The organism is Streptomyces sp. NPDC058751, assembly GCF_042746485.1.
Taxonomy (GTDB): domain Bacteria; phylum Actinomycetota; class Actinomycetes; order Streptomycetales; family Streptomycetaceae; genus Streptomyces.
This window is the reverse complement of sequence record NZ_JBHYPZ010000001.1, coordinates 1-57,671: the sequence shown is the minus strand read 5'-3', so window position 1 is coordinate 57,671 and position 57,671 is coordinate 1. Positions and strand designations below refer to the sequence as shown.

The window sequence follows — 57,671 nt, the reverse complement described above, 5'->3', positions numbered from 1 at the left end:
GCCGGTGCAGATCGCCCGCTCCTCGTACAAGTACCTGGCCGAGAGCAAGGGTCAGCTGCTGCTCTACACCTCCAGCAGCTACACCCGCGGACGCGCCGAGTACAGCCTCTACTCCTCCACCAAGGCCGCCATGGTGAACCTCACCCAGGCGCTGTCCGACGAGTGGGCGGGCGACGGCATCCGCGTCAACTGCATCAACCCCGAGCGCACCGCGACGCCCATGCGCACCAAGGCGTTCGGCCAGGAGCCCGCGGGCTCGCTCCTGTCCTCCGAGGCCGTCGCGCACACCTCGCTCGACGTCCTGCTCTCCGAGCTCACCGGTCACGTCATCGACGTCCGCCAGCAGGACCCGACGGCCGGCGCGGGCCGCGCGTCCGGCTTCGAGGCGGCCCTGGCCGCCGTCCTGGACCGCCAGGACGGCGTGGCATAATCAAAAACGAATAGTCATTCGGAATTCAGGCCTTTGTGTCCGCGCGTTCGCCGCGCATTCACAAGGGCCTGAGTCCGTAGAGTTCACTTTTCGCTTTCAGGTTCCCATTCGGTATCAAAAGAACATTTGGTACCAAAACCGGCACTCACCCCTCAAGAGCAGGTTTCTCCGTGATTTCCACCGCTATTCGCGTTGCCCGGGTGGGCAGCGCGGCCGAGCTGGCGGCGGCGGCCCTCATGATGCTGGGCTTCCCCGCTCTGATGCTCGCCGCGCTCCTGCCGAGCGTCGGCGCCTTCGCGGCCGCGGCCGCCGTGACGTACCTGGCGGACCACTATCTGCACAGGCGCGGCAGCTATCTGGTCAACCGCCTCAGCAAGGTGCGGGCCGGTCTGTCCATCAGGTTCCTGATCCGGCAGCTGCTGCTGGTCCTGCTCCTGGCACGGCTCGACCTGTCGAACAAGATGGTCTTCTACGCGGCCATCGCGTGCTTCCTGGCGTTCTACGGCTTCCAGGCGCCGCACGGCGCGCTGATCACGCTGATACGGATGCGCCGCAAGATGCCCGTCGCCACCCGCAACGTCGACCTGGGCTCGCGCGTGCGCATCCCGGACGCGCCGCCGCGCCGCCTGCTGGCCCGGTCCGTGGAGAAGATGCTCCACCTCGACCTGCTGGCCGTCGTCGGCCTCCTGGTCGCCGGTGCGACCGACGAGGGCGTCTACGGCTTCGCGGGTGTCGGCGCCTCGCTGCTGCTGGCCTTCGGCTACGTCGCGGTCCTCGTCCCGTTCGTGCGCGGCAAGCGGATCCCGCCGAACGCCGAGAAGGTCCTCGCGGCCGTCGACGACTGGCTGGGCGACTACCGTCCGGAGACGGTGCTCTACTTCTCGGGTTCCAAGGACTCCGCCTACCAGGTCAACATGTGGCTGGAGACGATGGAGCAGCTGGACACCCGGCCGCTGATCATCCTCCGCGAGCGCGCGATCCTGGATCGCATGGCGCCCACCACGGTGCCGGTCATCTGCGTGCCCGGAGGGGTGCACCTGATGAACATGGACCTGTCGACGGTGCGGGTCGCGCTCTACGCGGCGAACGTCGGCAAGAACATCCACATGCTGCGCGTGCCCACCATCCAGCACGTCTTCATCGGCCACGGCGACAGCGACAAGCTTGCCAGCGTCAACCCGTTCAGCAAGGTCTACGACGAGGTGTGGACCGCGGGCCGCGCGGGCCGCGACCGTTACGCGATAGCCGATGTCGGCGTCCGTGACGACGACATCGTCGAGGTCGGCCGCCCCCAGCTCGCCCCGATCCAGACCTGGCAGGGCGTGCCGGACGGCCGCATCCCGACGGTCCTGTACGCGCCGACGTGGGAGGGCTGGGACGGCAACCCCGGCAACACCTCGATCGTCCTCGCCGGCGAGAACATCGTGAAGAAGCTGGTCGCGGCCGACCCGCCGGTCCGCGTCCTGTACAAGCCGCACCCCTTCACGGGCACCGTCAGCCCCGCGGCCGGCGCCGCGCACAAGCGGATCACCGCCCTGGTCGAGAAGGCTGCCGCCGAGCGCGCCGCCGACCCCCGCTTCACCGTCGATGCGGCCGCCCAGGCGCACGCCAAGGCGGAGCTGACCCGCATCGAGGCCCGTATCGCCGTGCTGTCCGGCACCGGCGGCGAGAAGGGCGACGAGGCCGAGGCCACCCGCGACGGCATGGTCGACGCGGCCCGGCACGCCGAGGTCGCCCGGCTGCGCGCCGAGTGGAACGACACCTACTGGAGCTCCTTCGGGACCGCCGAGCACCGTGTCATCACGGGTGCGGAGCCGCGCCTGTACGACTGCTTCAACGTCTCCGACGCGATGGTCTCGGACATCTCGAGCGTCGTCTCCGACTTCATCGCGAGCGGCAAGCCGTACGCCGTCACGGACTCCGGTGAGCTCGGCGCCGAGGAGTTCAGGCGCCAGAACACCGCGGTGCGCGCCGCCGTGATCCTGACCAACTCGGCCGCCGAGCTGGGCGAGCTGCTCACGGCGGTGGCCGACCCGTCCGCGGACCCGCAGGCCGAGGGCCGCAAGGAGCTCAAGCGCTACCTCCTCGGCCCCGACGAGCCGGCCTCCATCGACCAGTTCAACGCCGCGGTGCGGGAACTGTCGCGCGAGGCCGAGCGGCGCAACCTCGGCCAGCAGAGCGTGACGCCGGCCGACGTCGTGGAGGTCGACCTCGCGGGCGCGGTCCCCGCCCAGCGGGTGACCGGCGAGACGGACGGAGCCGCCGTCACCGGCTGATCCGGTCCGCACGCGCACACGGGCATGGCCCCGGGGAGAGGTCCCCGGGGCCATGCCCATTTCTGTGACCTGGGTCACTAAATGGGCCGCTTCGGGCAACCCACCCGCACTTCCGATCGTCTTCCAGGTAGCGATTGAGGGGATAAGGGAGAAATGTTCTCGCAACATTTTCCCGGTAAGAGGGGGGAAGAGTGACGCAGCCTGACGTGACCGTCGTCATCGGGGCGTACGAAGCGATGCCGTACCTGGTGCAGTGCCTGGAGTCCGTGGAGAGACAGACACTGGGCCCGGAACGCATCGAGATCGTCGCCGTGGACGACGGGTCCACGGACGGCACGGGGGAGTACCTGGAGGAGTTCGCCGAACGCGCGGCCATGTCCGTGACGGTGATCCGGCAGGCCAACTCGGGCGGCCCCAGCGGCCCGCGCAACGTCGGCCTCGGCAAGGCCCGGGGGCGCTACGTCTTCTTCCTCGACGCCGACGACTACTTCGGCCCCGAAGCCCTGGAACGCATGGTCGCGATGGGCGACGAACAGGGCACGGACGTCGTGCTCGGCAAGATCGTCGGGGTCAACAGGGGGGCTCCGAAGTCGATGTGGGGCAAGAACCTGCCCCGTACCGACGTCTTCTCCTCGAACATCAAGTTCACGCTCAGCGCGCAGAAGCTCTTCCGCCGGGACTTACTCACCCGGCACGGGATGGTCTTCGACGAGTCGCTCAAGACCGGCGAGGACGCGCTGTTCACGATGGAGGCCTACCTCCGCGCCGACGGCGTCTCCGTGGTCGCCGACCACGACTGCTACCACCTGGTCGGCCGCGACGACGGCAAGCACGTGACCAAGAGCGGCAGTTACGTCCTGCGCTTCGACTCGGCCCGCGCCCTGATGAACCTCATCGCCGAGCACGTGCCCGCCGGGCCGCGCCGCGACAGCCTGATGGTCAGGCCGTTCCTGATCACCCTGCTCCCGCAGTTCGGCCCGGGCCTGCTGAAGCAGAGCGAGAAGGTGCGCAGCCACAAGCTCGAACTGGCCAAGCCGCTGATGGACGCCCACTGGCACGACGGCGTCGCCCGCCGCCTCAAGGTCCACGAGCGGCTGCGCCTGCACCTGGTGGCCCGCGGCCGGGGCGATCTCCTCCTGGACGTGGTGGAGTTCGTCAAGTCGAAGAAGGCCCCGGAGATAGTGCTGGAGTCGCGCGGCCGCAAGGCATACCTCGCCTACCCGCACTTCCGCGACGCCGCCGCGGGCGTCCCGGACGGCTGCTACGTCCCGACGACCCGCGAGACGGTCACCATCGAGGGCTTCAGGCCCCGTTCCGTACGCTTCCGGCGCCTGCGCCGAATGGCCCGGCGCGTGCTCGGCCCCCGGCGCTGACACCACGCCCCGAGGGCCCCCGGCGGCGTCCGTCAGGAAACCGCCGCCAGGAGGCCCCGGCCCCCGCCCCCGTGCCGTCCGCCAGGCCGCCCTACTGGCGGCCCGCCTGCAGCGCCTTGCGCAGGGGCCGGCCCACCGCACGCCGCGCCATCCGGTAGACCGAGCGTCCGGACGTTCCCGCCGGCCCCGGGGTGAGCTTCACGGCCTTGGGCTTCCGGGTCAGCTCCCGCTTCAGCTGGACGTTCTCCGTGGACAGTTCGGCGATACGGCTCTGGAGGAAGCCGAAACGCGTGGTGAGCGAGGCGATGTCGGCGTCGTTCCAGGGCCGGACGCCGGGCGGGAAGGCCAGGGAGCGGACGCGCTCCTCGTAGGCCGCGCCCCCGTCGCCGTGCGTGAAGGTGTTCTCCAGGCCGTTGCGGGTCAGGAACCCGGTGAAACGCTCGAAGCGCTCCCGGTGGCCGCGCGTCAGCGGACCGAAGTCGGCCTCCGCGTACAGCTCGGCCGGATCGAGGTCAGCGGCGAGCTTGGTGATCGGCCGGTGCGGGATCTCGAAGTAGCGGCACAGCTCCAGCGTGCGGGAGTCGCCGCACAGCACCGTCGCGGGCGTGCCGGCGAGCAGCGCCGCGATGTTCCCGTGGATGCGGGAGCCGAAGGAGAAGTCGAAGTCGCGCAGGTCGTCGATCCACGTGACCGGGTCGATGTAGACGCGGACCTTGTCCTCGCGGAACATCGGATGGTCCGGATGCGTGGGCATCTCGGTCACGGCGCCGTTCGGGTCCGACAGGTCGCGCCAGTGCAGCTGCCGCGCGTCGGAGAGGTTCTGGCCGATGAACCGCAGGTGCGGATAGCGCGCGTGGGCGTTGCGGACGACCGGACCGAGGCCCTGCGTCCGCATCGCGCTGTGCGAACCGTTGACCGAGATCCGGGACTCCGGCCCGAGCGCGTCGGCGCGCTTGCGCACGTCGAGCCGCTCGCCGTACATGAACATGGAGGGGCAGCCGATGACCTCCACGTCGTTGAAGCCCAGGTCCCGCAGGTACTTCTCGGTGAACTCGCCGCGCACCCCGATGGACGCGCTGCGCTCGAGCACCGCGGAGACGAACTCCCGCACCGCGGGCTCGATCGGCTTCAGCCGCGCCGGGTTGTAGTTCAGCCCGGTCTGCGCGCCGATGCCCGGGACGATCACCGGGATCCTCAATCTGCCGATGAGCCGCGTCAGCCGTCTGAGCTGCGGCTCGAACGAGGGCCGGAACGCGTTGGCCAGCGGGACGACGAACGCGTCGAACTCCTCGTTGATGCGGCCCGCGGCGGCCACGTCGGTGCGGATGCCGTTGGACACGACCTCGGTGCGCGGGGTCTCGAGGATCTTGTGCGCGGCGTCGCTGAAGATGAGGTTGCCCGAGTTGGTGGCGAAGACGTCCTGATGGAGGGCTTCCTCCACGGGGACGACGTCGTAGGGGCTCTTGCCCGATCTCAGGAGTATGCGCTTCACAGGGGGAACGTTAGGTGACACACCATTCAACTTAACTTTGCGGAGTCTTTAATTCCTATGAGGAACCCCTACAACCTTTCGCGTGTAACCGGTTCGTGACCGCGTGACTGCGCGCCGCCGTCCGTCTGCTGGACCGGCGGGCCGGAGGGCTCCCTCTTCGCGTAGATTGCGGGGCGGGGCACCCGGACCGACGTGAGGGGACACACCGCAGGTGGCATCGGCAAGGCAGACCGAGACGCACGCCGACAGGGACGCTGTGGCGCAGGCCCACAGGATCATCGTCAAGGTGGGCTCCTCGTCGCTCACCACCGCCTCCGGCGGCCTGGACGCGGACCGGGTCGACGCCCTCGTGGACGTCCTGGCCAAGGCGCGTGATGGCGGCGAGAAGGAGATCGTCCTCGTCTCCTCCGGCGCCATCGCCGCGGGCCTCGCGCCGCTCGGGCTGCGCCGCCGCCCCAAGGACCTCGCCCGCCAGCAGGCGGCCGCCAGCGTCGGCCAGGGCCTCCTGATGGCCCGTTACACCGCCTCCTTCGCCCGCTACGGCATCCGCGTCGGACAGGTGCTCCTCACCTCCGACGACACCAGCAGGCGCGCCCACCACCGCAACGCCTCGCGCACCCTGGACAAGCTCCTCGCGATGGGCGCCCTCCCGGTCGTCAACGAGAACGACACGGTGGCCACGGACGAGATCCGCTTCGGCGACAACGACCGCCTCGCCGCCCTCGTCGCCCATCTCGTACGGGCCGACCTGCTGATCCTGCTCTCGGACGTGGACGGGGTCTACGACGGGGACCCCGGCAAGCCCGGCACCTCGCGGATCGCGCAGGTGCGCGAACCCGGGGACCTCGCCGGGGTCGAGATCGGCAGCACGGGCAAGGCGGGCGTCGGCACCGGCGGCATGGTCACCAAGGTCGAGGCGGCCAGGATCGCCGCCGCGGCCGGCATCCCCGTGGTGCTGACCAGCGCGGTCCACGCCGCCGACGCCTTCGCGGGCCGGGACACCGGCACCTTCTTCCACGCCACCGGCAAGCGGTCGGCCGACCGGTTGCTGTGGCTCCAGCACGCCTCCACCCCGCAGGGCGCGCTCGTCCTGGACGACGGCGCCGTGCGCGCGGTCGTCGAGCGGCGCACCTCGCTGCTGCCCGCGGGCATCGCGGGCGTCGAGGGCGAGTTCACCGCGGGCGACCCGGTCGAACTGCGCGACGGCACGGGCCGGGCCGTCGCACGGGGACTGGTCAACTTCGACGCGAAGGAGATCCCCCAGCTCATCGGCCGCTCCACCCGGGAGCTGGCGCGCGAACTGGGCCCCGCCTACGAGCGCGAGGTCGTGCACCGCGACGACCTGGCCCTGCTGAATCCTTAGCCCGCCGGCCCCTTGGCCCGCCGGCCCCTTGGCCCGCCGGTTCCTTAGCCCGTCGGCCCCTTAGGCCGCCGGACCCGCAGCCCGGCGAGCGTGGCCCGCCGGGCCTCCGGGAGGCGCATCCAGCGGGGCGCGTCCGTGAGGCCCGCGTCCTGAGACCCGCGTCCCGGTCCGTGGATGTCACGGCGGCCCCATCCGTCCGGCGCCGCCACCGGTGCCCCAGGGGCACCGCCGACACGGCTGTCCACTGGCTGTCCACTACATCCGTAAACGGCCGAATCCCCCGCCCCCCACCGGTGGACGTTCCGTAAAACCGCCACACGGCGGCTTCTCACCTGCTCAACTTTGTGGCAGGGAGAGTCCGGGATTCGGTACGACCGATCGGGTAAAGGAGGCCGTCGTGAGACGAGTGCGCCCTGGGGCGGCGGCGTCCCGCGGTGGTCCCGCCTCCCGCGCGGTGGGCGAGGAGCGGGCCCTGACCAGTGTCGCGGCGGGCGACGCCTACGGCGGCGAGCAGCCCGCCGACCAGCCCCGGCTGTGGCACGTCACGCTGAGCGTGTCGGGCGGCGAGGCCCCGCTGACCGAGGTCCGGCGCGGTCTCGAACAGCTGGCCCACGACCACCCCTTCCTGCTGACCAGCCGGTACGCGAACGACCACGCGGAGATCCGCTACTGGGAGGAGGCCCGCGACCTGCACGACGCGGCGGCCGTCGCGCTGCGCCTGTGGGGCGAGCACCGCCAGACCGCCCAACTCCCGCCCTGGGAGATCGTCGGCCTGGAGGTCATCGACCGCGAGACCTACCACCAGCGGATCGCCGAAGGGTACGGACCGCTGCCCGCGACCCCGGTGGGGGTTCATCCCTTTTGAGCCCGTCTCGCCGAATGGGACGACCGCCGTTCAGGCCCGCCGGGCGCACTACCCTTCCCCCATGACCACGCTCTCGCCGTACGACTCCATGTCCCCGGTGGCCCAGGCCGCCTATCGCGCGAAGTCCGCAGCCGCCGAGCTGGCACCCCTGCCTCGGGCCGAGAAGGACGACGCGCTGCTCGCGATCGCGGACGCGCTGGAGGTCCGTACGAGCGAGATCGTCGCCGCCAACGCCAAGGACGTCGCCAAGGCCCGCGAGGCCGGGACCAGCGAGAGCGTCATCGACCGGCTGACGCTCACCCCGGAGCGGGTGCGGGCGATCGCCTGCGACGTCCGCGACGTGGTGGCGCTGCCCGACCCGGTCGGCGAGGTCGTCCGCGGCTCGACCCTCCCGAACGGCATCGACCTGCGCCAGGTCCGCGTCCCGCTCGGTGTCGTCGGCATCATCTACGAGGCCCGCCCGAACGTGACCGTCGACGCGGCCGCCCTGTGCCTGAAGTCCGGCAACGCGGTCCTGCTGCGCGGCTCGTCCTCCGCCTACGAGTCGAACACCGCCCTGGTCCGGGTCCTGCGCGACGCCGTGGGCGGCGCCGGGCTGCCCGCCGACGCCGTCCAGCTCGTGCCCGGCGAGGGCCGCGAGTCGGTCGGCGAGCTGATGCGCGCCCGTGGCCTGGTCGACGTCCTCATCCCGCGCGGCGGCGCGTCCCTCATCCGTACGGTCGTCCAGGAGTCCACCGTCCCGGTCATCGAGACCGGCACCGGCAACTGCCACGTCTACGTCGACGCGCAGGCCGACCTCGACATGGCCGTCGACATCCTGATCAACTCCAAGGCCCAGCGGCCCAGCGTCTGCAACGCCGCCGAGACCCTCCTGGTCCACCAGGACATCGCCGCCGAGTTCCTGCCGCGCGCCCTGGACGCCCTCGCGGACGCCGGCGTCACCGTGCACGCCGACGAGAGGGTCCTCGCCTTCGCCGAGGACTCCAAGGCCACCGTCGTGGAGGCCACGGCGGAGGACTGGGACACCGAATACCTCTCCTACGACATCGCGGCGGCCGTCGTCGACTCGCTCGACAAGGCCGTGGCGCACATCCGGCTGTGGAGTTCCGGCCACACCGAGGCCATCGTCACCACCTCGCAGCAGGCCGCCCGCCGCTTCACCCAGCTGGTCGACTCCACGACCGTCGCCGTGAACGCCTCCACCCGTTTCACCGACGGCGGCCAGTTCGGCTTCGGCGCCGAGATCGGCATCTCCACGCAGAAGCTCCACGCGCGCGGCCCGATGGGGCTTCCCGAGCTGACGAGCACCAAGTACATCGTCACGGGCGACGGCCACATCCGCCGCTGAGACGACCGTAGGGGCGCGCGGCTTCGGGTCCCGCGCCCCCAAGGCCCCGGAGGCGCCCCGCGGCGGCGTACGGGGCCTTCCGGGCCCCCTGGGAGGCGGGCCCGGGCGCACGGACGGCGCGGCGCCGGACGCCGGGGCGCGCGGCGGCCGGTTCACGGCCCGCGGTCCGCCGAGGCGCGGTCCCGTCCTGCGGACGAATTTCCGTACCGTCTGCCCAAATTGACCCCTCAGGTCTACTCTGGATCCGTGCCGGAGGACGTGGGGGGCACGCCGTTCCCTGACGGCTGGGAGCCCGACGACGACCACGACCGCGGGGGCGCGGACGAAGAGTTCGCCTCCGTGGTCTTCGACGAGGACTTCGTACGGGCGGCGGCGTTCCACGAACCGACCGCCGTGGAGCGGCTGCTCGCGGCCGCCCAGGCCCGCGCGGAGGCGTCCGAGGCCGAGGCGCGCCGGGCGCACGCCCGCGGCGCCCGCGGGGACGACGAGCGCTACGAGGACGGGTTCGGCCCCGACGGCCACGGCGACTTCGCCCACGATCCCGACCTGGACGACCCGGACGGCTCCGAGGTCCTGGAGGGCCGCCACGGCTTCCCGGGCCCGTACGGCCGCCCCTACGGCAGGCAGACCCGCTGGCACCGCCCCGTCGCCTGGCTCCTCGCCCTCGTCATGGGCATCGGCATGGTCGCCCTCGCCTTCACGGCGGTCTACCGGGGCGCCTCGTCCGGCGGCCGGGACCAGGTCCCCTCGCCCGCCTCCTCCGGCCTCGAACAGGGCCGGGAGAAGGTCACGGGACCGGGCCCCTCCGCGAACCCGCCCCGGCCGACGGTCTCGGCGGTACCGCGGACACCCTGACGCCGCTCTCCCCGCCGGGGCGCCGACGTCCGTCACACAACGTGACCGCACGGGTGAGAACCTGTCAGAACTTGTCGCACACCACAGCGTTTACCGGAGCCCCGGGAGACCTACCCTGAATGTATGGGCGGGCCTGGAGACCCACCTGAGGGGACGCCCGAGGGTGCTCCCGCCGGTGGCGAGGACGAGTACCGATCCGTCGTCTTCGACGAGTCGTTCGTCCGCGCTGCCCGGCTCCAGGAGTTCTCCGCCCAGGAACGCATGGGCGACCACAGCCCGGCCGTACGCCGCCGCCCGCCCCTTCAGCGCGGGCTGTCCCGGCAGGCCCTGATCCTCGTCCTGCTGATAGCCATCGCCTTCGGCACCGCCATCTACATGGGCGTGCGCCACCCGTACCCGGACTCCGTCACCCGGTCGGCCGAACCGCTGCGCATGACGGTGATCCCGCTCGCCCCGCAGACCGCCGTCCCCGGCTCGGCCAGTACCGACGAGTTGTACACCGGCAGCCCAGCCGCCCAGTTCCGCACCGGAGCCGACGGCATCACCATGCCCGCCGTCCGGCGCACCGCGCACTTCTCCGACAGCCAGGTCGTCACCGCCCTGACCACCGCCAAGGACTACCTGGTCGAGTCGTCCCTCGACCCGAGCGTCCTGACCGGGGGCGCCACCCGGCCCGTACGGATCCTGCTCGACCCGCGGCAGCTCGACCAGTTCGACCGCAGCTTCGACCACCCGGCCGCCGACGGACGGCACGCCCCGACCGGCTGGCTGATCCGCTTCGACGCGACCCGCGCACAGCTCGCCGACAAGGGGATCCGGGTGCAGGGCACCCTCCAGGCGGCCGAGTCCGACGCGGACACCCTGGAGGTCGTCGCCGACCACACCTTCGTCTACGCGCTGAAGCCCACCGGCGCCGGCGCCGGGGCCAAGGCATCCCTGTTCACCGTCCGGCGCGAGCTGACCTTCCGCTTCGACCGCGACGACCTGCGCATGCACCAGGCCGAACTGGCGGTGTCCTACGTCCAGGCCGGTCCGCTCTCCTGCTCCGACGACCCGGTGAGCCGGCTGCGGCCCCTGCTCGCGGGGGAGACGGCCAGGGCCGGCGGCCCGGCCGGCACCGATCCGTACGCCACCGGCAGCGCCACCGCCGTGTGCGGGTCGCTGGCCAGGAGCGCGCAGCCGAAGGTGTAGCCGGACCGCCGGGCGGTCGGTGCAGGACGGGCAGTGCAGGACGGGCAGTGCAGGACGGTCAGTCCCGGCTGCCGGTGCCCTCGTCGCCGGGGCGGTCCTCGCGGGGCGTCCGCCCGGTGCCGGTGTCCCCGCCGTCCGCGCCGTTCCCGGGCGCGCCGCCCGTGAAGCCCCCGAAGCCGCGCCGTACCCGGCCCCCGAGGTCACCCGCGCCGCCCGCGATGTCGCTGACCAGCTTCATCAGCGGGTCCTTGGAGTTCTTCACGTCGCTGGCGTAGCTGGCCGCCGACTGCCGGAAGGAGTCCGACACCGAGGCGTCCTTGTCCGCGTCGCGCCGGGGGTAGTGGCCGTCCATGATCCGCTGGTGGTCGCGGGACTCCGCCCACTTCTTCAGCTCGGCCGCGCGGACCGCCGTGAAGGGGTGGGTGCGCGGCAGCACGTTCAGGATCTTCAGCACGGAGTCCCGCAGGTCGCCCGCCGCCTCGTACTCCTCGGCCTGCTCCAGGAACGCGTCCACGTTCATCTCGTGCAGGTGGTTGCCGCCCGCGATCTTCATCAGGCCGCGCATCGAGGCCTGCAGGTCCTGGCCGACCAGCAGCCCGGCCCGGTCGGCGGACAGTTCCGACTTGCGGAACCACTCGCGCAGCGCGGTCACGATCGCCATGATCGCGAGGTTCCCCAGCGGGATCCAGGCGATCCGGACCGCGAGGTTGGTGAGGAACAGCAGGATCGTGCGGTAGACGGCGTGACCGGACAGCGCGTGGCCGACCTCGTGGCCGATGACCGACCGCATCTCCTCCTCGTCGAGGAGCTCGACGAGCCCGGTCGTCACCACGATGATCGGATCGTCCAGACCGATGCACATCGCGTTGGGCTGCGGGTCCTGGTTCACGTACATCGGCGGGACCTTCTCCAGGTCCAGGACGTAACAGGCGTCCCGCAGCATGTCGTTGAGGTGCGCGAACTGCGCGTCCGAGACGCGCACCGAGTCGGACAGGAAGAGCAGCCGCAGACTGCGCTCGGGCAGCAGACCGCTCAGTGCCTTGAAGACCGTGTCGAAACCGCTGAGTTTGCGCAGGGCCACCAGGGCCGAGCGGTCCGCCGGGTGTTCGTAGGCCCGCGACGAGATCCCCTCGAACCGCCTGCGCTGCCTGCTGGGCACGTTCTCGTGCCCGTTCCGCTCGTGGCCGCCGTCGGACATGTGTTCCCCCATGTGTCTGAGTGCCTTCCGTGCCCCCGAGGCAGAGCCCAGCCTAGGCGGAGATACCGTGGACGGGCAGTACAGAGAAGGAGTCGTACGACATGGAGCACATCCCCTCGGCGGCGCGGCTCGCGGAAGCCGTCGCGGCGGCGGACGGGCAGGGGCCGGGCAATCTGCTCCGCGTCGTCCTGATCGTCATGATCGTCGGCCTGGCCCCGGCCGCCTGGTTCCTGCTGCGCGGGTACAAGCGCGACGACTGACGGCCGGCCGACGGCCGGAGCGCCGTCCCCGACGGCGGAGTCGGCGTGTTCGCTGCGTGGGCACCCGCATACGATGAGCCGACGTCTTTATCCCGCACACACCGGATAGGTCCTGCCGAGATGAGCTTCCAGTACACCGCCGCACAGATGGCCACCGTTCTCGCCGAGGGCGAGGAGGGGGGCAACCACGAGAGCCTCAACCCGTACCTGACCGGTGGCGGGGCCCTGTTCGTCCTGCTCCTGCTGCTGTGGATCACCACGCGCTTCAACCGCGACCGCTGAGCCCCGAGGGCCCGCTCGGGGCCCCTGTCGGCCGGAGCCCGTCGGCCGGGCCGGTAGGGTCTGCACGCATGGGAGAGCAGGACATGCCTACCGGTCCGGTGAATGACACGGAGAGCGGCGCCGTCGGCGACGCCACGGGCGGCGCGGGCGCGGCGGCCGGCGGTGCGGCGAGGCGCCCCACGACCGGCCCCGGCAACGGCCCCTCGAGCGCGGGCAAGCGCCGGCTCGGCGTCATGGGCGGCACCTTCGACCCGATCCACCACGGGCACCTGGTCGCGGCCAGTGAGGTGGCCGCGCAGTTCCACCTCGACGAGGTGGTGTTCGTGCCGACCGGACAGCCGTGGCAGAAGACCGACCGCGCGGTCACCCCCGCGGAGGACCGCTACCTGATGACGGTCATCGCGACCGCCGAGAACCCCCAGTTCTCGGTCAGCCGGATCGACATCGACCGCGGCGGCCCGACCTACACGACGGACACCCTGCGCGACCTGCGCGCGCTCAATCCCGACGCGGACCTCTTCTTCATCACCGGCGCGGACGCGCTCGGCCAGATCCTCACCTGGCGTTACACGGAAGAACTGTTCTCCCTCGCGCACTTCATCGGGGTCACCCGGCCAGGTCACACCCTGACCGACCCGGGGCTCCCGGAGGGCGGTGTCTCGCTGGTCGAGGTTCCCGCGCTCGCCATCTCGTCCACAGACTGCCGTGCGAGAGTCGCCAAGGGCGACCCCGTCTGGTACCTGGTGCCGGACGGTGTGGTGCGCTACATCGACAAGCGTGAGCTGTACCGCGGCCAGTGAGCCGAGAGGGGCACCCGGTGAACGACCGATACGACGGATACACGGGCGGCGACCAGGGCTACGAGCTCGTCGGCTACGACGAGTACGGGCAGCCTGTGTACCGGCAGGTGCCGCAGCAGCCTGCCCAGGGGTACGACGGCTACGACGCCCGGCAGCAGCAGGGCTACGGCTACGACCCCTATGCGACGGGCAGTCAGGAGCCCGTCCAGTCCTACGACACGGGCCATCAGGCACCTATGTCGTCCTATGACACAGGTCAGCAAGAAACGGTGTCGCCCTATGACACCGGCCGGCAGGAGGCCGTGTCGCCCTACGACACTGGCCGACAGCCGTCCACCTCCTCGTACGACTCCTTCGACCCGTTCGGCACCGGCGCGCCCCGGACCGGCGGGACCGGGACCGGTGGGAGCGGGACCACCCGGGCGCCGTACGACGCCTTCGGGAACGACGCCGGGACGGCGGGCGCCGCGAGCACCGGCGGACAGCCCCGGGTCGCCGAGCGGACCGCCCGCATCCCGCAGCAGGCCGGGCCGGCGGAGGACGACGCCCCCGGCGCCGACCGGGACTACCGCACGGAGCAGTTCGCCTTCGTCGAGGACCAGGAAGCCGAGTCCGAGGACGTCATCGACTGGCTGAAGTTCACCGAGAACCGCACCGAGCGCCGTGAGGAGGCCAAGCGCCGCGCCCGCAGCCGGATCGTCGCCCTGGCCGTCGTCATGGCCCTGGCCGTGGTCGGCGGCGCGGGCTACCTCTGGTACGCGGGCAAGCTGCCCGGCGCCTCCTCCCCGGAGGCCAAGCCCGGGTCCACGACGCCCGTCGCCGCGCAGAAGCGTGACGTGGTCGTCGTCCACCTGCACAACACGAAGGGCGGCGGCACCTCCACGGCCCTGCTCGTCGACAACACCACCACCGAACAGGGCACCACCGTCCTGCTGCCCAACTCCCTCGCCCTGACGGACGACGACGGCTCGACGACCACGCTCGCCAAGTCCGTCGACACGGACGGCACCTCCGGGACGCGGGAGGCGCTGGACACCGTGCTGGGCACCAGCATCCAGGGCACCTGGCGGCTCGACACCCCGTACCTGAACAACCTCGTCGAACTGGTCGGCGACATCGAGGTCACGACCAACACCGACGTGCCGGACCCCGCCTCCAAGAAGAAGGGCGAGGCCCCGCTCGTCAAGAAGGGCGAGGGCCAGACCCTCAGCGGCAAGATGGCCGTCGCCTACGCCACCTACCAGGGTGCGGACGAAGCCCAGAACGCGCAGCTCGAGCGGTTCGGGCAGGTGATGCAGGGCGTGCTGCGCAAGCTGTCCTCGGACAAGGAGGCCGCGACCACCACCGTGCAGACGCTGGCCCAGATCCTCGACCCGTCGCTGACCGACCAGGACCTCGGCGCCTTCCTCGCCAAGCTCGCCGACCTCGCCAAGGGCGGCGACTACAAGACCGCCACGCTGCCCGTCCAGCAGGACGGCACGCTGACCGCGAGCACCTCCGGCAGCGTGGTCAAGAACGTCCTGGGCGGCGCGGCGAAGAGCCCCGAGGCGGGCTCCGCGGTCCGCGTCGGCATCGAGAACGCCACCGGCCTCAAGGCGGCCACCGGCCAGGCCCGTATCGCCGTGGTCAACGGCGGCTACACGTTCCTGGACTCCGGCACCTCCGCCGCCCGGAGCGTGTCCAGCGTCACCTACGGCGACGCCGCCAAGAAGGAGGACGCGGTCGAGGTCGCCAAGACCCTGGGCCTGCCCACCGGCAGCGTGAAGAAGGGCAAGGCCGCGGGCAACGCGGACGTGTCCGTCGTCCTCGGCCAGGACTACGAGATCACCACCCGCCCGACGGGGTGACCCGCGGGTGACCGGCATCACGTCCCGGGGCAGGCCCCCGGGGCGTGGCCGCGCGGCCGGAGAAACGCGTGGGGCCTCCTCGGCGGTCCGTGAGACCCTTGAGTCGTAACCGACCGCCGACGGAAAGCCGCGCAGTGACCGCCACGGACCGCTCCATCGAGCTCATCAACACCGCCGCACAGGCGGCCGCAGACAAGCTCGCGCACGACATCATCGCCTACGACGTCAGCGATGTGCTCTCCATCACCGACGCCTTCCTGCTGGCGTCCGCGCCCAACGACCGTCAGGTCAAGTCGATCGTCGACGAGATCGAGGAGCGCCTGAACAAGGAGCTCGGCGCCAAGCCGGTGCGCCGCGAGGGCGACCGCGAGGCCCGCTGGGTGCTGCTCGACTACGTCGACATCGTGGTGCACGTCCAGCACAGCGAGGAGCGCGTCTTCTACGCCCTGGAGCGGCTCTGGAAGGACTGCCCGGAGCTCGACCTGCCCGACGAGGCCAAGGCGACCCGCGGCAAGGCCGCCGAGCACGCCAAGTTCCAGGCCGAGGAGGACTCCGTCGGCATGGAGGAGCTGCGGTGACCGCCGGGGCCGCGGACGCGACCGCCGAGGCGAAGCCGGGAAGGGGCCGCCGCGTCATCCTGTGGCGGCACGGCCAGACCTCCTGGAACGTGGCCCGCCGCTTCCAGGGCTCGACGGACGTCGAGCTGACCGAGACGGGCGTCGGGCAGGCCCGTCGCGCCGCCCGGCTGCTCGCCTCCCTGAAGCCCGACGCCGTCGTCGCCTCGGACCTCAAGCGCGCCGCCGCCACGGCCGCCGAGCTGGCCGCCCTCACGGGCCTTGAGGTCACCCACGAGGAGGGCCTGCGCGAGACCTACGCGGGCGTCTGGCAGGGGCTGACGCACGAGGAGATCATCGAACGCCACGGCGAGCAGTACGCCGCCTGGAAGCGCGGTGAGCCGGTGCGGCGCGGCGGGGGCGAGCTGGAGACCGAGGTCGCCGACCGCGCCGCCCCCGTGGTGCTGCGGCACGCGGACAAGCTCCCGGACGACGGCACCCTCGTCGTCGTCAGCCACGGAGGCACGATCCGCACCACCATCGGCCGTCTGCTCGGCCTGGAGTCCCGGCACTGGGAGAGCCTCGGCGGTCTGTCCAACTGCTGCTGGTCCGTCCTCGGCGAGGGTGTCCGCGGCTGGCGGCTCCTGGAGCACAACGCCGGCACGCTGCCGGAACCGGTGCTCGGCGACGACGACTGAGGCGCGCCGGGCGGCTCTCCGTCCGGCCGTGCGGGCCAGGAGGGACCGGATTTCACTTTCCGGCTGGTCACAGGCTAGAGTTCTTCTTGTTCGGCCCGCAGGGCGGGAAGAACGCAAGGGGCTATAGCTCAGTTGGTAGAGCGCCTGCATGGCATGCAGGAGGTCAGGAGTTCAATTCTCCTTAGCTCCACAGCCCGACTCTTTCCAGAGTTGTCGGACAAAGCGATGAAAGATCCCGTTCCCGTGAGGGAGCGGGATTTTTCTTTGTCCGTCCCGGAGTTGGGAACAGGTTTCCGGAGCACGTGCCGGGGCGGGCGCAGTTGGGCGGTGGGGCGGCGTCCGGACGCGGGGAACCGCCGTCGTGGACGACCGCGGGACGGCCGGACGCGTCGCCCCCTCGGTGGCCGCGACGCGGTCCGGGGCCGCGCGGGCTCCGCCGCCTCCCGGGCGCCGTGGTCTTGGGCACACTCTTCTCGGACCCGCTTGAGTCACTTGGGGTCCCTGGGGCGTATACCTTTGCGGACGCGCTCCTGGCGTGCTCATATGCGCCGGTCGCCAGAGCCGCGCAGGGGGCTCGTGTCCGGACTGGTACGAAGGCGTCGCTGACCGTATTGCTCCGGCCGTGGCAGAATCAAACGGCCGGAAGGGGGCGCGGCCCGACGGGAGGGAGTAGCGATGCCTGCCAGCATCCTCGAGGAGGTTCACGATCTCCTCGAAGTGGCACCGAACAGCACGAAAGCCGACCTCCTCGACTGCCCTTCCTGCGGATCGGTCCATGTTGCCCAGGTTCTCGGTGACAACGGTGGAATCTCTTACGTGTGCACGGCCTGCGGCCACAGCTGGAGCTGACTGATGGGTGCGCACAGGCGGAAATGCGATTGGTGCGGCAGTGGTACGCCGATCGTCCGCGACATGGAACCGGTCAACCACGACTACCAGTACTGGTGCGAGGAATGCGCGCGGGCGCTGATCATAAAAGGCGACCCGATCGAGACGTACCGCGAGCTGGAGGGCGAGCCGATCTACGCACGGCTCCTCGATGAGCTCTGCACCCTCAAGCGCTTCTATTCCTTCGTCACGGCCTGACCCGTCGTTCGCCACGGCCTGATCCGGGACCGCGTGCACCCGGCCGGGCCGGGTGGGCCACGTGTCCCCTGAACGGGTGATCCTGGGCCCTGTGTGCCCCGGGGCGCCGCCCCTGGGCCCGAGCCCGGCCGGGCAGGGGTCCGGGAAGCGCGGCGGGCCCGAGAGGCGCGACGGAACCCCCGTGGCGGGCCGACGGCGTCAATCCCGTGCCGTTCCGGCGCAGTTCCCGCCCCTGTGCGCCCATGCCCGCCGTGCGTGCCCGCCGCCCGCGCCCGCCTTCCGGCGCACCCGCCCCGGCACGTTCGCGCGGGCGTGACGGCACGGTCGCCCGCGAGCGGCCTCCGTGCGCCCTCTGCGGGTCCTCCGTGCACCCTCACCGCCCCCGGGGTCCGCGGGGCCGCCACGAGGCCCGTGAGGCCCGCCAGAAGCCATGCGCCGCCCAGGGGTGCCCCTGGGTGTGCGGCGGTCCAGGAGGTGCCCCCGAGCCGGCGCCCTCCGACGGTTGCAGCTCGCTCAAATGCGACATGAAGCGCGAATCGGTACGGACGGGAAACGATTTGGTGGTTCACCAGGGGAACCGTGTAATGTTGGCGTCGCCGCCGGGGAAACCGGGCGACACGGTGAAAACGCGGCCTCGCCGCGTGGCCACAAGGGGCTATAGCTCAGTTGGTAGAGCGCCTGCATGGCATGCAGGAGGTCAGGAGTTCAATTCTCCTTAGCTCCACAGGTGTTGAAAGCGGGCCACCCGATCAGGGTGGTCCGCTTCTTCGTTCTCCCGAACCTTTCGCACGACGGTCCTCCGCCACCGCGCGGGACGTCGTCACCGCGCGGAACACCGCGGAACACGACGAAGGCGGGCCATCCGTTCCCGGTGGCCCGCTCCTTCGTGCGTCAGCGGCCGCTGCCGAGCGCGCGGCGCCCGCGTCCCTGGGAGAGGACCGGCAGGTTGCTGCGCGACTGCGACGAGCCCCTGGTGTCCTCCTCGATCCGCAGGGCCAGGGCCGGGCAGCGGCGCACCGCGCGCAGCGCCTTCGCCTCGACGGACCGGGGCACCGGGGCCTGCGCCACGGTCGGGAAGCCGTCGGCGCCCAGTTCGAAGACCTCGGGGAGGAGGTCGGCGCACAGGCCGTGCCCGCGGCACAGCGTCCAGTCGACGAAGATCTTCTGGCGGCTGGAGCCCGTCTCCTGCACGCCGGGGCCGCCCAGGATGCCCATGGGCACCTGGCCGTCCTCGAAGAGCGGCAGAACGCCCTCCACGGGCCTTCCGCAGCCGTTTCCGAGGACGTGCGCGGCCAGGTCGTCCGTGAACGCCTTCAGGGTCGACTCGATGAACATCGCCGAACCGTCCGGGTGGGAACAGGCGCCGCGCCGCTTCACGGACTTGGCGACCTGCTTCACGGCCTCCAGCGCCGCCGGGCCGCCGCCGTTGAGGATGTCCGCCAGGCCGCGCGCCGCGGCGGGCAGACCGAGGTAGCAGGGGCCGCACTGGCCCGCGCTCTCGTCGGCCAGCCACTGCGCCACGCGCAGCGACTCGCCCAGGGGGCAGGTCTCCTGGGTGATGGGGAGGATCGCGCCTGCGCCGAGCGCACCGCCCACCGCGGCCAGGGAGTCCCGCGAGACGATCGCCTCGTTGACCGTCGCCGCGTCCAGCCACTTGCCGTGGTAGCCGCCGGTCAGCACGCCCTGGGGCATCGCCGGGGCGCCGGCCAGCTGGAGCACGTACCGCAGGGGTACGCCGGTGGGAACCTCGATCACCATGGGGCGCGCGACCGCGCCCGAGACGGTGAGCATGACGGTGCCGGGCTCGTCGTACAGGCCCGTGTTGCGGTAGCGGTCGGGGCCGATGCGGGCGGCGATGGCCAGCTGCGCGAACGTCTCGGCGTTCGACAGCAGGGTGGGCGCGCCCCCGACGCCCGCCTGGGAGGCGCTGACCTTGCGGCCGGGCGGCACGGCCGGGCCGCCGTCGATCGAGCGGATCAGCGACGCGGCCGCGCCGGTCACCATGCGTATGGGGTTGCGCTGCACGCGCGCGCGAAGGGGCGATCCCCTGCGGTTGCTCAGCCCCCGCTCCTCCAGTGCCGCCTCCATGGAGCGCTGGGTGGACTCGCGGGTCACGCCGATCACGAGCTGGCGGGCGCCCATGGCCTCCGCGACCAGGAGGGCGCCGTCCAGGATGAGGTGCGGGGCACGGTTGATGAGCACCGTGTCCTTGCGGCAGGCCGGCTCGTCCTCGCTTCCGTTGACGACCACCACCGGGCGGATGCCCTTCTTGATGGCCGATTCCGCGACCGAGCGCAGCTTCTTGCCGAAGGGGAAGCCCGCCCCGCCGCGGCCCTTCAGGTTGATGTCCTCGGCGAGGCTCGCGAGATCCTCCCCGCTCAGGGGTTCGAGCGGACCGTGCACCTTCAGGTGCATGGGTAGATCAAGACGTTCAACCAGGTCGAAACCCGACGTGAGCTGCGGAAGTCCGACCACTCGGACTTCCGGGACGTCGGGCAGGGCCTCGTTCACTTAAAGCCTCCGGAAGGGGCATTCCAGGATTCACCGGAGCCAGGAGCGTCGAAGGCGCCCGGCAGTACGTCAGTCGCGGGACCGCTGTCGTACGTGTCGTTGCTGTTGTACGTGCGGTAGGACGCGTTCGTCTCACCGGTGTTGTACACATCACTCGTGTTGTAGCCGCCGGCGGGCTGACCGCCGTAGACCGGGGTGGTGTATCCGGTGTCCTGGAGCGGGTCGTACGACGACGCCGGGGCCTCGCCGACGGGGGCCGACTGGGGGACGGGCCAGCTGCCCTGCGCGCCGCCGTTGCCGGCGCGGGGAAACGTCTCTGTGGGCTGCGCGTTCCCGGGCATCGGGAACTGCCCCGTCCCGGGGGCCGTGACCGTGGGCATCGTCCCGGTCCGGTAGGCCGCCGCGTAGCCGGCCGTGTCCGCCGCGCCCTGCGCGCCGCCGAACAGCGAGGACGAGGACTCCTTGCGTTCCTTGCGCTCCTTGCGCTGGGACGAGGCGCCGTCGTCACCCGCGGGGCGCCGGTCGGGGCGGCCTCCCTGCGGCGACTCCATCGCGGCGGCGCGGGACGCCTCCAGATCCTCGCGGAAACCGCGGGCGCTGCCGCCGCCGGTGAGCTCCAGGATCCGCGACGCGATCTTGTGCTTGACGGGGTTCGGGGCGGCGCGCAGCGCGACGGCGGCCATGACGCCGACCAGGCACAGCTCGTACGAGACCATGAAGAAGGTCTTCGCCGGGCGCCCCGCGAACAGGCCGTGGATCAGGGCCGCGCACAGCGCGGGGTAGGCCAGCATGTGCATCGCGCGCCAGCGGGCGGCGACCACGGCCGGCGCGGCGAACTGGTTGCGCAGCGCGCCGGTGATGCCCACGAAGATCATGAGCAGGCCTGCCAGCGAGCCGAGGCCGATGAGCCCGCCGAGGCCCGTGACACCCAGGCTGAAGGGGATCAGCGCGGCGATCAGGACGGTGTGCTCCAGCGCCAGCTTGACGGTGATGTGCACCAGGAGGAAGGCGATCGAGCCGACGGCGGTCACGCGGTGGATGCCCTGCGCGATGATCCGCTGACGCGTGTCGAGGAGGAGCCGGTCCTGGGCGACCAGGCCCCAGATCACCGAGCAGGTCAGCGAGACCAGCGACAGCACGCCGGCGCCGAAGTTCAGGAAGTCTTGGACCGCGGTGCCTCCCACCAGCACGATCACGGGTAGGAGGAACACGGCGACAGCCGTGGCCACCCCGTAGGCCGAACGGCCCATCCGGGGAAGCGAGCTGTTGTTACGACGAGGGTTCATGAGGGGTTACTCCCTACGGTTCGGGGAAGCGGTCCCGAAGGCGCACTCTAGGTCGAGAAATGGCGCCGAGCTCCACGTTTGAGTTATTGCGTTGTTACCAAAGGGCAATGAGGTCTTTGTGTTGTCCGCAAGCGTCCGTTAAGCGAAGTAAAATTTGAACAAAGGTCAACGATTTTTTTACCGACCGTCCGGCGCAGCGGGGCATCGGCACCCCCGAAAGCTCGTCGCGGCCCGCGCGGGCGCTGCGGTACCCTGACGCCATGCGTGCCGTACGCCTTCTGCTTAGCGAGCCGCGCTGATCAGTCCCGACCGCTGACGCATCGCGGTCGGCATCAGCGCGGCGTCCCCTCCTGTGCGAGGGGTTTTTTCATTTCTGCTGGCAGAGACGATCGATGGAGCTTTGAGGACATGAGCGAGACGAACACCGCTGCCGCCACCGCAGAGTCGGCCGCGCCGCACCGCTACACGGCCGCCCTGGCCGCCGACATCGAGGCACGCTGGCAGGACTTCTGGGACGCCGAGGGCACGTACGAGGCTCCGAACCCCACCGGCGACCTGGCCGGGGACCCGGAGCTGGCCGCCCGGCCCAAGAAGTTCATCATGGACATGTTCCCGTATCCCTCGGGCGCGGGTCTGCACGTGGGCCACCCCCTGGGCTACATCGCCACCGACGTGTACGCCCGGTTCCAGCGGATGACCGGCCACAACGTCCTGCACACCCTGGGCTTCGACGCCTTCGGCCTGCCCGCCGAGCAGTACGCCGTGCAGACCGGCACGCACCCGCGCGTGTCGACCGAGGCCAACATGGAGAACATGAAGGCCCAGCTGCGCGCGCTGGGCCTGGGCCACGACAAGCGCCGGTCGTTCGCCACGATCGACCCGGAGTACTACAAGTGGACCCAGTGGATCTTCCTGCAGATCTTCAACTCCTGGTACGACGACGAGGCCGTGAAGGCCCGTCCCATCTCCGCGCTGGTCGCCCAGTTCGAGAGCGGTGAGCGCGGCGTCCCCGCCGTCGGGGGCACCGCGCGCGCGTGGAACGAGCTGAGCGCCGCCGAGCGCGCCGACGTCCTGAGCGGCTACCGCCTGGCGTACGCCTCCGACGCGCCGGTCAACTGGTGCCCCGGCCTGGGCACCGTCCTGGCCAACGAGGAGGTCACCGCCGACGGCCGCAGCGAGCGCGGCAACTTCCCCGTCTTCAAGGCCAAGCTGCGCCAGTGGAACATGCGCATCACCGCCTACGCGGACCGCCTGCTGGACGACCTGGACGCGCTGGACTGGCCCGAGGCCATCAAGCTGCAGCAGCGCAACTGGATCGGCCGCTCCGAGGGCGCCCGTGTCGACTTCCCGATCGACGGCGAAGCGATCACGGTCTTCACCACCCGTCAGGACACCCTGTTCGGCGCCACCTACATGGTGCTGGCCCCGGAACACCCGCTGGTCGAGAAGTTCACCCCGGACGCCTGGCCCGAGGGCACCCACGACGTGTGGACCGGCGGACACGCCACGCCCGCCGAGGCCGTCGCCGCCTACCGCGCGCAGGCCGCCTCGAAGTCCGACGTCGAGCGCCAGGCCGAGGCCAAGGACAAGACCGGTGTCTTCACCGGCGCGTACGCCACCAACCCGGTCAACGGCGAGAAGGTCCCGGTCTTCATCGCCGACTACGTGCTGATGGGCTACGGCACCGGCGCGATCATGGCCGTCCCGGCGCACGACACCCGCGACTTCGCGTTCGCGCGTGCCTTCGAGCTGCCCGTGCGCTGTGTGGTCGAGCCCTCGGACGACCGCGGCACCGACGCCTCCACCTGGGACGACGCCTTCGCCTCGTACGACGCGAAGATCGTCAACTCGGCCGGCGAGGACATCTCCCTGGACGGTCTGGGCGTCGTCGACGCCAAGGCGCGCATCACGGAGTGGCTGGAGCGCCGGGGCATCGGCGAGGGCACCGTCAACTTCCGCCTGCGCGACTGGCTGTTCAGCCGCCAGCGCTACTGGGGCGAGCCCTTCCCGATCGTCTACGACGAGGACGGCGTCGCCCACGCGCTGCCCGAGTCGATGCTGCCCCTGGAGCTGCCGGAGGTCGAGGACTACTCGCCGCGCACCTTCGACCCGGACGACGCGGACACCTCTCCCGAGACCCCGCTGTCCCGCAACGACGACTGGGTCCACGTCACCCTGGACCTGGAGGACGGCCGCGGCCCGCGGAAGTACCGCCGCGAGACCAACACCATGCCCAACTGGGCCGGTTCCTGCTGGTACGAGCTGCGCTACCTGGACCCGCACAACGACCGGAAGCTGGTCGACCCGGCCATCGAGCAGTACTGGATGGGCCCCCGCGAGGGACAGCCGCACGGGGGCGTCGACCTGTACGTCGGCGGTGCCGAGCACGCCGTGCTGCACCTGCTGTACGCCCGTTTCTGGTCGAAGATCCTGTTCGACCTGGGCCACGTCTCGTCGGCCGAGCCGTTCCACAAGCTGTTCAACCAGGGCATGATCCAGGCCTACGTGTACCGCGACGGCCGCGGCATCGCCGTCCCGGCCGCCGAGGTGGAGGAGCGCGACGGCGCCTGGTTCCACCAGGGCGAGAAGGTCTCCCGGCTGCTGGGCAAGATGGGCAAGTCCCTGAAGAACGCGGTCACCCCGGACGAGATCTGCGACGAGTACGGAGCGGACACCCTGCGCCTGTACGAGATGGCGATGGGTCCCCTGGACGTGTCCCGCCCCTGGGACACGCGCGCGGTGGTCGGTCAGTACCGCCTGCTGCAGCGGCTGTGGCGCAACGTCGTCGACGAGGCGACCGGCGAGGTCACGGTCGGCTCCGCCGAGCCCGACGAGGACACGCTGCGCGCCCTGCACAAGGCGATCGACGGTGTGCGCCAGGACCTGGAGGCCATGCGGTTCAACACCGCCATCGCCAAGGTCACCGAGCTGAACAACCACCTGACCAAGACGGGCGGCCCCGTCGCGCGTCCGGTCGCCGAGGCCCTGGTGCTGATGGTCGCGCCGCTGGCCCCGCACATCGCCGAGGAGCTGTGGCGCAAGCTGGGCCACGCCGACTCCGTCGTCCACCAGGACTTCCCCGTCGCCGACCCCGCGTACGTCGTCGACGAGGCCGTGACCTGCGTCGTGCAGATCAAGGGCAAGGTCAAGGCCCGCCTGGAGGTCTCCCCGTCGATCACCGACGCGGAGCTGGAGAAGGTGGCGCTGGCGGACGAGAAGGTCGTCGCGGCGCTGGGCGGCGCGGGGATCCGCAAGGTGATCGTGCGCGCACCGAAGCTGGTCAACATCGTCACGGCGTAGCGGCGCGGCCCGGGCCACGCCGCGGCTCGGGGTAGTCCCCTACGGGCAGGTTCGGGGTTCTTCCGGAACTCCGAACCTGCCCGCAGCGTTTACCGTTGAGAGCACGGCGAAAGCTGCCGGGGCCGGTCGGAGGAGGAGTGTGATGGGTACCGTGATCACCGTGATCGCCTTGCTCTTCCTGCTGTTCGTGGTGGTCGGCGCGTATGCGACGGTCAAGGTGATCGGTGCCGCCAAGCGCGGTGTGGACCGCACCATCTCGCAGGCCCGCCGCACGGTCGAGGACACCACCCTGCGCGCGAAGACCTTCGCCCAGCCCGGTCCCCAGGGCGAGCTCGCCCAGCTCAGACTGACGCTGCGCACATCGATGCGCGCCACCCAGGACGCGCTGCAGGCCGGCGCGGCGGAGGACGAGTCCCTCAAGGAGTCGCTGAGCCTCTTCGAGCGGCTCAGCGCCCACGGGCACGAGCTGGACGCCGAGCTGAAGCGTCTGGAGGCCGAGCCCGACCGGGACGCGCTCGCCACCCGGCTCCCGGGTCTGCGCGACCGCACCCGGCGGATCACGCAGTCGGCGGACTCGCTGCGCTGGGCCGCCCGCGACCGGGCGCACCGCTTCGCGGGCGACGACCTGGACACACTGAGCGCCCAGATCGACGTGGAGGCCGGCGCGCTGCGGCACTGGGCCGAGGAACCCGGTCCGGCCGTGTCCTGGCCCGACGATCCGGCGGCGGACACGGGCACCTCCGGGGGACAGAGCGCTCCTGGGAGCCGGCAGTCGCGTCCCGAGGACGGGCCGGGGCGTTCGGCCATCACACCGCCCGGTCAACGGCCCACCTACTCCTGGCAGAAGAAGCCCCGCCCCGAGAGCACGACATGATCCAGCCGTTCCGATCGCAGGTGGAAGGGGTCGGGCTGCCACGCACCCGTCCCGCCAGGTAACCTCCAGCTCATGTCCCGCCATGTCGCGATCGTCACCGATTCAACGGCCTACCTGCCGCCGCGGACGATGGAGCGCCACGGCATCACATCGGTCCCCCTGTCCGTGGTCCTCGGGGACCAGGTGCTCGAGGAGGGCACCGAGATCTCGGCCCGTTCCCTGGCCCAGGCGCTGCAGAAGCGGCGGCCCGTCACGACGTCCAGGCCCAGCCCCGAGACCTTCGCCGCGACCTACCGGAAGGTCGCCGAGTCCGGCGCCACCGGCATCGTCTCGCTGCACCTCTCCTCCGAGTTCTCGGGCACCTACGACGCCGCGGTGCTCGCGGCGCGCGACGCCCCGGTGCCGGTGCGTGTCGTCGACACCGGGATGGTCGCCATGGCCCTCGGGTTCTGCGCGCTGGCCGCCGCCGGGACGGCCGAGGCGGGCGGAACCGTCGACGACGCGGTCACGGCAGCCGAGAAGCGGGCCGCGGGCACGTCCGCCCACTTCTACGTCGACACCCTCGACTACCTCCGCCGCGGCGGCAGGATCGGAGCCGCGCAGGCCCTGCTGGGGTCCGCCCTCGCGGTGAAGCCGCTGCTGCAGCTCCACGACGGCCGCATCGAACTCCTCGAGAAGGTCAGGACGTCGTCCAAGGCGATCGCACGCCTGGAAGAGATCGTCGTCGACCGGGCGGGCAGCGCACAGGTCGACATCGCCGTTCACCACCTGGCCGCCCCCGAGCGGGCGTCGGCCCTCGCGGACCGTCTGCGGACGCGGGTGCCGGGACTCGCCGAACTGCATGTGAGCGAGGTGGGCGCGGTGATCGGAGCCCACACCGGTCCCGGACTGCTGGCGGCGGTCGTGTCGCCCCGGTGAGTCGTGTCGCCCCGACGAGGGGGCCGATAACCGTGTCACCCGCGTGCGTCGCTCGTGCGGGTGACGGAGTTATCCACAACTGGGGCGCTTTCCACCGGAATTGAGCATGATCATCGCGAGGGCGCCGGGTTGCCGCATCCTCGCCGCATGGCACTTCGATCGAACTCACGCACCGCGACTTCGACCAGCGGCCCGGGTCGCGGCCCCCTCTCCGACGGCCGCAGCCGGCATCGCCGTCACGACCGGCGAACGCGGACCCGTCGCCGGGAGGCCTCGGCCGCGGCCCTCCGGCTGCGCGCCGACGCGCTCTTCGCCGAACGCGCCCCGGAGCGGCGGGAGTCGGGGAACGGGCCGCCGGGGACGGACCGCGATGCCGGGGACGTCCCGAGGGCGAACACGGCGGCGGGCACGGGAGTTCTGACCGGTCCGGTCCGTCACCCCTGGAACCCCCGGGCCGGGGCACATGGCCGCGACACCGCACAGGACCCGGACCGGACTTCGCCGACGGGAGGCCGGACGGCCGCCGGGACGGTGAACCCGAGCGCGCTGCCCGCCGACGGTCCGATCGTGGGCGGGCCGTCCGTGAGCGACCTGAGCGGGGGCGGGCCGTCCATGGGCGGGTGGGCCGGTGGCGGGCGGACCGCGGGTGAACCGGCCGCGAGTGCACGGATCGGCGGTGAGCCGGCCGCGAATGACCCGGTCTCGTCTGATGCGGGCCCGTCCGGCTCGGTCTCGCTCGATCCGGCTTCGCCCGATCCGGCCGGGGCGGCGGGCGTGTGGCGGGACCGGGCCGGGCTCGCCGTCCGGGAGCGGCTGCCTTTGTGGCTGCAGTCGCGGTGCGGTCTGGAACGCAGGAGCGTGGCCGCCCTGACCGTGCTGCTGGTCGTGGCCGCCGTCTTCGCCGTCCAGCACTTCTGGGCGGGCCGGACGCGGCCGGTCAGGGCTCCTGAGGTGATGAGCGCCGCCGCGCCGTTCGGCGGGAAGCGGGCACCGGGCGAGGAGCGGGGTGCGGAACCGGGCGCCCCGGCCGGAGCCGCGCGCGCCCCTGGCACCGGCGGGGGCACGGTCGTCGTGGACGTGGGCGGAAAGGTGCGTACCCCCGGCCTCCAGCGGTTGCCTGCCGGGTCCCGCGTCGAGGACGCCCTGCGAGCCGCCGGCGGGCCGCGGCCCGGCACGGACACCGACGGCCTCAACCGCGCCCGGTTCCTCGTGGACGGAGAACAGATCGTGGTCGGCGCCTCCGCGCCCCCGGCCGGAGCCGGATCAGGCGGCTCCGGGGGTTCCGGGCCGTTCGGCGCCGGAGGATCCGCGGCGGGTGCGGTGCCGTCCGCGCCGATCCCCCTCAACACGGCCACCGTCGACCAGTTCGACAGCCTGCCCGGGGTCGGTCCCGTCCTGGCCCGGCACATCGTCGACTACCGCACGGCGCACGGCGGTTTCCGCTCGGTCGACGAGCTCCGCGAGGTGAACGGGATCGGGGACCGCCGCTTCGCGGACCTCCGGGACCTGGTGCGGCCATGAGCGGGTCCGGTTCCGGGAGGAGGGGTGAGCGGGCGAGCCCGGTGTCCGGAGGGGTGTCCGGCGGGCCGGTGAGGACGCCCGAGCCCCGTCCCCGGAGGGCGACGGAACCCGGGGAGCCGCAGGGGTCCCCGACACGCCCCGCGACTCTCCCCGGCGCCACCGGCCGGAGGCCCGTGCACGCGGCGTCGGGCAGGCGGCTGGGCGCCTCCCACCCCAGGGTGGAGGGGCCGGCCGACCTCCGGCTCGTGGCACCCGCCGTGGCGGCCTGGCTCACGGCGGCCGTGAGCGTCGGAGTGCCGCCGGGCTGGGTCACGGCCGTCGTGGCCGTGACCCTGACCACGGGCGGCGCACTGCTCCTGGCGGTGGGGCGCGGAGAGGCGGGGGCGGGACGGGGAGGCTTCGGCACGGAGGAGGGAGGCGCGAGGACCGGGCGGAGAGGCTCGGGTACCCGGAGGCAGGACGCGGGCACGGGGCAGGAGCGGGGGCGGGGCGCCTCCCGGCCGGGGACGCGGGTGTCCGTCGCCGCCGTGCTCCTCTGCGTCGGCGCCTCCGCGGCCTCCGCCGGACTGCACGCGGCGGACCTGCGACGCGGACCCGTCCCCGCGCTCGCGGAGAGGTTCGCCCACGTGACCGCGGAGGTGGAGGTCACCTCCGATCCCCGGCTCACCCGGCCCCGGATCAACGGGGACCGCATCGCCCCGACGGCTCTGCTGTTCGACGCCGACGTCACACGGGTCACACGGGCGGACGGCACGGTGGTGGCCACCCGGACACCGGTGCTGGTGATCGTCGACGTCCGCTCACGACGAGGTGCGCCCGGGAAGGCCGACGGGCGCTCGGGACGAGGTGCGCCCCGGGAGACCGGCGGGCACCTGGGGGGCGGCACGCCCCGGGACACGGACGGGCGTTCGCCCTGGCTGGCGCTGCTTCCGTCGACCCGGCTGCGGGTCGCGGCGCGGGTCGTGCCCGCCCTGTCGGACGGGGAGGACATCGCGGCGGTGCTGCGGGTACGGGGGAGTGCGCCCCCGGAGGTGGTCGCGGCGCCGTCCGGTCCGCAGCGCTTCGCGGGCCGGCTGCGCGAAGGGCTGCGCGAGGCGACCGACGGCCTGGACGCGGACGCGCGGGCGCTGCTGCCGGGGCTGGTGGTGGGGGACACCTCACGTGTCACGCCGGAGCTGGACGACGCCTTCAAAGCCACCGACCTCACCCATCTGCTCGCCGTCAGCGGGGGCAATCTCGTCATCGTCCTCGCGCTGTTCATCGGACCGCCGGGCCTTGCCCAGCGGGTGGAGCGCCGGGGCCTCGCCTCGCGGCTCGGGGTTCCGCTCCGGGCGACCGCCCTGCTCGGCGGAGCGCTCACCCTCGCCTTCGTCGTCGTGTGCCGGCCGGACCCGAGCGTGCTGCGGGCGGCGGCCTGCGGAGCGATCTCGCTGCTCGCCATCGCGACCGGGCGCCGCAGATCGCTGATCCCGGCTCTGGCCGCCGCGGTCCTGCTCCTGGTGCTGTACGACCCCTGGCTCGCCCGCAGTCACGGGTTCCTGCTCTCCGTCCTCGCGACGGGAGCCCTGCTCACGCTCGCCCCGCGCTGGAGCGCGGCCCTCCGGCGGCGCCGGGTGCCTCCGCGTGTCGCCGAGGCACTGGCCGCGGCCGCCGCCGCGCAGGCCCTGTGTGCGCCGGTGGTCGCCGTACTGTCGGCCCGGGTGAGCCTGGTGGCGGTGCCGTGCAATCTCCTCGCGGAGTTCGCGGTCTCGCCGGCCACGGTGCTGGGGTTCGCGACGCTGGCGACGGCCCCCTGGGCGATGCCCGCGGCCGAGGTCCTGGCGTGGGCGGCGAGTTGGCCCGTCCGGTGGATCGCGGGCATCGCGCGCGCCGGGGCGGCCCAGCCCGGTGCGGGAGTGGACTGGCCGGACAGCTGGACCGGTGCCCTGCTGCTGGCTCTCGTCACGGTGGCGGGCGTGGCCGCGGGCCGACGGCTGCTGGGACATCCGCTGCCGAGCGCTGTCGGCGCGGTGCTGCTCCTGCTGTTCGTGGTGCAGCCGCCCCCGCTCACCAGGATGATCACGGGGTGGCCGCCGCCCGGCTGGAGGCTCGCGATGTGTGATGTGGGCCAGGGCGACGCGAGCGTGCTCGCGGTGGGCGACGGCAGCGCGGTGGTGGTGGACGCGGGACCGGACCCGGTGCTGGCGGACCGCTGTCTGAGCGCGCTCGGGGTCACCAGGATCCCGCTCGTCGTCCTGACGCACTTCCACGCCGACCATGTCGCGGGTCTGCCCGGTGTGCTGCGAGGCCGCCGGGTGGGCGCCATCGGGACGACCGGCTTCGAAGAACCCTGGGAGCAGGCCGAGTTCGTACGACGGGAGGCGCTGGCGCGGCACATCCCCGTGACCCGGGCCGTGGCGGGGGAGAGGGGGAGCGCGGGACGCCTCGACTGGCGGGTGCTGTGGCCGCCGCAGGGACAGGTCCCGCCGCCGGACGGCCCGAACGACGCCAGCGTGACCCTGCTCGTGCGGTCCGCGGGGCTGCGGCTGCTGTTGCTCGGCGACCTGGAGCCGCCCGCCCAGCGGGCCCTGGCGAGATCACCGGCGGCCGCGGAACTGGACGGCGTCGACGTGCTCAAGGTCGCCCATCACGGATCTGCGTATCAAGATCCGGAGCTGATACGCAGGGCGGCTCCGCGGCTCGCGCTCGTCTCGGTGGGCGGCGGCAACCCTTACGGACACCCCGCCCCGAGCACGGTCGCCGCCCTGCGGGCCGGGGGTGCGGTGGTGCTGAGGACCGACGAGGACGGTGACCTCGCCGTCACCGGTGCGGGCGCGGGGCTGGGTGTGGCGCGACACTGAAGGCATGAATTCCGCACAGGCCGACGCCTACCTCCGCCGCATCGGGGCCCAGCACCCGGGATGGCCCACGTCCGGTGTGCTCCGCGAGCTCCAGCTGTGCCACCTGCGGACAGTGCCGTTCGAGAACCTCTCGATCCATCTCGGCGAGGGGATCGTGCTGGAGGAGAAGAGGCTGCTGGACAAGGTGGTGGGATCGCGCAGAGGGGGTTTCTGCTACGAACTGAACGGTGTTTTCGGGGCCTTGCTGGCGGTGCTGGGCTTCGACGTGACGCTGCTCGCGGCGCGGGTGTACGGGGACGACGGGAAGCCCGGGATCCCTTACGACCATCTCGCGCTGAGGGTGCGGACGGCGGACGGGGGCGACTGGCTGACCGACGTCGGGTTCGGGGCGCACAGCCACTACCCGCTGTCGTTCACGGAGCGGGGCGAACAGCGGGACCCCGGCGGGACGTTCCGGGTCGTGGAGTCGGCGCCGGACGCGGCGGGGGTACGGGGAGCGGGCGGTTCCCGTGAGTACGAGGACCTGGACGTCCTCATGGGCGGAAAGCGGCAGTACCGGCTGGAGGTACGGCCGCGCGTGCTCGAGGACTTCGCCGCCGGGGCCTGGTGGCACGGTACCTCGCCGCTGTCGCACTTCACCCGGTCGCCGGTCTGTTCACGGGTCACCGAGGACGGGGGACGGATCACGCTCAGCGGCCGCAGGTTCACCGTGACGGCGGCCGACGGGACCAAGGAGGTGTCGGAACTGGTGACGGACGAGGAGGTGCTGGCGACGTACCGGGAGCGCTTCGGGATCGAGCTGGACCGGGTGCCGGAGGTCAGGGAGTTGGGGTAGCCGCGGTCCGGAAGCCGCGCAGATCACACGTGCCGGACCCGGATCCCGGCGTCGGCCGCGCCGGGCGTGCCGGAAGATGTCCGGGTGAGCGATGTGAGACATGTACTGGTGCTGCCCGACCGCGATGCCGCGGAAGAGGCGGCGGAGGCCGTGGGTGACCGGTTCGGGCTGCTGGAGGAGCCGCAGTTGGTCCGGGAGGCACTCGCGGGTGAGGACGACGCCGAGGACGCGCAGTGGCTGGTGGTGCTGACTGACCCCGAGGCGCGGCTGGACCCGAAGGAGCTGGACGAGTTCGCGGCCGAATGGGACGGCTGGCACGAGGAGCCGTAACCCGTCCCGCCCGAGCCCGGCCGGGCCCCGTCCGGTCCGCCGGCCCGGCCCGGCCCGGCCCGGTCCTGCCCTGCCTGGACCTGCCCGGACCTGCCCGGACGGGACCTGCCCAGGTCGGCTGGGGTCCGGGCTCGGCTCGTTTCGGCTTTCCGGGGCCGGAGTGGGCTGGGATCGGGGGCGGCTCGGGCGCGTGGTGTCAGTGGCGCGTGGGATGCTTTCGGGGATGGCCAAGAAGACCGCACAAGACGACCCTCTCGCCCCTGTCACGCTGGCAGTGGGCCAGGAGGATCTCCTGCTCGACCGTGCCGTGCAGGAGGTGGTGGCCGCCGCCAGGGCCGCCGACGCCGACACGGACGTACGGGACCTCACCCCGGACCAGCTCCAGCCGGGCACGCTCGCCGAGCTGACGAGCCCCTCGCTCTTCGCCGAGCGCAAGGTCGTGATCGTACGCAACGCCCAGGACCTGTCGGCCGACACGGTCAAGGACGTCAAGGCGTATCTGGGGACTCCCGCCGAGGAGATCACCCTCGTGCTCCTGCACGCGGGCGGGGCCAAGGGCAAGGGGCTGCTCGACGCCGCGCGCAAGGCGGGCGCGCGGGAGGTCGCCTGTCCCAAGATGACCAAGCCGGCGGACCGGCTGGCGTTCGTGCGGGGCGAGTTCCGGGCGCTGGGCCGGGCGGCGACTCCGGAAGCCTGCCAGGCGCTGGTGGACTCCATCGGCAGTGACCTGCGGGAGCTGGCCTCCGCAGCCTCGCAACTGACCGCGGACGTCGAGGGGACGATCGACGAGGCCGTCGTCGGGAGGTACTACACCGGGCGGGCCGAGGCGTCCAGCTTCACCGTGGCCGACCGGGCCGTCGAGGGACGGGCCGCGGAGGCGCTGGAGGCGCTGCGCTGGTCGCTGTCGACCGGCGTGGCCCCCGTCCTGATCACCAGCGCGCTCGCGCAAGGGGTGCGGGCGATCGGAAAGCTGTCCTCCGCGCGGGGCGGCAGGCCCGCGGACCTGGCCCGTGAGCTCGGGATGCCGCCCTGGAAGATCGATCGCGTGCGGCAGCAGATGCGGGGCTGGACTCCGGACGGGGTCGCCATGGCGCTCACGGCCGTCGCGCAGGCGGACGCCGGGGTCAAGGGCGGCGGGGACGACCCCGAGTACGCCCTGGAGAAGGCGGTCGTGGCCGTCGCCAGGGCCGCCCGCTCCGGCCGGCGCTGACCCCGCGGAGGTCACACACCCGTGCCGTCACGGGCGACGGCACTCCCACAGCGCGCCCGGCCACGGGCGACGGCACCCACAGCACACCGCGCACCCCGCTCGCACCCCGCCGTGGGTGCCCCGCGGCACACCGAAGGCCCCGCTCGTTCTCCCGGGGAAGGGAGGAGCGGGGCCTTCGGTTCAAGCCGGTGGACTCACGCCCGCGTGGCGAACGCAGATCGCGCGTGAATCCGGTACGTCGGTCGGGAGCGGAGAGAGAGGGCCCGCTCGGGTCCGGCCGACGGTCAAGTCAGGGGTCGAGCCCCGGAGGGCTCAGCCGACTCAGCCCTGGAGGGAGGCGACCTTCGAAGCAAGCGCCGACTTCTTGTTGGCGGCCTGGTTCTTGTGGATGACGCCCTTCGAGACGGCCTTGTCGAGCTTGCGCGAAGCCTCGCGCGCCGCGACGGTGGCCTTCTCGACGTCACCCGCGGCAGCAGCCTCGCGGGCCTTGCGGATCGCGGTCTTCAGAGAGGACTTGACGGCCTTGTTGCGCAGCCGGGCCTTCTCGTTGGTCTTGATCCGCTTGATCTGGGACTTGATGTTCGCCACTGATGAGCCTTTACAGGTTCAGGCGCGCGAGACGTCACGTCTCACCCGCCGTTTGATTTTCTTGGGTGCGTCTCCTGCAGAGAGGGCATGAGACACAGCCACCCAGGCTACCAGTCCCCGCGCGAGCGGCCCAAACCGGCCCCGCGCCCCCGGCCGCCGATGCCCTGGTCAGGGCCTTCGGGCGGGCTTTCGCCGCCCCTCCCGCGCGGCCCGAACCGGTCGCAGCCCGCCGCGCGTGGGACCATGGAACCTACGTATCGATCCGACCCGAGGCACAAGGCGCCTCAAGAGACAGGACCCTGCGTGCCCGCGACCCCTAACAATGTGCCCGAGCCGAGCCGTACCGACCCGGCTCTGATCCGCAATTTCTGCATCATCGCGCACATCGACCACGGCAAGTCCACGCTCGCCGACCGCATGCTCCAGCTGACCGGGGTGGTCGAGCAGCGGCAGATGCGTGCTCAGTACCTCGACCGGATGGACATCGAGCGCGAGCGCGGCATCACGATCAAGTCCCAGGCGGTCAGGCTGCCCTGGGCCCCGTCCCAGGATCCGGGCCGCACCCACATCCTCAACATGATCGACACCCCTGGGCACGTCGACTTCACGTACGAGGTGTCGCGGTCCCTGGCGGCCTGTGAGGGCACGGTCCTGCTCGTCGACGCCGCCCAGGGGATCGAGGCCCAGACCCTCGCCAACCTCTACCTGGCGATGGAGAACGACCTCAAGATCATCCCCGTACTGAACAAGATCGACCTGCCGGCCGCCCAGCCGGAGAAGTTCTCCGAGGAGCTGGCCAACCTCATCGGCTGCGACCCCGAGGACGTCCTCAAGGTCTCCGCCAAGACGGGCCTCGGCGTCGAGGCGCTGCTCGACAAGGTCGTCGCCGAGATCCCCGCCCCGGTCGGCGTCCAGGACGCCCCGGCGCGCGCGATGATCTTCGACTCGGTCTACGACTCGTACCGCGGCGTCGTGACGTACGTCCGTGTGATCGACGGGCAGCTCAACAAGCGTGAGCGCATCAAGATGATGTCCACCGGCGCCACGCACGAGCTGCTGGAGATCGGCGTCTCGTCCCCCGAGATGAAGGCGGCCGACGGGCTCGGTGTCGGTGAGGTGGGTTACCTCATCACCGGTGTGAAGGACGTCCGCCAGTCCAAGGTCGGTGACACGATCACCACCCTGCACAAGGGCGCCACCGAGGCGCTCGGCGGGTACAAGGACCCCCGGCCCATGGTCTTCTCGGGCCTGTATCCGCTGGACGGCTCCGACTACCCCGAGCTGCGCGACGCCCTGGACAAGCTCCAGCTCAACGACGCGGCGCTGGTGTACGAGCCGGAGACCTCCGCGGCGCTGGGCTTCGGCTTCCGCGTCGGCTTCCTCGGACTGCTGCACCTCGACGTGATCCGCGAGCGGCTGGAGCGCGAGTTCGGGCTCGACCTGATCGCGACCGCCCCGAACGTGGTCTACCGCGTCGAGATGGAGGACCGCAGCGAGCACACGGTCACCAACCCGAGCGAGTTCCCCGAGGGCAAGATCGACAAGGTGTACGAGCCCGTCGTGCGGGCGACGATCCTCGCCCCCTCGGAGTTCATCGGCGCGATCATGGAGCTGTGCCAGACCCGGCGCGGCACCCTGCTCGGCATGGACTACCTCTCCGAGGACCGGGTCGAGATCCGCTACACCCTGCCGCTCGCGGAGATCGTCTTCGACTTCTTCGACCAGCTGAAGTCCAAGACCCGCGGCTACGCCTCGCTGGACTACGAGCCCACCGGCGAGCAGGCCTCCAGCCTGGTCAAGGTCGACATCCTGCTGCACGGCGACAAGGTCGACGCCTTCTCGGCGGTCACGCACAAGGACGCGGCGTACGCGTACGGCGTCCGGCTGGTCGCCAAGCTGCGCGAGCTGATCCCGCGGCAGGCGTTCGAGGTGCCCATCCAGGCGGCCATCGGCTCCCGGGTCATCGCCCGCGAGACCATCCGCGCCATCCGCAAGGACGTCCTCGCCAAGTGCTACGGCGGTGACATCTCGCGTAAGCGGAAGCTGCTGGAGAAGCAGAAGGAGGGCAAGAAGCGGATGAAGATGGTGGGCTCCGTGGAAGTTCCGCAGGAGGCCTTCATCGCCGTTCTGTCCAGCGACGACAGCGCCGGTTCGGCCAAGGGCAAGAAGTAGCCACGCCGAATCCCGGGAATTTCAGGGCCCGTCGCGCTCCGGCGCGGCGGGCCCTGTGCTTGTCTCGGGGGTGTGTCCAGCGGGAAGTGGCCGGGAAGTGACCTGCCGCCGCCTCTTACGCACCGGCCGGACGCGCTCTAGTCTGATCTCTGCTCGGTAGTTACTCGCGAGTTAAACAACAGCCGCAATTGAGCCAGCCGCACTGCCGCGGGCCCCGGAGGATGTCGTGAGCGACACACAGACCCTGATCGAGAACCGTCCGCCGTCCGTCGCCGCCCTCTTCCTGGAGCGCGTGGCGGCCACACCCGACGCCGAGGCATACCGCTACCCGGTACCGGCACCGGGCGAGGGCCCGGACGAGTGGAAGTCGCTGACCTGGGCGCAGTCCGCCGAACGGGTCTACGCCATCGCCGCCGGTCTGATCGAGCTCGGCGTCCAGCCGGAGCAGCGCGTCGCGCTCGCCTCCTCGACCCGGGTCGAGTGGATCCTCGCCGACCTCGGCATCCTCTGCGCGGGAGCGGCCACCACCACGGTGTACCCGCAGACCAACGCCGAGGAGTCGGCCTACATCCTCTCCGACTCCGCGAGCAGGATCCTCATCGCGGAGGACGCGGCCCAGCTCGCCAAGGCGCGGGAGAAGCGCGCGGAGCTCCCCGAGCTCACGCACGTCGTGGTCATCGACCCGGAGGGCGTGGAGAGCGGGGACTGGGTCCTGACGCTCGCCGAGCTGGAGGCGCGCGGCTCCGCGTACCTGGAGAAGAACCCCGAGCTGATCAAGGAGCGGGTCGGCGCGATCACCGCCGACCAGCTCGCGACCCTCATCTACACCTCCGGCACCACGGGCCGCCCGAAGGGCGTCCGGCTGCCGCAGGACAACTGGTCGTACATGGCCAAGGCCATCGCCGCGACCGGCCTGGTGAGCCAGACGGACGTCCAGTACCTGTGGCTGCCGCTCGCCCACGTCTTCGGCAAGGTCCTGACCTCCGGCCAGATCGAGGCCGGGCACGTCACCGCCGTCGACGGCCGCGTGGACAAGATCATCGAGAACCTGCCGGTGGTGCGGCCGACCTACATGGCGGCCGTGCCGCGCATCTTCGAGAAGGTCTACAACGGGGTCGCGGCCAAGGCGCGGGCCGGCGGCGGCGCCAAGTACAAGATCTTCCAGTGGGCCGCGGAGGTCGCCCGCGAGTACGCGAAGGCCAGCCAGGACAACTTCCGCCGCACCGGTTCGGCCTCCGTGCCGTTCGCGCTCGGCGCCAAGCACAAGGTCGCCGACGCGCTCGTCTTCGCCAAGATCCGCGAGGCATTCGGCGGCAACCTGCGGGCCTGCATCTCCGGCTCCGCCGCGCTCGCCCCGGAGATCGGCTACTTCTTCGCCGGCGCCGGCATCCACATCCTGGAGGGCTACGGACTCACCGAGTCCTCCGCGGCCTCCTTCGTGAACCCGGGCGAGGCCTACCGCACCGGCACGGTCGGCAAGCCGGTGCCCGGCACCGAGGTGCGCATCGCGGAGGACGGCGAGATCCTGCTGCGCGGCCCCGGCATCATGGAGGGCTACCACGGGCTGCCCGAGAAGACCGCCGAGGTCCTGGAGGCGGACGGCTGGTTCCACACCGGCGACATCGGCGAGCTGTCCGTGGACGGCTACCTGCGGATCACCGACCGCAAGAAGGACCTCATCAAGACCTCGGGCGGCAAGTACATCGCGCCCGCCGAGGTCGAGGGCCACTTCAAGGCCGTCTGCCCGTACGTCTCCAACATCCTCGTGCACGGCGCCGACCGGAACTTCTGCACCGCGCTCATCGCCCTCGACGAGCCGTCCATCCTCGGCTGGGCCGAGGACAACGGCCTGGAGGGCAAGTCGTACGCCGAGGTCGTCGCGGCACCCGCCACGGTCGCCCTCGTCGAGGGGTACGTGAAGGAGCTCAACGCGGGTCTGCAGCGCTGGCAGACCATCAAGAAGTTCCGTCTCCTGCCCCGCGACCTGGACGTCGAGCACGGCGAGATCACCCCGAGCCTCAAGCTGAAGCGCCCGGTCGTCGAGAAGGCGTACAAGCACCTGATCGACGAGATGTACGCGGGCTCCCGCGAGGCGTAGCCCCCGTCCCCGCCCCTGCCCCCGTCCCTCGCGCCCCGGCCCGTCCGGAGCGCGGGGGACGCGCAGGCCCCCTCCGCCGGCCGGGCGGTCGGCTCCCGCGCGCCCTACGCGTTCCGGCTCCGCCGCATCCTGCCCAGCAGTTCGTCCATCTGCCGTATCTGGGCGCGTAGTCCGGGCACGTCCTGCACGGCGTTCGCCGCCAGGTGCGTGTCCATCCTCCCGAGCCGGGCGGCGAGTTCGTCGAACTGGTCCTGCTCGCGGGCGAGCAGCGACTCCAGCTGGCGGTTCTTGCGGTGCAGTTCGAGGAAGACGCTGACCTTGGCGCGCAGGACCCACGGGTCGAACGGCTTCGCCACGTAGTCGGCGGCCCCCGTCGCGTACCCGCGGAAGGCGTAGCCCGCGTCGGCGTCCCTGCCCGTCAGGAAGATGATGGGCACGTCCTTGGCCCGGTCGAGCCGCTTGATGTTCGCGGCCGTCTCGAATCCGTCCATGCCCGGCATCCGGATGTCGAGCAGGACGACCGCGAACCGCTGCCGCAGCAGGGCCTCCACCGCCTCCTCGCCCGAACGCGCCCGCACCAGCGGCTCGTTGAGGGAACGCAGGACGGCCTCCAGCGCGACCAGGTTGTCCTCCATGTCGTCGACCAGGAGGATGCTCGATCCCTCGTCGGTCGTCGTCCGAACGCTCATGATGACGGTCCCTCGCTCGGTCCGTGGTTCTCCGGTGTCCCGCCGTCCGGCGGCCGGCCGGCGACCGCCCCGGGCTCCGCGCCGAAGCCGCCGTCCCGTGTCACCGTCCCGCGCCGCCGTTCCCGTGCCGCCGTCGTCGTGACGGGCGGTGGAGGCTGATCGGATGCTCGATTCTGTCCGTCTTCGTGTACATCCATACCAGTGTTCTCACTCATGACGGCCCACTTCGGTGACTCGGTGCTCATGAGCGCCGTCAGTCTGTCACCCTGGCCGCATCGTCCGAGGTGTCTTCGTCCGAACTGCCCAGGGAGCGCACAGTGGGGGCCATTCCGACGCAACGGGAGTCCACGGCGTGCGCACCGGACGTGCTCGCGCACCACCCCGCAGGCCGGGACATCGTGTCGCACACGTCGTTGCCGGGCACTCCGCTCGCTCCCGCGGCCGCGCGCCGGTTCCTCCGCGACACGCTCGAGAGCTGGACCGGACTGGCCCTGCCGGGCACCGAGATCCTCGACGACCGGCTCACCGGCGACGCGGCCGTGGTGGTCAGCGAACTCGTCACCAACGCCGTCGTGCACGCGGGCACCGACGTCGAGCTGCTGTGCCGCCTGGAGTGCCCGGCCGACGGCCCGCCGGGACCGCTGGTCGTCGAGGTCTCCGACCAGCACCCCTCGCGCGCCATACGGGAGGACGGCGCCGAACCGCCCTACGGGACACCGGAGTACGGGCGGGGCCTGCGCCTCGTCGCCGCGCTCTCCGAGGCGTGGGGGATCACCTATCGTCCGGGCGTCAAGACGGTGTGGTCGAGGCTGCCGGCCGCCGGGACCGCCGCCGCCCCGCCGGGGACGGCCGTCTTCACGGACACCGACGGCCTGCGCCCGCCGGCCCGCTTCGAGGACACGAGCGGTCTCGCCGGACCGGTCTCCTTCGCGGGCGCGGACGGGTTCGCGGGAACGGACGGGTTCGCCGACGTCGACGGGCTCACCGGCGCGGCGGGGGGTCCGCGACCGGCCGGGCCCGGGGCCACCGCGTACGCCGAGGGACGGGTCCCGGGCCACGGGCCGCGGGCCGGCGGCGAGCCGTACGGCGCGGTGCCCGTCCCGGGGGCGGACCGGAGCGGCGCGCGGGGCCACGACTGGCTCGACCGGGGAGCCCTCTCCTTCCTCGCCGAGGCCTCCGACCTGCTCGCCGGACAACTCGACGAGGACCTGGTCGCGGCCCTGGCCGGGCAGCTCCTCGTCCCCCGCCTCGCCGACTGGTGCGCGGTGTGGCTGGAGGACGAGGCCACCGGCCGGGCCGGCGGTCCGGGCCTGGCCCTCGGCCCCCGCCTCGCCCGGGTCTGGCACGGCAGCGAGAACCTGATCGAGGGCCTGCGCCAGGCACTGGAGAAGGACCCGCCGCGGCTGCCCGAGGCGGTGCGCTCGCGGGCCGTCCCGGTGCCCTGGCCCGGCGAGGCGCTGGGCGCCCGCGGGACGAGCGGGGCGGCACTGGCGTACCGGCTGATCGCGGGCGGCCGGCCGCTGGGCACGCTCGTCATCGGACGGGCCGGACCACCCGACTTCCCCGACGAGGTCACCGGGCTCGTCGAGGACCTCAGCCGCCGCATCGCCCTGGCCATCGGAGCGGCCCGGCAGTACGCGCGGCAGGCCACCATCAGCCGGGTCCTGCAGCGCGGGCTGCTGCCGGGCGCGGTCGCCGAGATCCCCGGGGTGCGCAGCGCCCTCGTCTACGAGCCGCTCGACCAGGGCGGCCCGAGCGGTGACTTCTACGACGTGTTCCCCGCGGGTGACGGGCGCTGGTGCTTCGCGGTCGGCGACGTCCAGGGCAAGGGACCCGAGGCCGCAGTCGTGATCGGGCTGGCCCGGCCCTGGCTGCGGCTGCTGGCCCGCGAGGGCTACGACGTCGCGGACGTCCTCGACCGGCTCAACCAGCTCCTCCTCGACGACGCGACGGAGGCGGCGGACGCGGCGGCCCGCGCGCTCGTGGCCGCGGGGGGACCCGGGCTCGGCACCGACCCCGGCCCGCAGACGCGCTTCCTGTCCATGCTCTACGGCGAGCTGGTGCCCTTCGAGGGCGGAGTGCGCTGCACCCTCGCCTCGGCGGGGCATCCGCTGCCGCTGCTGCTGAGCCCCGACGGCGAGGTGCGGGAGACGGCCCGGCCGCAGACCCTGCTCGGCGTGTTCGAGGACCCCGAGTACACCTCCGAGTCCTTCGAGCTGTACCCCGGAGACACCCTCCTGTGCGTCACCGACGGGGTGACGGAGCGGCGCGACGGGTCCCGTCAGTTCGACGACGACGACGGTCTCGCGCACGCCCTCGCGGGCTGCGCGGGCCTGAACGCCGAGATGATCGCGGAACGGATCCGCGCCCTGGTCCACGCGTTCGGCCCCCGCCCGCCCGAGGACGACATGGCGCTGCTGGTGTTACAGGCGCAGTAGCGGGCCCACCGCGGCCGGGGCGCCCGGCCCGTCCGCCCCGTGGCCGGCCGGGGTCCGGCCGGGGTCCGGCCGGGAAGCGACCGGGGGCCGCTCCGGGGCGGTGGCCGTCCCGGCCCGCGCCGGACACGCCCGCCCCGGCCGTGCTGGACAATGGAACGCATGCCTTCCGCACTTCCCGACGGTGAGCCCGTCCCCGACGACGGGGCGCTGCCCGCGCACGCCCTGGCCGGGGCCGCCGAGCGACCCCTCGGGTTCTACCTCCACGTGCCGTACTGCGCGACCCGCTGCGGCTACTGCGACTTCAACACCTACACGGCGACCGAGCTGCGGGGCAGCGGCGGCGTGCTCGCCTCCCGCGACAACTACGCCGACACCCTGACCGACGAGATCCGGCTCGCCCGCAAGGTCCTCGGCGACGACCCCCGCCCGGTCCGCACGGTCTTCGTCGGAGGCGGCACGCCCACGCTGCTGGCCGCCGACGACCTCGTACGGATGCTGGGGGCGATCCGGGACGAGTTCGGGCTCGCGGACGACGCTGAGGTCACGACGGAGGCGAACCCCGAGTCGGTCGGCCCGGAGTACCTCGCGACCCTGCGCGCCGGCGGCTTCAACCGGATCTCCTTCGGCATGCAGAGCGCCCGGCAGCACGTCCTGAAGGTGCTCGACCGCACGCACACCCCGGGCCGCCCCGAGGCCTGCGTCGCCGAGGCCCGCGCGGCCGGCTTCGCACATGTGAACCTGGACCTGATCTACGGCACGCCGGGGGAGTCGGACGACGACTGGCGGGCCTCGCTCGAAGCGGCCCTCGGCGCCGGTCCCGACCACGTCTCCGCGTACGCGCTGATCGTCGAGGAGGGCACGCAGCTCGCCCGCCGCATCCGCCGCGGCGAGGTCCCCATGACGGACGACGACGTGCACGCGGACCGCTATCTCATCGCGGACGAGGTGATGTCGGCGGCGGGCTTCGAGTGGTACGAGGTGTCGAACTGGGCCGCCTCCGAGGCCGGCCGCTGTCTCCACAACGAGCTGTACTGGCGCGGCGCCGACTGGTGGGGCGCGGGCCCCGGGGCGCACAGCCACGTCGGGGGCGTTCGCTGGTGGAACGTGAAGCATCCGGGGGCGTACGCGGCGGCACTGGCCGAGGGCCGCTCCCCGGGGGCCGGCCGTGAACTCCTCGCCGACGAGGACCGCCGGGTCGAGCGGATCCTCCTCGAACTGCGGCTGCGCGAGGGCTGCCCGCTCTCCCTGCTCCGCCCCGACGGCCTCGCGGCCTCCCGCCGCGCCCTGTCCGACGGACTCCTCGAAGCCGGCCCCTACGACGCCGGCCGCGCCGTCCTCACCCTGCGCGGCCGTCTCCTCGCGGACGCCGTCGTCCGGGACCTGGTGGACTGAGCGCGGTACGTCCGGCACCGGCCGCACCGGCCGTCCCCGTCACTCCGGCGGCGCGGTCACGAAGTCGATCAGTTCCTCCACCCGGCCCAGGAGGGCCGGTTCCAGGTCCTTGTAGGAGCGCACCCGGGACAGGACGTGCTGCCAGGCCGCGCCGGTGTTCTCCGGCCAGCCGAGGGCCCGGCACACGCCCGTCTTCCAGTCCTGGCCGGGCGGGACCCGGGGCCAGGACGGGATGCCGAGGGAGGACGGTTTCACGGCCTCCCAGACGTCGACGTACGGGTGGCCGAGCACCAGGGCGTGCTCGCTCGTGACCGCCTCGGCGATCCGGGACTCCTTCGAGCCCGGGACCAGGTGGTCCACGAGGACGCCGAGCCTGGCGTCCGGGCCCGGGGCGAACGCGTCGACGACCGCCGGGAGGTCGTCGACGCCCTCCAGGTACTCCACGACGACGCCCTCGACGCGCAGGTCGTCGCCCCAGACACGCTCGACCAGTTCGGCGTCGTGACGGCCCTCCACGTAGATGCGCCCGGCGCGCGCGACCCGGGCGCGGGCGCCGGGGACCGCCACCGAGCCGGACGCCGTGCGGCCGGGGCGGACGGGCGCCGCGGGCGCCGGGCGGACCAGGGTCACCACCTCGCCCTCCAGGAGGAAGCCGCGCGGCTCCAGCGGGAACACCCGGTGCTTGCCGAAGCGGTCCTCCAGGGTCACCGTGCCCGCCTCGCAGCGGATCACCGCGCCGCAGAAGCCGGTGCCGGGCTCCTCGACGACCAGACCCGGGTCCGCCGGGACCTCGGGCACGGACCGGGGCTTCTTCCACGGCGGGGTCAGGTCCGGAGAGTACTGGCGCATTCGGATGACGATAGGAGAAGCGCGCCGGCGCTCCCCGCGACACGCCGGAACAGACCGGGCCGGACCCCGGCCGCCCGGCCCCCGCGGAGCCGGAACCTGCGGAGCCGGAACCCGCCGGGAGCCGCCGTCACGGACCCGCCCGGTCGGCCCCCGCCGGGCCGAAGCGCGCCGCCAGGGCCTCCCGTTGGGCCCGTACGAACGCGGCGTCCACGATCGCGCCGTGGCCGGGGACGTACAGCGCGTCCTCGCCGCCCAGTCCGAGCAGGGTGTCGAGCGCCGCGGGCCAGCGCGACGGTACGGCGTCGGGGCCCGCCTGCGGCTCGCCGGACTCCTCGACCAGGTCGCCGCAGAACACCACCGCCGGGTCGCCCGGCACGACGGCCACGAGGTCGTGCGCGGTGTGGCCCTCGCCCGTCCGCACCAGCCGGACCCGGACGCCGCCGCCGAGATCCAGGTCCAGGGTGTCCCGGACGAAGAGCCGGGGACGTACGAGCGTGTCGGCCGCCTCCTCGGCCGCCCCCGGGTCGAGCCCGTTGCGCACCGCGTCCGCGCACAGCTCGTCGCGGCCACCGCCGTACGCCCCGGACGAACCGTCCGCGACGAGGATCCGCGCGCCCGCGAACGCCGCGGCACCGAACACGTGGTCGAAATGCGGGTGGGTGAGCGCGATATGGGTCACACGCCCGCCGGTCAGGGCCCGCGCGTCGGCGCGCAGCGCGGCGCCCTCCGCGAGGCTCGATCCCGCGTCGATCATCAGCGCCGCCCCCTCGCCGACGACGAGCCCGGCCGTGCAGTCCCAGCGCGGAAGCCGCCGCCGCCCCACCCGGGGCGCCACCCTTTCCCACCCGAGCTCTTCCCAAGTCAGCCTCATGCGGCGACGCTAACGGTGGCCGGGTGCCGTGCACGACATCGCGGGGCGGCCCTTGCCCGGGGCGTGCCCGACCGCCGTACACTGAACCGGGGAACGTTGGCACTCGCGTGCGCTGAGTGCCAGGCGAATGCCGCGAAGGCCACGAAGACCACCGAGTCGACTTCTGGAGGTGCGCGATGCTCAGCGAACGCAGGCTGGAGGTGCTGCGCGCCATCGTCCAGGACTACGTGGGCACCGAGGAGCCGGTCGGCTCCAAGGCGCTCACCGAGCGGCACCGCCTCGGCGTCTCGCCCGCCACCGTCCGCAACGACATGGCGGTCCTGGAGGACGAGGGGTACATCGCCCAGCCGCACACCAGCGCCGGGCGCATCCCCACGGACAAGGGCTACCGCCTCTTCGTCGACAAGCTCGCCGGCGTCAAGCCGATGACCGCGCCCGAGCGCCGCGCCATCCAGAACTTCCTGGACGGAGCCGTCGACCTGGACGACGTCGTGGGGCGGACCGTGCGGCTGCTCGCGCAGCTCACCCGCCAGGTCGCCGTCGTGCAGTACCCCTCGCTGACCCGTTCGACCGTGCGCCACGTGGAGCTGCTGTCGATGGCTCCCGCGCGGGTGATGCTCGTGCTGATCACGGACACCGGCCGGGTCGAACAGCGCATGATCAACTGTCCGGCGCCGTTCGGTGAGACGTCGCTGGCGGACCTGCGCGCCCGGCTCAACAGCCGGGTCGCGGGGCGTCCCTTCGCGGACGTCCCGCAGCTCGTCCAGGACCTCCCGGAAGCCTTCGAGGCGGAGGACCGGGGTACGGTCTCGACGGTGCTCTCCACGCTGCTGGAGACACTGGTCGAGGAGACCGAGGAGCGGCTGATGATCGGCGGTACCGCCAATCTCACGCGCTTCGGACATGACTTCCCCCTCACCATCCGGCCGGTGCTCGAAGCGCTGGAGGAGCAGGTCGTGCTCCTCAAGTTGCTCGGGGAGGCCGGGGATTCGAGCATGACCGTGCGAATCGGGCACGAGAACGCGTACGAGGGACTCAACTCCACGTCCGTGGTCTCCGTCGGCTACGGTTCGGGCGGCGAGGCAGTAGCCAAACTCGGCGTGGTCGGCCCGACCCGCATGGATTATCCGGGAACGATGGGAGCGGTACGAGCGGTGGCACGGTACGTCGGACAGATCCTGGCGGAGTCGTAAGTGGCCACGGACTACTACGCCGTACTCGGCGTGCGCCGCGACGCGTCCCAGGACGAGATCAAGAAGGCGTTCCGGAGGCTCGCTCGCGAGCTGCACCCGGACGTCAATCCCGATCCGAAGACGCAGGAGCGGTTCAAGGAGATCAACGCCGCGTACGAGGTGTTGTCGGACCCGCAGAAGAAGCAGGTCTACGACCTCGGCGGCGACCCGCTGTCCCAGCAGGGCGGCGGCGCCGGTGCCGGCGGCTTCGGCCAGGGCGGCTTCGGGAACTTCTCGGACATCATGGACGCGTTCTTCGGCACGGCGTCGCAGCGCGGACCGCGCTCGCGCACCCGCCGCGGCCAGGACGCCATGATCCGGCTGGAGATCGAGCTCGACGAGGCGGCCTTCGGCACCACGAAGGACATCCAGGTCGACACGGCCGTCGTCTGCGGCACCTGCAACGGCGAGGGCGCAGCCCCCGGAACCGCCGCGCAGACCTGTGACATGTGCCGCGGCCGCGGCGAGGTGTCCCAGGTGACGCGGTCCTTCCTCGGCCAGGTCATGACCTCGCGGCCGTGTCCGCAGTGCCAGGGCTTCGGCACCGTCGTCCCGACCCCGTGCCACGAGTGCGCGGGCGACGGCCGGGTCCGCTCCCGCCGCACCCTCACGGTCAAGATCCCGGCCGGTGTGGACAACGGCACCCGCATCCAGCTCGCGGGCGAGGGCGAGGTCGGCCCCGGCGGCGGCCCCGCCGGCGACCTGTACGTCGAGATCCACGAGCTGCCGCACAAGACCTTCCAGCGGCGCGGTGACGACCTGCACTGCACGGTCACCATCCCGATGACGGCGGCGGCCCTCGGCACCAAGGTGCCGCTGGAGACCCTCGACGGCATGGAGGAGGTCGACATCCGTCCGGGCACGCAGTCCGGCCAGTCGATCCCGCTGCACGGCCGGGGCGTCACGCACCTGCGCGGCGGCGGCCGCGGCGACCTCGTCGTGCACGTCGAGGTCATGACGCCGACCAAGCTCGACCCGGAGCAGGAGCGGGTGCTGCGCGAGCTGGCGCAGATGCGCGGCGAGGAGCGGCCCACCGGCCAGTTCCAGCCCGGTCAGCAGGGGCTCTTCTCCCGGCTGAAGGACGCCTTCAACGGCCGCTGACCCAGGCGGGGCACGGGGCCCGAAGCGCCCCGTGCCCTCCACGTCAAAGGCCGTATCCGGCCGGACGACCGGATTCGGACTTGTCCGGGGGACGTGACAACATGCCGTCATGTCCTCCGCGCTGACCGATCTCTTCCCTCACCCGATCGTGCAGGCCCCCATGGCGGGCGGAGTCTCCGTCCCGCAGCTCGCCGCCGCCGTGTCCGAGGCCGGCGGGCTCGGCTTCCTCGCCGCGGGGTACAAGACCGCCGACGGCATGTACCAGGAGATCAAGCAGCTGCGCGGGCTGACCGGCCGTCCCTTCGGCGTCAACCTGTTCCTCCCGCAGCCCGAGTACGCGGACGCGGCCGCGGTCCAGGTGTACGCCCACCAGCTCGCCGGCGAGGCCGCCTGGTACGAGACCGGGCTCGGCGATCCGGACAGCGGCCGCGACGACGGCTACGACGCCAAACTCGCCGTCCTCCTCGACGACCCGGTGGCGGTGGTCTCCTTCCACTTCGGCGTCCCGAGGCCCGAGGTGCTCCAGTCGCTGCGGCGCGCCGGCACCCTCACCCTGGTCACCGCGACCACGGCCGAGGAAGCCCTCGGCGCGCAGCGGGCCGGCGCCGACGCGGTCGTCGTCCAGGGCGTCGAGGCCGGCGGACACCAGGGCACCCACCGCGACAACCCGGAGACGGACGGGACGGGCGTCGGCCTGCTGACGCTGCTCGCGCAGGTGCGCGAGACCGTGGAGATCCCGCTCGTCGCGGCCGGCGGCATCATGCGCGGCAGCCAGATAGCCGCCGTCCTCGCCGCGGGCGCGGACGCCGCCCAGCTCGGCACCGCCTTCCTCGCCACCCCCGAGTCCGGCGCCCCCGCCGTGCACAAGCAGGCGCTGACCGACCCCCTCTACGTACGCACCGAGCTCACGCGCGCCTTCTCCGGACGCCCGGCGCGCGCGCTGGCCAACCGCTTCATGCGCGAGCACGGCCCGTACGCCCCCGCCGCCTACCCCGAGGTCCACCACCTCACCCTGCCCCTGCGCAAGGCGGCCGCCAAGGCGGGCGACGCGCAGGGCACGGCGCTGTGGGCGGGGCAGGGGCACCGCATGGCCCGCGACCTGCCCGCCGGGCGGCTCGTGGAGGTACTGAACGCAGAAACCGCGGCCGCCGGGACAGCGTTGTCGGCCGCCGCCGAGATCCCGGAAGAGGGTGCGCCCCGATGACGGCACCGGTGTTCCTGGTCGAGCACTTCGACACGGACGGCGAGGGACGCCACGTCCTCGACGGACCCGAGGGACGGCACGCCGTCTCCGTGAAACGGCTGCACAGCGGTGAGGACGTCGTGCTCACCGACGGGGCCGGGCGCCGGGCGGAGTGCGTGGTCCTCGGCACCGAGGGCAAGGACCGGCTGATCGTGCGGATGGGCACGGTCACCGAGGAGCCGCCCGAGGAGCCGCGCATCACGGTCGTCCAGGCCCTGCCCAAAGGGGACCGGGGCGAGCTGGCCGTCGAGACCATGACCGAGACCGGCGTCGACGCGATCGTCCCCTGGGCCGCCTCCCGCTGCATCACGCAGTGGAAGGGTGAGCGGGGCCTGAAGGCGCTCACCAAGTGGCGGGCCACCGCCCGGGAGGCGGGCAAGCAGTCCCGCCGGGCGCGCTTCCCGGAGGTCGCGGACGCCATGACGACCAGGCAGGTTGCCGCACTTCTCGCCAAAGCCGACCTCGCCGCCGTGCTCCACGAGGACACCGCCCTCGGCACCGAGCCCTTCGCCACCGCCGAGCTGCCCGCCTCCGGGGAGATCGTCCTGGTGGTCGGCCCCGAGGGCGGGATCTCCGCCGACGAGGTCGCCCTCTTCACCGAGGCCGGCGCGAAGACCTTCCACCTGGGGCGCACGGTGCTGCGCACCTCGACGGCCGGGACCGTCGCCACCGCTCTGCTGCTGGCCCGCACCGGCCGCTGGTCCTGACCCGCCGTCGGCCCGACCCACCGTCCGCACCTCCACCGGGGAACTCCATGGAACTCGCCCAGGTACGACTGCTCGTCACCGACTTCGCCGGCTGCTACCGCTTCTACTCCGAAGTCCTCGGCCTCAAGCCCCAGTCGGGCGCCGCCGAGGGACCGTACGAGAAGTTCAGTCCGGTCACCGGGTCCGCGGGCATCGCCCTCCAGGACCGGACCGTGATGGCCGGGATACTGGGTGAGCTCGGCGAGGTCGTCACCGGACACCGGTCGCTGGTGGTGCTGCGGGTGGACGACCTCGACACCTACTGCGAGCAGATCGTCTCGCGCGGCGCGACCCTCCTGCACGGCCCCGCGCCCATGACGGAGCGCATGCGCGTCGCCCACCTCAAGGACCCCGAGGGCAACCTGGTGGAGCTCCAGGAGTGGCTGCTGATGCTCGGCTGACGGACGCTCAGGAGCACGCGGGGACGAGGAGGCCGGGGAACTGTACGGCCTCCCCGTCCGTGGCGCGACACCTTCGGGTGGTTGTGCCCCCGATGGCCGCATGCGGTCTACCGCGCACCGCCGCGCGGTGGCACGCTGCCGTCCATGGGGGCTTCGAGGTACTTCAGACACCGCACGAGGCGCGGGCGGGTCATGACGGCCGTCGGACTGGGCGCGGCCGGAGTGTTCGCCGTGACCGGGTGCCAGCCCATGGACGGACTCAGCACCGCGACCGTGGCCTACACGACCGACCAGACGGCGACCAGCGAACTGAACCGCCGGCACGTGGACGTGAGGTGGCTCACCTGCACCGCGAGCCTCGGCGACGCCGGCAAGGCCCGCACCCCGGGGAAGTCGTCCTCGCCGAGCGAGAACACCGTGGCGAGCGTCGACTGCCAGGGCCAGACCGGCGACGGCCGGGCCATCACCGTCAAGGGCAAGGTCACCCGTGCCGTCAACGGCGCCTGCGTACGCGGCGATCTGCGCGCCACCGTCGGCAAGAAGCAGATCTTCCACGTCAAGGGCCTCGGCGACTGCGACGCGGGACCCACCCCGCCGGTCACCTACCGCCCCACCAACGGGCAGCCCGACCCCACCGTCACCGTCACCGTCACGAAGACGATGTGGTGCAAGGGCGACCCCACCTGCTGGCCCTCGCAGGGCAAGTGACCTGCCCGCCCGCGCACGGACCGTGCGCGGGCCAAGTGATCCGAACCCCTGTCGGGCCACGCGCACGCTGCATAGGGTGACCGGGTGACCGATTCCGCAGCCTCCGCGTACATCCGGTTTCCGCACCTGCACGGCGAGTTGGTCGTCTTCACGGCCGAGGACGACATCTGGGCGGCCCCCCTCGACGGCGGGGGCCGCGCCTGGCGGGTCAGCGCCGACAACGTCCCGGTCAGCCATCCACGCATCTCCCCGGACGGCACGACCGTCGCCTGGACCTCGACGCGCGACGGAGCCCCCGAGGTCCACGCCGCCTCCCTCGACGGCGGTCCCGCGAAACGCCTGACGTACTGGGGCAGCGCGAAGACCCAGGTGCGCGGCTGGACCCCCGACGGACAGGTGCTCGCCCTCAGCGCCCAGGGACAGGCCAGCCTGCGCCGCACCTGGGCGCGGTCCGTCCCGCTCGACGGCGGCCCCGCGACGACCCTGCCCTACGGACCCGTCGGCGACGTCGCCCACGGCGAGGGCGGTGTCGTCCTGCTGTCCGCCCCGATGGGCCGCGAGGCCGCCTGGTGGAAGCGCTACCGGGGCGGCACGGCGGGCAAGCTGTGGATCGACCGGGACGGCGACGGGGAGTTCGTCCGGCTGCACGAGGACATCGACGGCAACATCGAACACCCCCTCTGGGCCGGCGGGCGGATCGCCTTCCTCTCCGACCACGAGGGCGTCGGCGCCCTGTACTCCTCCCTCGCCGACGGATCCGACCTGCGCCGCCACACCCCCCTCGACTTGTTCTACGCCCGCCACGCCGCCACCGACGGCACCCGCGTGGTGTACGTGGCCGCCGGTGAACTCTGGCTCCTCGACAACCTCGACGGCGCCGAGCCGCGCCGCCTCGGCATCCGGCTCGGCGGCCAGCGCACCGACCGGCAGCCGCACCCCGTGAGCGCCTCGCGCTGGGCCTCCGCCGCCGCGCCCGACCACACCGGGCGCGGCAGCGCGGTCTGCGTGCGCGGTGCCGTCCACTGGGTCACCCACCGCTCCGGCCCGGCCCGCGCGCTCGCCGCCGAACCCGGCGTCCGGGCCCGGCTGCCCCGCACCTTCCGCGCCGAGGGTGAGGAACACGTGGTGTGGGTGACCGACGCCGAGGGCGACGACGCCCTCGAATTCGCCCCCGCCACCGGAGCCGCCCCCGGCGCCACCCCGCGACGGCTCGCCGCCGGCGCGCTCGGCCGGGTCCTCGGCCTCGCCGTGGCACCCGACGGAAGCCGCGTCGCCGTCGCCTCCCACGACGGGCGCGTCCTGCTCGTCGAGCGCGAGAGCGGCGAGGTCCGCGAGGTCGACCGCAGCGAGGACGGCGAGGTCAGCGGCCTCGTCTTCTCGCCCGACTCGGGGTGGCTCGCCTGGTCGCACCCCGGCCCGCGCCCGCTGCGCCAGCTCAGACTCGCCAACACCACCGACCTGTCGGTGACCGAGGCGACCCCGCTGCGCTTCCGGGACTACGCGCCGGCGTTCACCCTCGACGGAAAGCACCTCGCCTTCCTGTCGGCCCGCGCCTTCGACCCCGTCTACGACGAGCACGTCTTCGACCTGGCCTTCGTCGGCGGCTCCCGGCCGTACCTGATCACCCTGGCCGCGACGACCCCGTCCCCCTTCGGACCGCAGCGGCACGGCAGGCCCTTCGAGGCGCCCGACAAGGACGAGACGCCCGACAGCGAGGGCACCCCCAGCACCCGTATCGACCTGGACGGACTCGCCGACCGGATCGTGCCGTTCCCCGTCGAGGCCGCCCGCTACTCCACGCTGCGCGCCGCCAAGGACGGACTGCTGTGGCTGCGCCACCCGGTGCGGGGGGTGCTCGGTGCCTCCCGCGCCACCCCGGACGACCCGGACCCCAAGACCGAACTGGAGCGGTACGACCTCGCCCAGCAGCGCGTCGAGCACCTCGCCGCCGACGCCGACCACATCACCGTCACCGGGGACGGCAAGCGCGTCCTGCTGTGGACCGACGGCAAGCTCAAGGTCGTCCCCAGCGACCGGCGCGCCTCGAACGACGACGAGAGCGACACGAACGTCACCGTCGACCTGTCGCGGGTGCGCCAGGACGTCGACCCGGCCGCCGAGTGGCGCCAGATGTACGACGAGACGGGCCGCCTCATGCGGGACAACTTCTGGCGCCCGGACCTGGGCGGCGTCGACTGGGACGCCGTCCTCGACCGGTACCGGCCGGTCCTGGATCGGGTCGCCACCCACGACGACCTCGTCGACCTGCTGTGGGAGGTGCAGGGCGAACTCGGCACCTCGCACGCCTACGTCAGCCCGCGCGGCTGGGGCGGCGGGGAACGGGCGCAAGGACTCCTCGGCGCGGACGTCTCCCGCCACGAGGACGGCAGCTGGCGCATCGACCGGATCCTCCCCTCGGAGACCTCCGACCCGGAGGCACGGGCCCCGCTCGCCGCGCCCGGCGTCGCGGTCCGCGCCGGGGACGCGATCGTCGCGGTCAACGGCCGGCCGGTGGACCCGGTGGCCGGACCCGCGCCCCTGCTCGTCGGCACCGCGGGCAAGCCCGTCGAACTGACCGTCTCGCCCTCGGGCGGCGGCGATCCGCGTCACACGGTCGTCGTACCGCTCGCCGACGAGGAGCCGCTGCGCTACCACGCCTGGGTGGCCGACCGGCGCGCCTACGTCCACGAGCGGTCCGGCGGACGCCTCGGCTATCTGCACGTGCCGGACATGGTCGGCGCCGGATGGGCGCAGCTCCACCGCGACCTGCGGGTCGAGGTGGCCCGGGAGGGCCTGGTCGTGGACGTCCGCGAGAACCGCGGCGGCCACACCTCCCAGCTCGTCGTCGAGAAGCTCGCCCGGCGGATCGTCGGCTGGGACCTGCCCCGCGGACTGCGCCCCTACAGCTACCCGGAGGACGCGCCGCGCGGTCCCGTCGTCGCCGTCGCCAACGAGTTCTCCGGCTCCGACGGCGACATCGTCAACGCGGCGGTCAAGGCGCTCGGCATCGGACCCGTCGTCGGCACCCGCACCTGGGGCGGCGTCATCGGCATCGACAGCCGCTACCACCTCGTCGACGGCACCCTCGTCACCCAGCCCAAGTACGCCTTCTGGATGGAGGGCCAGGGGTGGGGCGTCGAGAACCACGGTGTCGATCCCGACGTCGAGGTCGTCCAGACGCCGCAGGACCACGCGGCCGGCCGTGACCCCCAGCTCGACGAGGCGGTCAGGATCGCGCTGGCCGCCCTGGAGGAGACCCCGGCGAAGACCCCGCCGGAGCTGCCGCCGCTGTGACCTTCGCCCGGCGGGACGGACGGCGGCGCGAGCCGCGCACGAGCCGTCCGTCCCGCGGGGCCGCTAGCATGCGGATCGGTAAAAGATCGCCGGCTTGAGGAGGTACACGCATGGCGCAGGAGCCGGAGCAGGACGCGGGTGGGGAACCGCGGGACGACTGTCTGTTCTGCAAGATCGTGGCGGGGCACATCCCGGCGACGCTGGTGCGCGAGAGCGACACGACCGTGGCGTTCCGCGACATCAACCCGCAGGCGCCGACCCACGTCCTGGTCATTCCCAAGGTGCACTACCCCGACGCGGCGTCGCTCGCCGCCGCCGAGCCCGCCGTCACGGCCGACGTGCTGCGCGAGGCCGGTGAGGTCGCGGCCGAGGAGAAGCTCGACAGCTACCGCATCGTGTTCAACACGGGCAGCGGTGCCGGGCAGACCGTCTTCCACGCGCACGCCCACCTCCTGGGCGGCCGTGGCATGCAGTGGCCGCCGGGATAGCCGGCCTTGTCCGCACGTGAACTGGTGGTCCTCGGCACCGCCAGCCAGGTCCCGACCCGGCACCGCAACCACAACGGCTATCTGCTGCGCTGGGACGGCGAGGGCATCCTCTTCGACCCCGGCGAGGGAACACAGCGCCAGATGCTGCGTGCCGGGGTCGCCGCGCACGACCTGCACCGCATCTGCGTCACCCACTTCCACGGCGACCACGCTCTCGGACTCGGCGGGGTGATCCAGCGCATCAACCTCGACCGCGTCCCGCACGAGGTGACCGCGCACTACCCGCTCTCCGGGCAGCACTTCTTCGAGCGGCTGCGGTACGCCACCGCCTACCGCGAGACCGTGCCGCTGGCCGAGGTGCCGGTCGCGGACGACGGCGTCCTCGCGACGACGCCCGCGTACACCCTGGAGGCCCGCAGGCTCTCCCATCCCGTCGAGTCCTTCGGGTACCGGCTGGTCGAGCCGGACGGGCGGCGGATGCTGCCGGAGCGGCTCGCGGAGCACGGGATCAAGGGGCCCGACGTCGGGGTGCTGCAACGGGAGGGCTCCCTGAGGGGCGTCACGCTGGACGACGTCAGCGAGGTCCGGCGCGGGCAGAAGTTCGCGTTCGTCATGGACACCCGGATGTGCGAGGGGGTGGACGCGCTCGCCGAGGGCTGCGACCTGCTGGTCATCGAGTCGACCTTCCTCGACGGGGACCACCGGCTGGCCTCCGACCACGGCCATCTGACGGCGGGACAGGCGGGCCGGGCGGCCAAGGAGGCGGGGGTGCGGCACCTCGTGCTCACCCACTTCAGCCAGCGCTACCCCGACCCCGACGCGTTCGGGCACGAGGCCCGCGCGGCGGGCTTCGACGGGGAGCTGACGGTGGCGCAGGACCTGGTGCGGGTGCCGGTCCCGAAGCGGCACTGAGGACACGGCGGGCGGGGACCGGGTCCGGCCCCCGCCCACGACACCGGTGCCCGGGCGCTCCGCGCCGGGGCGCTCCGGGCCCGGTGGTCTGCGCCGGGGTGCTCCGTGCCGAGAAGGCGCCGTTTTCGATGCATCGGTCGATGGGCCGTACGATTCTTCGATGTCCATCCCCAAGGCTGAACTGCACCTGCACATCGAAGGCACCCTCGAACCCGAGCTGGCTTTCGAGCTCGCCGCGCGCAACGGGGTCACGCTGCCGTACGCGGACACCGAGGAGCTCCGCGAGGCGTACCGCTTCGACGACCTCCAGACCTTCCTGAACCTGTACTACGAGCTCATGGCCGTCCTGCGGACGGAAGCGGACTTCGCCGACCTGGCCGACGCCTACCTCGCCCGCGCAGCCGCGCAGGGCGTACGGCACGCGGAGATCTTCTTCGACCCGCAGGCGCACATGGCCCGGGGCGTGCCGATGGGGACGGTCGTCGAGGGGCTGTGGCGGGCGCTCGGGCGCAGCGAGGAGACCCACGGCGTCTCCACCCAGCTCATCATGTGCTTCCTGCGCGACGAGTCCGCGGAGTCCGCCATGGACACCCTTCAGGCCGCGAAGCCCTACCTCGACCGGATCACCGGCGTCGGCCTCGACTCCGCCGAGGCCGGATACCCGCCGGCCAAGTTCCGCGCGGTGTACGAGGCCGCCGCCGGGCTCGGTCTGCGACGCGTCGCGCACGCGGGCGAGGAGGGGCCGCCCGCGTACATCACCGAGGCCCTCGACGTCCTCGGCGTCGAGCGCGTCGACCACGGGCTGCGCTGCACGGAGGACCCCGAGCTCGTCGCGCGGCTGGTCAGGGAGCGGGTGCCGCTGACCCTGTGCCCGCTGTCGAACGTACGGCTGCGCGCGGTGGACGTCCTGGCGGAGCACCCGCTGCCCGCCATGATGGACGCCGGGCTGCTGTGCACGGTCAACTCCGACGACCCCGCCTACTTCGGCGGCTACGCCGGCGACAACTTCGACGCCGTGCGCGAGGCCCTGGGACTGGGCGAGGAGCGGCTGCGGGAACTGGCCCGCAACTCGTTCGAGGCGTCCTTCCTGGAGCACGACGAGGAGCGGCGCGCACGGTACATGGCCGAGGTCGAGGCGTACGAGTTCCCTCAGCCCGTCGAGAGCCCGTCCAGCTCGGCCGGCTAGCCCGTCGAGCGCCCGCCCACCCTCCCCTCCTGTGGGGCGGGCGGGCGCTCGCGGGAGTCAGACGCCCACAGGGCCGGGTGCGGGCGCGGGTGCGGCGGCCGTGCGCCGGAGCCTCGTCCCGTACGCCCCGCGCTGGGCGGGCACGCCGTTCAGCGCGGTCTCCACGACGGGGAGTTCGGCCACGGGGACGTCCAGGGCGGGGAGTTCGGCCACCGGGGCCGCGCTCGCCGGGGTCCCGGCGGGCCGGCCGGTGTGCCGTGAGCGCAGCGCCACGAGCGTCATCGGGACGCCGACCAGCAGCAGACCGGCCGCCAGGACCGCTCCCATCGCCGGGTAACCCGCCCACGCGGCCAGCGCGCTGCCGGTGAGCGGCCCGCACGCCGTGCCGAGCGAGGAGGCGGAACCGACGAGGACCGCCCACCGGCCGCGCGGGTCCATGGACGCGGCGAGGCCGATCAGGTACGAGAACGCGACCGGGTACAGCGCGTTCCAGGTGATCTCGCCCGTGGCGAAGGACGTCAGACCGGTGGCCGCCGCGCTCAGCGCGATGCACCCGGCGATCAGCGCCGTGCCCAGGCCGATCGGCAGGGCCCGGCCGAGCCGGGTGCCCAGGGCGCTCGCGCCGATCGTCCCGAGCAGTCCCGCGCCGAGCGCCACCGCGAAGACCGCGCCCACCTCGACCTCGGTGAGCCCCGCCTGCGTCAGGCCTATCCGGCCGCTCACGCCCCACAGGGAGTTCTGGGCCAGGGACCAGAAGAACATCGCGGCGGCGAGCGCCAGCCCGGCGCGGCGGTGCGGGAGCGGGCCGCCGGCGCGCAGGGCACGGTCGGCCGGTGCGCGGGCCGGGAGGCGTCCCGTCAGGCCCAGGGCGAGCAGCGCGGTGCAGGCGATCGCGGCGAGCGGGACCCCGTGCCCCGGGCCCAGCCGGGGGATCGTCAGGTACAGGGCGCCCGCGAGGCCGGAGACGCCGAGCAGGCCCAGCGTGGTGACCCGGTGCGGGTCGCGCCGGCCGGCGATCCCGGACGCGGCGACCGCGGTGGCCGTGCCCGAGCCGAAGCCGCCGAGGACCGCGCCCGCGACCACCAGGGGGACGTCCGCCGAGAGCGCGGCGGTGCCGTAGCCGGCGGCAGCGAGGAGCAGTCCGGCGCGGGCCGTCGCGCGCGGGCCGAAACGGTCGACGCGGGAGGCCAGCAGGAAGCCGGCCGAGGACGAGCCCAGCAGCAGGACACTGCCGACGGCACCGGCTTGGGTGGCCGACAGCGGGAGGCCCGCGTCGAGGCGGCCGACGGTGGTGGGGAGCAGGTACGCGGCGAGGTATCCGGCCGTGAACAGGGCGACGAGGGGCCAGGGCGTGGGGGTACGGGCGGACACGGGCGTTCCCAGGGCAGGCGAGGGCGGCTCACGAGGAGAGGTGGAGGGCGGCCGTCGACGGACAGGAACGCGCGGGCAATTTGTATCAAGGTGGGGGGTCCGCGAAGAAGGCGCGGCGATGTGATCTGGGGCACTCGTTGTTTGCGGTGGGATTTCCCGGGCAGGGGCGTCCTCTCTCGAATGCCGAATGCCGAATGCCGAATGCCGAATGCCGAATGCCGAACGCCGAGCGCGAAGCGGAGCCGGTACCGGGGTCGGTCCGGTGGGTGGGTCGGGGCCGTGCCGGTACATCCGCCCGTCGCCGTTGGACGCAGATGTGACCGTCGGTGGCGACGGGCATCTGATGTAC

46 protein-coding genes and 2 tRNA genes (1 of these 48 running past the window's edge) are annotated in these 57,671 nt (G+C 72.5%); 39 read left to right on the top strand and 9 right to left on the bottom strand.

All coding sequences use genetic code 11. From position 1 onward, the window contains the following. The 3 genes from ACFW6B_RS00240 to ACFW6B_RS00230 form a co-directional block, all read left to right on the top strand. On the top strand, nucleotides 1-430 hold the 3' end of the coding sequence (locus ACFW6B_RS00240) for a D-ribitol-5-phosphate cytidylyltransferase (protein WP_386591005.1). Its footprint begins 1,070 nt before the window's first position; 430 of the gene's 1,500 nt are visible here — the last part of the coding sequence; its start codon lies beyond the left edge, outside the window; the stop codon is at nucleotides 428-430. 170 nt (nucleotides 431-600) lie between these two features. Then, nucleotides 601-2,706: a hypothetical protein gene (locus ACFW6B_RS00235; RefSeq protein WP_386591004.1), complete on the top strand. Its 2,106-nt coding sequence runs from the start codon at nucleotides 601-603 to the stop codon at nucleotides 2,704-2,706. Between the two features lie 236 nt (nucleotides 2,707-2,942). After that, on the top strand, nucleotides 2,943-4,079 hold the full coding sequence (locus tag ACFW6B_RS00230) for a glycosyltransferase family 2 protein (RefSeq protein WP_386591367.1): 1,137 nt from the start codon (nucleotides 2,943-2,945) through the stop codon (nucleotides 4,077-4,079). Between the two features lie 91 nt (nucleotides 4,080-4,170). Here the strand turns inward: ACFW6B_RS00230 and ACFW6B_RS00225 are convergent, their stop codons facing one another. Continuing rightward, entirely contained in the window at nucleotides 4,171-5,571 is a 1,401-nt protein-coding gene (locus tag ACFW6B_RS00225) for a polysaccharide pyruvyl transferase family protein (RefSeq protein WP_386591003.1), read from the bottom strand. 256 nt (nucleotides 5,572-5,827) lie between these two features. On the opposite strand from ACFW6B_RS00225, the gene proB reads away from it, so the two are divergent. The 5 genes from proB (at nucleotide 5,828) to ACFW6B_RS00200 (ending at nucleotide 11,193) form a co-directional block, all read left to right on the top strand. Continuing rightward, a complete protein-coding gene (gene proB, locus ACFW6B_RS00220; RefSeq protein WP_386591366.1) occupies nucleotides 5,828-6,934 on the top strand; it encodes a glutamate 5-kinase in 1,107 nt (368 codons plus the stop codon). Between the two features lie 406 nt (nucleotides 6,935-7,340). Then, entirely contained in the window at nucleotides 7,341-7,799 is a 459-nt protein-coding gene (locus ACFW6B_RS00215; RefSeq protein ID WP_386591365.1) for a hypothetical protein, read from the top strand. 61 nt (nucleotides 7,800-7,860) lie between these two features. Next, the gene (locus tag ACFW6B_RS00210; protein WP_386591001.1) at nucleotides 7,861-9,147 is read left to right on the top strand and encodes a glutamate-5-semialdehyde dehydrogenase; all 1,287 of its coding nucleotides are present in this window, start codon (nucleotides 7,861-7,863) and stop codon (nucleotides 9,145-9,147) included. A gap of 219 nt (nucleotides 9,148-9,366) precedes the next feature. Further along, nucleotides 9,367-10,002, top strand: coding sequence for a hypothetical protein (locus tag ACFW6B_RS00205; protein ID WP_386591000.1), 636 nt, complete (start codon nucleotides 9,367-9,369; stop codon nucleotides 10,000-10,002). A 123-nt stretch (nucleotides 10,003-10,125) separates the two neighbouring features. Beyond that, on the top strand, nucleotides 10,126-11,193 hold the full coding sequence (locus ACFW6B_RS00200; RefSeq protein WP_386590999.1) for a hypothetical protein: 1,068 nt from the start codon (nucleotides 10,126-10,128) through the stop codon (nucleotides 11,191-11,193). Nucleotides 11,194-11,251: 58 nt separating this feature from the next. Here the strand turns inward: ACFW6B_RS00200 and ACFW6B_RS00195 are convergent, their stop codons facing one another. Beyond that, the gene (locus tag ACFW6B_RS00195) at nucleotides 11,252-12,391 is read right to left on the bottom strand and encodes a M48 family metallopeptidase (protein ID WP_386591364.1); all 1,140 of its coding nucleotides are present in this window, start codon (nucleotides 12,389-12,391) and stop codon (nucleotides 11,252-11,254) included. A 101-nt stretch (nucleotides 12,392-12,492) separates the two neighbouring features. Here ACFW6B_RS00195 and ACFW6B_RS00190 point away from each other — a divergent pair, with 101 nt between their 5' ends. The 9 genes from ACFW6B_RS00190 (at nucleotide 12,493) to ACFW6B_RS00150 (ending at nucleotide 18,642) form a co-directional block, all read left to right on the top strand. Further along, nucleotides 12,493-12,651, top strand: coding sequence for a hypothetical protein (locus ACFW6B_RS00190; RefSeq protein WP_386590998.1), 159 nt, complete (start codon nucleotides 12,493-12,495; stop codon nucleotides 12,649-12,651). A 120-nt stretch (nucleotides 12,652-12,771) separates the two neighbouring features. Then, nucleotides 12,772-12,933 (top strand): hypothetical protein, encoded by a 162-nt coding sequence (locus ACFW6B_RS00185; RefSeq protein WP_386590997.1) that lies wholly within the window; start codon nucleotides 12,772-12,774, stop codon nucleotides 12,931-12,933. A gap of 68 nt (nucleotides 12,934-13,001) precedes the next feature. Continuing rightward, nucleotides 13,002-13,733, top strand: coding sequence for a nicotinate-nucleotide adenylyltransferase (nadD, locus tag ACFW6B_RS00180; RefSeq protein ID WP_386590996.1), 732 nt, complete (start codon nucleotides 13,002-13,004; stop codon nucleotides 13,731-13,733). Between the two features lie 17 nt (nucleotides 13,734-13,750). Continuing rightward, complete coding sequence (locus ACFW6B_RS00175) at nucleotides 13,751-15,580, top strand: LCP family protein (RefSeq protein ID WP_386590995.1); 1,830 nt, start codon at nucleotides 13,751-13,753, stop codon at nucleotides 15,578-15,580. Nucleotides 15,581-15,714: 134 nt separating this feature from the next. Continuing rightward, on the top strand, nucleotides 15,715-16,158 hold the full coding sequence (rsfS, locus tag ACFW6B_RS00170; protein ID WP_386590994.1) for a ribosome silencing factor: 444 nt from the start codon (nucleotides 15,715-15,717) through the stop codon (nucleotides 16,156-16,158). Then, on the top strand, nucleotides 16,155-16,832 hold the full coding sequence (locus ACFW6B_RS00165) for a histidine phosphatase family protein (protein ID WP_386590992.1): 678 nt from the start codon (nucleotides 16,155-16,157) through the stop codon (nucleotides 16,830-16,832). The genes rsfS and ACFW6B_RS00165 overlap by 4 nt, the downstream gene beginning before the upstream one ends. Before the next feature lie 117 nt (nucleotides 16,833-16,949). Next, nucleotides 16,950-17,022, top strand: a tRNA-Ala gene (locus tag ACFW6B_RS00160). 662 nt (nucleotides 17,023-17,684) lie between these two features. Continuing rightward, the gene (locus ACFW6B_RS00155; RefSeq protein WP_355774604.1) at nucleotides 17,685-17,918 is read left to right on the top strand and encodes a hypothetical protein; all 234 of its coding nucleotides are present in this window, start codon (nucleotides 17,685-17,687) and stop codon (nucleotides 17,916-17,918) included. A gap of 651 nt (nucleotides 17,919-18,569) precedes the next feature. Then, nucleotides 18,570-18,642 (top strand) — tRNA-Ala (locus tag ACFW6B_RS00150). 167 nt (nucleotides 18,643-18,809) lie between these two features. Here ACFW6B_RS00150 and ACFW6B_RS00145 read toward each other — a convergent pair. Continuing rightward, nucleotides 18,810-20,429: an NADH-ubiquinone oxidoreductase-F iron-sulfur binding region domain-containing protein gene (locus ACFW6B_RS00145; protein WP_386590991.1), complete on the bottom strand. Its 1,620-nt coding sequence runs from the start codon at nucleotides 20,427-20,429 to the stop codon at nucleotides 18,810-18,812. Further along, nucleotides 20,426-21,715, bottom strand: a complete 1,290-nt coding sequence (locus ACFW6B_RS00140) for a cytochrome b/b6 domain-containing protein (RefSeq protein ID WP_386590990.1) — start codon at nucleotides 21,713-21,715, stop codon at nucleotides 20,426-20,428. The genes ACFW6B_RS00145 and ACFW6B_RS00140 overlap by 4 nt, the downstream gene beginning before the upstream one ends. A 408-nt stretch (nucleotides 21,716-22,123) precedes the next feature. Here ACFW6B_RS00140 and leuS point away from each other — a divergent pair, with 408 nt between their 5' ends. The 8 genes from leuS to holA all read left to right on the top strand — a co-directional run bounded on the left by leuS (nucleotide 22,124) and on the right by holA (nucleotide 33,543). Beyond that, nucleotides 22,124-25,015, top strand: a complete 2,892-nt coding sequence (gene leuS, locus ACFW6B_RS00135) for a leucine--tRNA ligase (protein ID WP_386590989.1) — start codon at nucleotides 22,124-22,126, stop codon at nucleotides 25,013-25,015. 142 nt (nucleotides 25,016-25,157) lie between these two features. Next, nucleotides 25,158-25,889 carry a hypothetical protein gene (locus tag ACFW6B_RS00130; protein WP_386590988.1) on the top strand — a complete coding sequence of 244 codons (732 nt, stop codon included), beginning with the start codon at nucleotides 25,158-25,160 and terminating at the stop codon, nucleotides 25,887-25,889. Between the two features lie 72 nt (nucleotides 25,890-25,961). Next, entirely contained in the window at nucleotides 25,962-26,807 is an 846-nt protein-coding gene (locus ACFW6B_RS00125; protein ID WP_386590986.1) for a DegV family protein, read from the top strand. Nucleotides 26,808-27,374: 567 nt separating this feature from the next. After that, nucleotides 27,375-28,328: a ComEA family DNA-binding protein gene (locus ACFW6B_RS00120; protein ID WP_386590985.1), complete on the top strand. Its 954-nt coding sequence runs from the start codon at nucleotides 27,375-27,377 to the stop codon at nucleotides 28,326-28,328. A gap of 173 nt (nucleotides 28,329-28,501) precedes the next feature. Continuing rightward, nucleotides 28,502-31,168 (top strand): ComEC/Rec2 family competence protein, encoded by a 2,667-nt coding sequence (locus tag ACFW6B_RS00115; protein WP_386590984.1) that lies wholly within the window; start codon nucleotides 28,502-28,504, stop codon nucleotides 31,166-31,168. Nucleotides 31,169-31,172: 4 nt separating this feature from the next. Further along, nucleotides 31,173-32,003: an arylamine N-acetyltransferase gene (locus ACFW6B_RS00110; RefSeq protein ID WP_386590983.1), complete on the top strand. Its 831-nt coding sequence runs from the start codon at nucleotides 31,173-31,175 to the stop codon at nucleotides 32,001-32,003. An 84-nt stretch (nucleotides 32,004-32,087) separates the two neighbouring features. Continuing rightward, on the top strand, nucleotides 32,088-32,333 hold the full coding sequence (locus ACFW6B_RS00105; RefSeq protein WP_386590981.1) for a hypothetical protein: 246 nt from the start codon (nucleotides 32,088-32,090) through the stop codon (nucleotides 32,331-32,333). Nucleotides 32,334-32,556: 223 nt separating this feature from the next. Next, the gene (gene holA / locus ACFW6B_RS00100) at nucleotides 32,557-33,543 is read left to right on the top strand and encodes a DNA polymerase III subunit delta (protein WP_386590980.1); all 987 of its coding nucleotides are present in this window, start codon (nucleotides 32,557-32,559) and stop codon (nucleotides 33,541-33,543) included. A 321-nt stretch (nucleotides 33,544-33,864) separates the two neighbouring features. Here holA and rpsT read toward each other — a convergent pair whose 3' ends face one another. Beyond that, complete coding sequence (gene rpsT / locus ACFW6B_RS00095; RefSeq protein WP_103553320.1) at nucleotides 33,865-34,131, bottom strand: 30S ribosomal protein S20; 267 nt, start codon at nucleotides 34,129-34,131, stop codon at nucleotides 33,865-33,867. A 303-nt stretch (nucleotides 34,132-34,434) separates the two neighbouring features. On the opposite strand from rpsT, the gene lepA reads away from it, so the two are divergent. Together lepA and ACFW6B_RS00085 are read left to right on the top strand one after the other, a co-directional pair. Next, a complete protein-coding gene (lepA, locus tag ACFW6B_RS00090; RefSeq protein WP_386590979.1) occupies nucleotides 34,435-36,303 on the top strand; it encodes a translation elongation factor 4 in 1,869 nt (622 codons plus the stop codon). Between the two features lie 226 nt (nucleotides 36,304-36,529). Further along, nucleotides 36,530-38,401, top strand: a complete 1,872-nt coding sequence (locus ACFW6B_RS00085) for an AMP-dependent synthetase/ligase (protein WP_386590977.1) — start codon at nucleotides 36,530-36,532, stop codon at nucleotides 38,399-38,401. 104 nt (nucleotides 38,402-38,505) lie between these two features. On the opposite strand, the gene ACFW6B_RS00080 is transcribed toward ACFW6B_RS00085, so the two are convergent. Beyond that, on the bottom strand, nucleotides 38,506-39,090 hold the full coding sequence (locus ACFW6B_RS00080; RefSeq protein ID WP_386590976.1) for a two-component system response regulator: 585 nt from the start codon (nucleotides 39,088-39,090) through the stop codon (nucleotides 38,506-38,508). Between the two features lie 317 nt (nucleotides 39,091-39,407). Between ACFW6B_RS00080 and ACFW6B_RS00075 the strand changes: the two genes are divergently transcribed. Further along, entirely contained in the window at nucleotides 39,408-41,528 is a 2,121-nt protein-coding gene (locus ACFW6B_RS00075; protein WP_386590975.1) for a SpoIIE family protein phosphatase, read from the top strand. Nucleotides 41,529-41,687: 159 nt separating this feature from the next. Then, nucleotides 41,688-42,920, top strand: a complete 1,233-nt coding sequence (gene hemW / locus ACFW6B_RS00070; protein WP_386590974.1) for a radical SAM family heme chaperone HemW — start codon at nucleotides 41,688-41,690, stop codon at nucleotides 42,918-42,920. 39 nt (nucleotides 42,921-42,959) lie between these two features. Here the strand turns inward: hemW and ACFW6B_RS00065 are convergent, their stop codons facing one another. Then, on the bottom strand, nucleotides 42,960-43,769 hold the full coding sequence (locus tag ACFW6B_RS00065; RefSeq protein ID WP_386590973.1) for a DUF3097 domain-containing protein: 810 nt from the start codon (nucleotides 43,767-43,769) through the stop codon (nucleotides 42,960-42,962). 127 nt (nucleotides 43,770-43,896) lie between these two features. Next, the gene (locus ACFW6B_RS00060; protein ID WP_386590972.1) at nucleotides 43,897-44,640 is read right to left on the bottom strand and encodes an MBL fold metallo-hydrolase; all 744 of its coding nucleotides are present in this window, start codon (nucleotides 44,638-44,640) and stop codon (nucleotides 43,897-43,899) included. 176 nt (nucleotides 44,641-44,816) lie between these two features. Here ACFW6B_RS00060 and hrcA point away from each other — a divergent pair, with 176 nt between their 5' ends. The 10 genes from hrcA to ACFW6B_RS00010 all read left to right on the top strand — a co-directional run bounded on the left by hrcA (nucleotide 44,817) and on the right by ACFW6B_RS00010 (nucleotide 55,951). Next, nucleotides 44,817-45,833 (top strand): heat-inducible transcriptional repressor HrcA, encoded by a 1,017-nt coding sequence (gene hrcA, locus ACFW6B_RS00055; protein WP_355764533.1) that lies wholly within the window; start codon nucleotides 44,817-44,819, stop codon nucleotides 45,831-45,833. Continuing rightward, entirely contained in the window at nucleotides 45,834-46,973 is a 1,140-nt protein-coding gene (gene dnaJ, locus ACFW6B_RS00050; RefSeq protein ID WP_386590971.1) for a molecular chaperone DnaJ, read from the top strand. 109 nt (nucleotides 46,974-47,082) lie between these two features. After that, nucleotides 47,083-48,177, top strand: a complete 1,095-nt coding sequence (locus tag ACFW6B_RS00045; RefSeq protein ID WP_386590970.1) for a nitronate monooxygenase — start codon at nucleotides 47,083-47,085, stop codon at nucleotides 48,175-48,177. Then, nucleotides 48,174-48,923: a 16S rRNA (uracil(1498)-N(3))-methyltransferase gene (locus ACFW6B_RS00040; RefSeq protein ID WP_386590969.1), complete on the top strand. Its 750-nt coding sequence runs from the start codon at nucleotides 48,174-48,176 to the stop codon at nucleotides 48,921-48,923. Before ACFW6B_RS00045 ends, ACFW6B_RS00040 begins: the two co-directional genes overlap by 4 nt. A 47-nt stretch (nucleotides 48,924-48,970) precedes the next feature. Continuing rightward, nucleotides 48,971-49,363, top strand: coding sequence for a VOC family protein (locus ACFW6B_RS00035; protein ID WP_386590968.1), 393 nt, complete (start codon nucleotides 48,971-48,973; stop codon nucleotides 49,361-49,363). 192 nt (nucleotides 49,364-49,555) lie between these two features. Next, nucleotides 49,556-50,071: a hypothetical protein gene (locus ACFW6B_RS00030; RefSeq protein WP_386590967.1), complete on the top strand. Its 516-nt coding sequence runs from the start codon at nucleotides 49,556-49,558 to the stop codon at nucleotides 50,069-50,071. A gap of 84 nt (nucleotides 50,072-50,155) precedes the next feature. After that, nucleotides 50,156-53,365 (top strand): S41 family peptidase, encoded by a 3,210-nt coding sequence (locus ACFW6B_RS00025; RefSeq protein WP_386590966.1) that lies wholly within the window; start codon nucleotides 50,156-50,158, stop codon nucleotides 53,363-53,365. 110 nt (nucleotides 53,366-53,475) lie between these two features. After that, nucleotides 53,476-53,853 (top strand): histidine triad nucleotide-binding protein, encoded by a 378-nt coding sequence (locus ACFW6B_RS00020; protein WP_386590965.1) that lies wholly within the window; start codon nucleotides 53,476-53,478, stop codon nucleotides 53,851-53,853. 6 nt (nucleotides 53,854-53,859) lie between these two features. After that, a complete protein-coding gene (locus tag ACFW6B_RS00015; protein ID WP_386590964.1) occupies nucleotides 53,860-54,765 on the top strand; it encodes a ribonuclease Z in 906 nt (301 codons plus the stop codon). A gap of 160 nt (nucleotides 54,766-54,925) precedes the next feature. Next, nucleotides 54,926-55,951, top strand: a complete 1,026-nt coding sequence (locus tag ACFW6B_RS00010; protein ID WP_386590963.1) for an adenosine deaminase — start codon at nucleotides 54,926-54,928, stop codon at nucleotides 55,949-55,951. Nucleotides 55,952-56,008: 57 nt separating this feature from the next. Here the strand turns inward: ACFW6B_RS00010 and ACFW6B_RS00005 are convergent, their stop codons facing one another. Further along, complete coding sequence (locus ACFW6B_RS00005) at nucleotides 56,009-57,322, bottom strand: MFS transporter (RefSeq protein WP_386590962.1); 1,314 nt, start codon at nucleotides 57,320-57,322, stop codon at nucleotides 56,009-56,011. Nucleotides 57,323-57,671 lie beyond the last annotated feature (349 nt).

Excerpts from the sequence above, each read along its gene's own strand:
- ACFW6B_RS00065 (WP_386590973.1), bottom strand. The coding sequence starts at position 43,769 with ATGCGCCAGTACTCTCCGGACCTGACCCCGCCGTGGAAGAAGCCCCGG.
- ACFW6B_RS00125 (WP_386590986.1), top strand. The coding sequence starts at position 25,962 with ATGTCCCGCCATGTCGCGATCGTCACCGATTCAACGGCCTACCTGCCG.
- ACFW6B_RS00045 (WP_386590970.1), top strand. The coding sequence starts at position 47,083 with ATGTCCTCCGCGCTGACCGATCTCTTCCCTCACCCGATCGTGCAGGCC.
- leuS (WP_386590989.1), top strand. The coding sequence starts at position 22,124 with ATGAGCGAGACGAACACCGCTGCCGCCACCGCAGAGTCGGCCGCGCCG.
- ACFW6B_RS00010 (WP_386590963.1), top strand. The coding sequence starts at position 54,926 with ATGTCCATCCCCAAGGCTGAACTGCACCTGCACATCGAAGGCACCCTC.
- holA (WP_386590980.1), top strand. The coding sequence starts at position 32,557 with ATGGCCAAGAAGACCGCACAAGACGACCCTCTCGCCCCTGTCACGCTG.
- ACFW6B_RS00110 (WP_386590983.1), top strand. The coding sequence starts at position 31,173 with ATGAATTCCGCACAGGCCGACGCCTACCTCCGCCGCATCGGGGCCCAG.
- hemW (WP_386590974.1), top strand. The coding sequence starts at position 41,688 with ATGCCTTCCGCACTTCCCGACGGTGAGCCCGTCCCCGACGACGGGGCG.
- ACFW6B_RS00190 (WP_386590998.1), top strand. The coding sequence starts at position 12,493 with ATGGAGCACATCCCCTCGGCGGCGCGGCTCGCGGAAGCCGTCGCGGCG.
- ACFW6B_RS00230 (WP_386591367.1), top strand. The coding sequence starts at position 2,943 with ATGCCGTACCTGGTGCAGTGCCTGGAGTCCGTGGAGAGACAGACACTG.
- ACFW6B_RS00060 (WP_386590972.1), bottom strand. The coding sequence starts at position 44,640 with ATGAGGCTGACTTGGGAAGAGCTCGGGTGGGAAAGGGTGGCGCCCCGG.
- ACFW6B_RS00130 (WP_386590988.1), top strand. The coding sequence starts at position 25,158 with ATGGGTACCGTGATCACCGTGATCGCCTTGCTCTTCCTGCTGTTCGTG.
- ACFW6B_RS00155 (WP_355774604.1), top strand. The coding sequence starts at position 17,685 with ATGGGTGCGCACAGGCGGAAATGCGATTGGTGCGGCAGTGGTACGCCG.
- ACFW6B_RS00080 (WP_386590976.1), bottom strand. The coding sequence starts at position 39,090 with ATGAGCGTTCGGACGACGACCGACGAGGGATCGAGCATCCTCCTGGTC.
- nadD (WP_386590996.1), top strand. The coding sequence starts at position 13,002 with ATGGGAGAGCAGGACATGCCTACCGGTCCGGTGAATGACACGGAGAGC.
- ACFW6B_RS00200 (WP_386590999.1), top strand. The coding sequence starts at position 10,126 with ATGGGCGGGCCTGGAGACCCACCTGAGGGGACGCCCGAGGGTGCTCCC.
- ACFW6B_RS00140 (WP_386590990.1), bottom strand. The coding sequence starts at position 21,715 with ATGAACCCTCGTCGTAACAACAGCTCGCTTCCCCGGATGGGCCGTTCG.
- ACFW6B_RS00035 (WP_386590968.1), top strand. The coding sequence starts at position 48,971 with ATGGAACTCGCCCAGGTACGACTGCTCGTCACCGACTTCGCCGGCTGC.
- ACFW6B_RS00195 (WP_386591364.1), bottom strand. The coding sequence starts at position 12,391 with ATGTCCGACGGCGGCCACGAGCGGAACGGGCACGAGAACGTGCCCAGC.
- ACFW6B_RS00030 (WP_386590967.1), top strand. The coding sequence starts at position 49,556 with ATGACGGCCGTCGGACTGGGCGCGGCCGGAGTGTTCGCCGTGACCGGG.
- ACFW6B_RS00040 (WP_386590969.1), top strand. The coding sequence starts at position 48,174 with ATGACGGCACCGGTGTTCCTGGTCGAGCACTTCGACACGGACGGCGAG.
- ACFW6B_RS00210 (WP_386591001.1), top strand. The coding sequence starts at position 7,861 with ATGACCACGCTCTCGCCGTACGACTCCATGTCCCCGGTGGCCCAGGCC.
- ACFW6B_RS00020 (WP_386590965.1), top strand. The coding sequence starts at position 53,476 with ATGGCGCAGGAGCCGGAGCAGGACGCGGGTGGGGAACCGCGGGACGAC.
- hrcA (WP_355764533.1), top strand. The coding sequence starts at position 44,817 with ATGCTCAGCGAACGCAGGCTGGAGGTGCTGCGCGCCATCGTCCAGGAC.
- ACFW6B_RS00185 (WP_386590997.1), top strand. The coding sequence starts at position 12,772 with ATGAGCTTCCAGTACACCGCCGCACAGATGGCCACCGTTCTCGCCGAG.